Source organism: Streptomyces sp. NPDC006450, assembly GCF_040612195.1.
GTDB lineage: Bacteria > Actinomycetota > Actinomycetes > Streptomycetales > Streptomycetaceae > Streptomyces.
In genome coordinates, this window is record NZ_JBEXPT010000021.1 from 6,312 (window position 1) to 63,397 (window position 57,086).

44 protein-coding genes are annotated in these 57,086 nt (G+C 72.6%); 20 read left to right on the forward strand and 24 right to left on the reverse strand.

Translation table 11 applies throughout. The features are described 5' to 3' along the window. Window positions 1-76: 76 nt before the first annotated feature. A complete protein-coding gene (locus ABZY57_RS10200) occupies window positions 77-568 on the reverse strand; it encodes a MarR family transcriptional regulator (protein WP_356510121.1) in 492 nt (163 codons plus the stop codon). A 126-nt stretch (window positions 569-694) separates the two neighbouring features. On the opposite strand from ABZY57_RS10200, the gene ABZY57_RS10205 reads away from it, so the two are divergent. From ABZY57_RS10205 to ABZY57_RS10215, 3 genes are all read left to right on the forward strand, one after another. Beyond that, window positions 695-1,636 carry an EamA family transporter gene (locus ABZY57_RS10205; RefSeq protein WP_356510123.1) on the forward strand — a complete coding sequence of 314 codons (942 nt, stop codon included), beginning with the start codon at window positions 695-697 and terminating at the stop codon, window positions 1,634-1,636. Window positions 1,637-1,720: 84 nt separating this feature from the next. Beyond that, window positions 1,721-2,605: a DMT family transporter gene (locus tag ABZY57_RS10210; protein WP_356510215.1), complete on the forward strand. Its 885-nt coding sequence runs from the start codon at window positions 1,721-1,723 to the stop codon at window positions 2,603-2,605. 10 nt (window positions 2,606-2,615) lie between these two features. Then, window positions 2,616-3,518, forward strand: a complete 903-nt coding sequence (locus ABZY57_RS10215; protein ID WP_356510125.1) for a LysR family transcriptional regulator — start codon at window positions 2,616-2,618, stop codon at window positions 3,516-3,518. A gap of 281 nt (window positions 3,519-3,799) precedes the next feature. Here ABZY57_RS10215 and pepN (ABZY57_RS10220) read toward each other — a convergent pair whose 3' ends face one another. Continuing rightward, window positions 3,800-6,370, reverse strand: coding sequence for an aminopeptidase N (gene pepN, locus ABZY57_RS10220; protein ID WP_356510127.1), 2,571 nt, complete (start codon window positions 6,368-6,370; stop codon window positions 3,800-3,802). A gap of 140 nt (window positions 6,371-6,510) precedes the next feature. Here pepN (ABZY57_RS10220) and ABZY57_RS10225 point away from each other — a divergent pair, with 140 nt between their 5' ends. After that, a complete protein-coding gene (locus ABZY57_RS10225) occupies window positions 6,511-7,008 on the forward strand; it encodes a DUF1203 domain-containing protein (RefSeq protein WP_356510129.1) in 498 nt (165 codons plus the stop codon). Window positions 7,009-7,081: 73 nt separating this feature from the next. Here ABZY57_RS10225 and ABZY57_RS10230 read toward each other — a convergent pair whose 3' ends face one another. From ABZY57_RS10230 to ABZY57_RS10240, 3 genes are all read right to left on the reverse strand, one after another. Further along, window positions 7,082-8,110 (reverse strand): aspartate-semialdehyde dehydrogenase, encoded by a 1,029-nt coding sequence (locus tag ABZY57_RS10230; protein ID WP_356510131.1) that lies wholly within the window; start codon window positions 8,108-8,110, stop codon window positions 7,082-7,084. A gap of 289 nt (window positions 8,111-8,399) precedes the next feature. Beyond that, on the reverse strand, window positions 8,400-11,717 hold the full coding sequence (locus ABZY57_RS10235; protein ID WP_356510133.1) for a S8 family serine peptidase: 3,318 nt from the start codon (window positions 11,715-11,717) through the stop codon (window positions 8,400-8,402). Between the two features lie 273 nt (window positions 11,718-11,990). Further along, on the reverse strand, window positions 11,991-12,551 hold the full coding sequence (locus ABZY57_RS10240) for a CGNR zinc finger domain-containing protein (protein ID WP_356510135.1): 561 nt from the start codon (window positions 12,549-12,551) through the stop codon (window positions 11,991-11,993). Window positions 12,552-12,669: 118 nt separating this feature from the next. Between ABZY57_RS10240 and ABZY57_RS10245 the strand changes: the two genes are divergently transcribed. Continuing rightward, window positions 12,670-13,128, forward strand: coding sequence for a VOC family protein (locus ABZY57_RS10245; protein ID WP_356510137.1), 459 nt, complete (start codon window positions 12,670-12,672; stop codon window positions 13,126-13,128). After that, a complete protein-coding gene (locus ABZY57_RS10250) occupies window positions 13,128-14,033 on the forward strand; it encodes a pyridoxamine 5'-phosphate oxidase family protein (protein WP_356510139.1) in 906 nt (301 codons plus the stop codon). The genes ABZY57_RS10245 and ABZY57_RS10250 overlap by 1 nt, the downstream gene beginning before the upstream one ends. A 5-nt stretch (window positions 14,034-14,038) precedes the next feature. Here the strand turns inward: ABZY57_RS10250 and ABZY57_RS10255 are convergent, their stop codons facing one another. Continuing rightward, window positions 14,039-14,998 (reverse strand): hypothetical protein, encoded by a 960-nt coding sequence (locus ABZY57_RS10255; protein ID WP_356510141.1) that lies wholly within the window; start codon window positions 14,996-14,998, stop codon window positions 14,039-14,041. Between the two features lie 163 nt (window positions 14,999-15,161). Further along, window positions 15,162-17,720: an aminopeptidase N gene (pepN, locus tag ABZY57_RS10260; RefSeq protein WP_356510143.1), complete on the reverse strand. Its 2,559-nt coding sequence runs from the start codon at window positions 17,718-17,720 to the stop codon at window positions 15,162-15,164. Between the two features lie 110 nt (window positions 17,721-17,830). Between pepN (ABZY57_RS10260) and ABZY57_RS10265 the strand changes: the two genes are divergently transcribed. Continuing rightward, window positions 17,831-18,478 carry a DsbA family protein gene (locus ABZY57_RS10265; protein WP_356510145.1) on the forward strand — a complete coding sequence of 216 codons (648 nt, stop codon included), beginning with the start codon at window positions 17,831-17,833 and terminating at the stop codon, window positions 18,476-18,478. A gap of 125 nt (window positions 18,479-18,603) precedes the next feature. On the opposite strand, the gene ABZY57_RS10270 is transcribed toward ABZY57_RS10265, so the two are convergent. Both ABZY57_RS10270 and ABZY57_RS10275 read right to left on the reverse strand, forming a co-directional pair. After that, on the reverse strand, window positions 18,604-19,260 hold the full coding sequence (locus tag ABZY57_RS10270) for a superoxide dismutase (RefSeq protein WP_356510147.1): 657 nt from the start codon (window positions 19,258-19,260) through the stop codon (window positions 18,604-18,606). 182 nt (window positions 19,261-19,442) lie between these two features. Then, window positions 19,443-20,858: an amino acid permease gene (locus tag ABZY57_RS10275; protein WP_356510149.1), complete on the reverse strand. Its 1,416-nt coding sequence runs from the start codon at window positions 20,856-20,858 to the stop codon at window positions 19,443-19,445. Window positions 20,859-21,023: 165 nt separating this feature from the next. Here ABZY57_RS10275 and ABZY57_RS10280 point away from each other — a divergent pair, with 165 nt between their 5' ends. Beyond that, window positions 21,024-21,806 carry an SDR family oxidoreductase gene (locus ABZY57_RS10280; protein WP_356510151.1) on the forward strand — a complete coding sequence of 261 codons (783 nt, stop codon included), beginning with the start codon at window positions 21,024-21,026 and terminating at the stop codon, window positions 21,804-21,806. On the opposite strand, the gene ABZY57_RS10285 is transcribed toward ABZY57_RS10280, so the two are convergent. The 3 genes from ABZY57_RS10285 to ABZY57_RS10295 all read right to left on the reverse strand — a co-directional run bounded on the left by ABZY57_RS10285 (window position 21,778) and on the right by ABZY57_RS10295 (window position 24,003). After that, a complete protein-coding gene (locus tag ABZY57_RS10285; protein ID WP_356510153.1) occupies window positions 21,778-22,470 on the reverse strand; it encodes an adenylate kinase in 693 nt (230 codons plus the stop codon). The genes ABZY57_RS10280 and ABZY57_RS10285 overlap by 29 nt on opposite strands. A 30-nt stretch (window positions 22,471-22,500) precedes the next feature. Beyond that, on the reverse strand, window positions 22,501-23,337 hold the full coding sequence (locus ABZY57_RS10290; RefSeq protein ID WP_356510155.1) for a MerR family transcriptional regulator: 837 nt from the start codon (window positions 23,335-23,337) through the stop codon (window positions 22,501-22,503). A 177-nt stretch (window positions 23,338-23,514) separates the two neighbouring features. Further along, complete coding sequence (locus tag ABZY57_RS10295; protein ID WP_356510157.1) at window positions 23,515-24,003, reverse strand: hypothetical protein; 489 nt, start codon at window positions 24,001-24,003, stop codon at window positions 23,515-23,517. Between the two features lie 377 nt (window positions 24,004-24,380). On the opposite strand from ABZY57_RS10295, the gene ABZY57_RS10300 reads away from it, so the two are divergent. The 3 genes from ABZY57_RS10300 (at window position 24,381) to ABZY57_RS10310 (ending at window position 27,272) form a co-directional block, all read left to right on the forward strand. Beyond that, window positions 24,381-25,808 (forward strand): MFS transporter, encoded by a 1,428-nt coding sequence (locus tag ABZY57_RS10300; protein WP_356510159.1) that lies wholly within the window; start codon window positions 24,381-24,383, stop codon window positions 25,806-25,808. Between the two features lie 315 nt (window positions 25,809-26,123). Then, the gene (locus ABZY57_RS10305) at window positions 26,124-26,414 is read left to right on the forward strand and encodes a hypothetical protein (protein ID WP_356510161.1); all 291 of its coding nucleotides are present in this window, start codon (window positions 26,124-26,126) and stop codon (window positions 26,412-26,414) included. A gap of 96 nt (window positions 26,415-26,510) precedes the next feature. Then, window positions 26,511-27,272 (forward strand): peptidoglycan-binding protein, encoded by a 762-nt coding sequence (locus ABZY57_RS10310; protein WP_356510163.1) that lies wholly within the window; start codon window positions 26,511-26,513, stop codon window positions 27,270-27,272. 217 nt (window positions 27,273-27,489) lie between these two features. On the opposite strand, the gene ABZY57_RS10315 is transcribed toward ABZY57_RS10310, so the two are convergent. Beyond that, window positions 27,490-28,233 (reverse strand): SDR family oxidoreductase, encoded by a 744-nt coding sequence (locus ABZY57_RS10315; RefSeq protein WP_356510165.1) that lies wholly within the window; start codon window positions 28,231-28,233, stop codon window positions 27,490-27,492. Between the two features lie 271 nt (window positions 28,234-28,504). Between ABZY57_RS10315 and ABZY57_RS10320 the strand changes: the two genes are divergently transcribed. Beyond that, entirely contained in the window at window positions 28,505-31,045 is a 2,541-nt protein-coding gene (locus tag ABZY57_RS10320; RefSeq protein ID WP_356510167.1) for a glycoside hydrolase family 3 C-terminal domain-containing protein, read from the forward strand. Between the two features lie 87 nt (window positions 31,046-31,132). Continuing rightward, window positions 31,133-32,206, forward strand: a complete 1,074-nt coding sequence (locus ABZY57_RS10325) for a LacI family DNA-binding transcriptional regulator (protein ID WP_356510169.1) — start codon at window positions 31,133-31,135, stop codon at window positions 32,204-32,206. A 270-nt stretch (window positions 32,207-32,476) separates the two neighbouring features. On the opposite strand, the gene ABZY57_RS10330 is transcribed toward ABZY57_RS10325, so the two are convergent. Continuing rightward, entirely contained in the window at window positions 32,477-32,998 is a 522-nt protein-coding gene (locus ABZY57_RS10330) for a putative immunity protein (protein WP_356510171.1), read from the reverse strand. 100 nt (window positions 32,999-33,098) lie between these two features. Then, window positions 33,099-34,418 carry an ROK family transcriptional regulator gene (locus ABZY57_RS10335; protein WP_356510173.1) on the reverse strand — a complete coding sequence of 440 codons (1,320 nt, stop codon included), beginning with the start codon at window positions 34,416-34,418 and terminating at the stop codon, window positions 33,099-33,101. Window positions 34,419-34,613: 195 nt separating this feature from the next. On the opposite strand from ABZY57_RS10335, the gene ABZY57_RS10340 reads away from it, so the two are divergent. The 5 genes from ABZY57_RS10340 (at window position 34,614) to ABZY57_RS10360 (ending at window position 40,307) form a co-directional block, all read left to right on the forward strand. Further along, the gene (locus ABZY57_RS10340; RefSeq protein ID WP_356510175.1) at window positions 34,614-35,930 is read left to right on the forward strand and encodes a sugar ABC transporter substrate-binding protein; all 1,317 of its coding nucleotides are present in this window, start codon (window positions 34,614-34,616) and stop codon (window positions 35,928-35,930) included. A gap of 10 nt (window positions 35,931-35,940) precedes the next feature. Next, window positions 35,941-36,912, forward strand: a complete 972-nt coding sequence (locus ABZY57_RS10345; RefSeq protein ID WP_356510177.1) for a sugar ABC transporter permease — start codon at window positions 35,941-35,943, stop codon at window positions 36,910-36,912. Continuing rightward, window positions 36,905-37,813 carry a carbohydrate ABC transporter permease gene (locus tag ABZY57_RS10350; RefSeq protein ID WP_356510179.1) on the forward strand — a complete coding sequence of 303 codons (909 nt, stop codon included), beginning with the start codon at window positions 36,905-36,907 and terminating at the stop codon, window positions 37,811-37,813. The genes ABZY57_RS10345 and ABZY57_RS10350 overlap by 8 nt, the downstream gene beginning before the upstream one ends. Further along, window positions 37,810-39,204, forward strand: coding sequence for a GH1 family beta-glucosidase (locus ABZY57_RS10355; RefSeq protein ID WP_356510181.1), 1,395 nt, complete (start codon window positions 37,810-37,812; stop codon window positions 39,202-39,204). The genes ABZY57_RS10350 and ABZY57_RS10355 overlap by 4 nt, the downstream gene beginning before the upstream one ends. Before the next feature lie 185 nt (window positions 39,205-39,389). Continuing rightward, window positions 39,390-40,307: an NADP-dependent oxidoreductase gene (locus ABZY57_RS10360; RefSeq protein WP_356510217.1), complete on the forward strand. Its 918-nt coding sequence runs from the start codon at window positions 39,390-39,392 to the stop codon at window positions 40,305-40,307. Window positions 40,308-40,397: 90 nt separating this feature from the next. On the opposite strand, the gene ABZY57_RS10365 is transcribed toward ABZY57_RS10360, so the two are convergent. The 8 genes from ABZY57_RS10365 to ABZY57_RS10400 form a co-directional block, all read right to left on the reverse strand. Further along, window positions 40,398-42,131, reverse strand: coding sequence for a discoidin domain-containing protein (locus tag ABZY57_RS10365; protein ID WP_356510183.1), 1,734 nt, complete (start codon window positions 42,129-42,131; stop codon window positions 40,398-40,400). Between the two features lie 40 nt (window positions 42,132-42,171). Continuing rightward, window positions 42,172-43,245: a DUF1996 domain-containing protein gene (locus ABZY57_RS10370; protein WP_356510185.1), complete on the reverse strand. Its 1,074-nt coding sequence runs from the start codon at window positions 43,243-43,245 to the stop codon at window positions 42,172-42,174. A gap of 120 nt (window positions 43,246-43,365) precedes the next feature. Further along, entirely contained in the window at window positions 43,366-45,552 is a 2,187-nt protein-coding gene (locus tag ABZY57_RS10375; protein WP_356510187.1) for a discoidin domain-containing protein, read from the reverse strand. A gap of 325 nt (window positions 45,553-45,877) precedes the next feature. Further along, entirely contained in the window at window positions 45,878-48,823 is a 2,946-nt protein-coding gene (locus ABZY57_RS10380) for a poly(A) polymerase (protein ID WP_356510189.1), read from the reverse strand. Next, window positions 48,823-50,721, reverse strand: a complete 1,899-nt coding sequence (locus ABZY57_RS10385; RefSeq protein WP_356510191.1) for an RNA ligase family protein — start codon at window positions 50,719-50,721, stop codon at window positions 48,823-48,825. Before ABZY57_RS10385 ends, ABZY57_RS10380 begins: the two co-directional genes overlap by 1 nt. A gap of 75 nt (window positions 50,722-50,796) precedes the next feature. Then, window positions 50,797-51,462, reverse strand: coding sequence for an NAD(P)H-binding protein (locus tag ABZY57_RS10390; protein WP_356510193.1), 666 nt, complete (start codon window positions 51,460-51,462; stop codon window positions 50,797-50,799). 109 nt (window positions 51,463-51,571) lie between these two features. Further along, window positions 51,572-51,850, reverse strand: a complete 279-nt coding sequence (locus ABZY57_RS10395; protein WP_356510195.1) for a hypothetical protein — start codon at window positions 51,848-51,850, stop codon at window positions 51,572-51,574. A gap of 327 nt (window positions 51,851-52,177) precedes the next feature. Next, the gene (locus ABZY57_RS10400) at window positions 52,178-53,923 is read right to left on the reverse strand and encodes a VanW family protein (RefSeq protein ID WP_356510197.1); all 1,746 of its coding nucleotides are present in this window, start codon (window positions 53,921-53,923) and stop codon (window positions 52,178-52,180) included. A gap of 286 nt (window positions 53,924-54,209) precedes the next feature. Between ABZY57_RS10400 and ABZY57_RS10405 the strand changes: the two genes are divergently transcribed. Together ABZY57_RS10405 and ABZY57_RS10410 are read left to right on the forward strand one after the other, a co-directional pair. Further along, the gene (locus ABZY57_RS10405) at window positions 54,210-55,373 is read left to right on the forward strand and encodes an NUDIX hydrolase (RefSeq protein WP_356510199.1); all 1,164 of its coding nucleotides are present in this window, start codon (window positions 54,210-54,212) and stop codon (window positions 55,371-55,373) included. A 54-nt stretch (window positions 55,374-55,427) separates the two neighbouring features. Next, window positions 55,428-55,958, forward strand: a complete 531-nt coding sequence (locus ABZY57_RS10410) for an SRPBCC family protein (RefSeq protein ID WP_356510201.1) — start codon at window positions 55,428-55,430, stop codon at window positions 55,956-55,958. A gap of 9 nt (window positions 55,959-55,967) precedes the next feature. Here ABZY57_RS10410 and ABZY57_RS10415 read toward each other — a convergent pair whose 3' ends face one another. Next, window positions 55,968-57,029: a hypothetical protein gene (locus tag ABZY57_RS10415; protein WP_356510203.1), complete on the reverse strand. Its 1,062-nt coding sequence runs from the start codon at window positions 57,027-57,029 to the stop codon at window positions 55,968-55,970. Between the last annotated feature and the right edge of the window lie 57 nt (window positions 57,030-57,086).

The window sequence follows — 57,086 nt, forward strand, 5'->3', positions numbered from 1 at the left end:
TTGAAGTCCTCCAACTAAGTCGCGGGGGCCGGCGGGCCCCAGCCCCCCCCCCGGCGCCTCGTCGTACCCCGGCCGGCTACGGAACCCCTGCCATCACCTTGCGCAGCAGGCCGGTGAGTGCCGCGATCTCCGCCCCGTCGAGCCCGGTGAGCGCTTCGCGCTGTACCTCCAGCCCCGCCGTGACCGCCTCGTCGATGAGGGCGAGGCCCCGGTCGGTGATGGTCACGCGGAGCCCGCGCCGGTCGTCCGGATCGGGGCTCCTGCGGAGCAGCCCGGCCTTCTCCAGCTTGTCCAGCCGTCCCGTCATCCCGCCCGTGGTGAGCATGAGCGTGGCCGAGAGCTGGCGGGGCGAGAGGGTGTACGGGGTTCCGCTCCGGCGCAGCGTGGCCACGACGTCGAACTCCCCCCGCGAGATTCCGTAGCGCGCGTAGGCCTTCTCCATCGCGTCACCCATGGCTTTGGAGATCCGGTAGATCCGGCCGAACACCGCCATGGGTGTGGTGTCCAGATCGGGTCGCACCGCGAGCCACTGGTCGGCGATCGCGTCGACGGCGTCCTTGTCGGTCATGGGCGCAGTATCCGGCTTCCACTTGTTCCTCCGCAAGAAAGTTGCTTGCAGGAAAGTAGCTTAGTGCTAAGCTACTTCCAAGTGAGCTACTCGCCTGAGCAACTCGTCCCTGCCGGAGGAGCACCCGTGAAGCGCGTCACCACCATCGCCCTGACCGCACTCGCCCCCATCTCCTGGGGCTCCACCTACGCCGTGGCCTCCGAGCTGCTGCCGCCCGACCGGCCGCTGTTCACCGGGGTGGTGCGGGCCCTGCCCGCCGGGCTGCTGCTCACCGCCCTCGCCCGGAAGCTGCCCACGGGGGTGTGGTGGTGGAAGGCCGCCGTCCTCGGCGGGCTCAACATCGGCGCCTTCTTCCCGCTGCTGTTCCTCTCCGCCTACCGCCTGCCCGGCGGGGTCGCGGCCGTCCTGGGCTCCGCGGGACCGCTGTTCGTCGTGGGGCTGGCCGCCCTCCTCCTGGGCGAACGGGCCCGGCTGCGGACCGTGCTCGCCGCCGTCGCGGCGGCCTTCGGGGTCGGCATGGTGGTGCTGACCGCACAGGCGGAGCTCGATCCGGTCGGGGTGGCGGCCGGCCTCGTCTCCTCCTCCTCGATGGCTGCGGGCACCGTCATGACCAAGCGGTGGGGGCGTCCGGAAGGCGTCGGCCCGCTGGCCATGACCGGCTGGCAGCTCACTGCGGGCGGCCTGATCATCGTCCCGATCGCCGCGCTGGTGGAAGGGGCACCGCCGGCGCTCGACGGCAGGGCCTTCCTCGGCTACGGCTACATGATGCTGATCAACACCGGCATCGCGTACTGGCTCTGGTTCCGCGGCATCGGGCAGCTCACCGCCACGTCCGTGACCCTCCTCGGCCCGCTCTCGCCGCTCACCGCCGCGGTCATCGGCTGGGCCGCCCTGGGGCAGGCGCTGTCGCCGGTGCAGGTGCTGGGCATGGTGATCGCCTTCGGCGCCACCGTCGCGGGGCAGCTCGCGGTGGGCGCGCCGCGACCGAAGGCCGAAACGTTCAGTTCTGCTGAAGTAACCGATCGAAATGTTTCGATGGACCTGACGGGTACCCCGGTGCGACGGTAGACCGACGAGCCGACACTCCGAACCCCGAGGGAGAGACCCACAGTGGCCGTCACGGACCGCGTCCGCACCGTCCCGCAGGAAGCACTGCCCGGCAAGGCGAAGAAGGCGGCCGCCGGTCTCGGCCTCCTCCTCGCCCTGCTCGCCACGGTCGTCTGGTCCGGCAGCTTCGTCGCCACCCGTGGCATGGCGGACAGCATCCCGCCCGTCCAGGCCGTCTTCTGGCGCTGGGTCGTCGCCACCGTGGCCGTCGCCCCCTTCGCCGCCCAGCAGGCCTGGCAGCAACGGGCCCTGATCCGCAAGCACTTCGGCTACATCGCCCTGGCGACACTCTTCGGCGTCGCCCTCTACAACACGCTCGTCCACCAGGCCGGACTGACCACCTCGGCCTCCAACATGGGCATGATCATGGCCGCCTCACCGGTCATCATGGCCCTCTACGCCCGCCTCGGCGGCGAACGGCTCGGCGCCCGGCGCACCTTCGGCCTGGCCCTCGCGGCCCTCGGCGTGCTCCTCCTGGTCGGCAAGGGATCGATCCGCTTCGACTTCGCCGCCGGCGACCTGTGGATGTTCGGCGCGGCCCTGTCCTTCGCCACGTACAGCGCGCTCCTCAAGCGCAAGCCCGCCGAACTGGGCGGCCTCGCCTTCCTGCTCACCACCTTCGTCCTCGGCGCGCTCATGCTCGCCCCCGTCTACGCCCTGTCCGTCGGCGTCCAGGGCGGCTTCCAGGTCACCCCCTCCACCGCCGGAATGCTCCTGTACGTCGGCGTGTTCTCCTCCGCCGTCGCCTTCTTCGCCTGGAACAAGGCCATCGGGATGATCGGCGCCGCCCGCGCCGGAGTCGTCTACTACCTCCAGCCGGTCTGCGTCGCGGGCCTCGGCCTGCTGCTCCTCGGCGAGACCACCGGCCCGACGCAGCTCCTCTGCATGGCGCTGATCCTCGGCGGAGTGGGTCTGGGTGCCCGGCGGTAGGTTCGGTCCCATGATCGAGTGGGACATCAAGAAGCTGCGGATCCTGCGGACCCTCGCCGAACAGGGGACCGTGACCGCGACGGCCGAGGCGCTGCACATGACGCCCTCGGCCGTTTCGCAGCAGCTGACCAACCTGGCCCGGATGCTGGGGGTCCCGCTGCTGGAGGCCCAGGGCCGGCGGGTCCGGCTCACCGACGCCGCCCACCTCGTACTGCGGCACGCGGAGGCGGTGTTCGCGCAACTGGAGCGGGCCGACGCGGAGCTCACCGGATACCTCGCCGGGGAAGCGGGGGAGGTCCGGATCGGGGCCTTCTCCACCGCCGTACCCGTCCTCGTGGTCCCGGCGGTCGCCGCCCTGAGGCGCTCGCACCCCGGCGTGGAGGTCCGCGTACGGGAGACCGAGGCGGCCGAGTCCTACGAGCTGCTGTCCGCCGGGGTCGTCGACCTCGCGCTGTCCCTCGCGGCCCACGCCCCGACCGCCCGCGATCCCCGCTTCACCCGCAGGACCCTGCTGGAGGACCCCCTCGACGTGGCCCTGCCCCCGGACCACCCGCTGGCCGGCGCCGCGGAGCTGCGGCTCGCGGACCTGTCCGGGGACCCGTGGATCTACGGCGGCTCCGGCCCCTGGTCGGAGATCACCCGCCACGCCTGCGAGGCGGCCGGCTTCGTTCCGGAACAGGCCCACTCGGCGTCCGGCTGGACCGCGATCCTGGCCATGGTCGAAGCGGGCATGGGGGTGGCCCTGGTCCCGCGCATGGTGGCGAGCCGCGCGGCGGGCGTCGCCGTCCGGGGCCTGCCCCACGACCGGCCCACCCGGCACGTCATCGCCGCCCTGCGGCGTGGCTCGGAGTCGGCCCCTGCCGTGGCCCACGTCCTGGCGGCCCTGCGAGCGGCCGCCGAGGCCCGGCCGTAGCCGTCGCTGCGATGGGGCGGCCCTGCGGGGCGAAGTCCCCTGCCCGCCCTTCCACCGTCCCCCGGACTCCGGCCGGGGGACCCCCGGCCGGGCGCTGCCCGGACCCGGTCCTCACACGCCGGACGGGCTGGATCGGGCCGGCGTCGGCCCGCACGTGAACGCAGGCGGGCGGGACATCCCGTCCGGCCCGCACGCGAACGCCGGCAAGGCGGGGAAATCCAGCCTTGCCGGCGTTCGAGGCGCGGGGTCCGGGGCGGAGCCCCGGGAACGGACCCGCAGGGTCAGGCCCGGGCGTCCGCCGCCTGGGCGCGCAGCGCCCGCTCCACGCCCGCGCGGGACTCGGAGACGAGACGCCGCAGGGCCGCGTTCGGCTCGGCCGAGGCCAGCCAGGCGTCCGTCGCCGCGAGGGTCTGCGCGGAGACCTGGAGGGACGGGTAGAGCCCCACCGCGATCTGCTGGGCGATCTCGTGGCTACGGGTCTCCCAGACCTCCTTCACCGCCGCGAAGTACTTCGCCGTGTACGGGGCGAGGAGCTCGCGCTGGTCGGTCTGGACGAAGCCGCCGATCACCGCCTCCTGCACCGCGTTCGGGAGCGAGTCGCCCTCGACGACCGAAGCCCACGCCTCGGCCTTGGCCTCCGCCGTCGGACGCGCCGCGCGGGCGGTCGCCGCGTGCCGCTCGCCCGCCGCGGTCCTGTCCCGCTCCAGCTCGGCCGTGATGGCCGCCTCGTCGGCGACGCCCGTGGCGACCAGGCGCTCCAGGAACGCCCAGCGCAGCTCGGTGTCCACGGCCAGGCCCTTGACCTCGGCCGAGCCGTCCAGCAGCGCCGACAGGTAGGTCAGCTGCTCCTCGGTGCGGGCCGTCGCCGCGAAGGCGCGCGCCCACGCCAGCTGGTGGTCGCTGCCCGGCTCGGCCGCGCGCAGGTGCTCCAGCGCCGCCTCCGTCCAGGTGGCCAGGCCCTGGTCGCGCCACGCCGGGTCGGCGTACAGGTCCACGGCCAGCTTGACCTGGCGGTGCAGCGACTGGACGACGCCGATGTCCGACTCCTTGCCGATGCCCGACAGGACGAGGGCGAGGTAGTCCCGGGTGGCCAGTTCGCCGTCGCGGGTCATGTCCCAGGCCGACGCCCAGCACAGCGCGCGCGGCAGCGACTCGGTGAAGTCGCCCAGGTGCGCGGTGACGTTGGCGAGGGACACCTCGTCGAGGCGGACCTTGGCGTACGACAGGTCGTCGTCGTTGAGCAGGACCACGGCCGGACGGGTCCGGCCGATCAGCTCCGGCACGGCGGTGAGGTCGCCGTCGATGTCCAGCTCGATCCGCTCGCTGCGCACCAGCTTGCCGTCGGCCAGGTCGTACAGGCCGACCGCGATGCGGTGCGGGCGCAGGACGGGCTCGCCCTTGGCACCGGCCGGCAGGGCCGGGGCCTCCTGGCGGACGGCGAAGGCGGTGATGGAGCCGTTCTCGTCCGTCTCGATCTCCGGGCGCAGGATGTTGATCCCGGCCGTCTCCAGCCAGGCCTTCGACCATGCGGTCAGATCGCGGCCGGAGGTCTCCTCCAGGGCGCCCAGCAGGTCCGACAGGCGCGTGTTCCCGAAGGCGTGCGCCTTGAAGTACGCCTGCACGCCCTTGAAGAAGGCGTCCTGGCCGACGTAGGCCACGAGCTGCTTGAGGACCGAGGCGCCCTTGGCGTACGTGATGCCGTCGAAGTTGACCAGGACGTCGTCCAGGTCACGGATGTCGGCCATGATCGGGTGCGTGGAGGGCAGCTGGTCCTGCCGGTACGCCCAGGTCTTCATGGAGTTGGCGAAGGAGGTCCAGGCGTGCGGCCACTTCGAGCCCTCCGCGTACGCCTGGCAGGCGATGGAGGTGTAGGTGGCGAACGACTCGTTCAGCCACAGGTCGTTCCACCACTCCATGGTGACCAGGTCGCCGAACCACATGTGCGCGAGCTCGTGCAGGATGGTCTCGGCGCGCGTCTCGTACGCCGCGTCCGTCACCTTCGAGCGGAAGACGTACTGGTCGCGGATGGTGACCGCGCCCGCGTTCTCCATCGCGCCCGCGTTGAACTCCGGTACGAAGAGCTGGTCGTACTTCGCGAAGGGGTAGTCGTACGCGAACTTCTCCTGGAACCAGGTGAAGCCCTGCCGGGTCACGTCGAAGATCGCGTCGGCGTCGAGGAACTCGGCGAGCGAGGGACGGCAGTAGATGCCGAGCGGGACGGACTGCCCGTCCGCGCCCTCGTAGGAGCTGTGCACCGCGTGGTACGGGCCGACGATCAGCGCCGTGATGTACGTGGAGATGCGCGGGGTGGGCTCGAAGCGCCAGACGTTGTCGGCCGGAGCCTCGGGCGTCGGGGAGTTCGAGATGACCGTCCAGCCCGCGGGGGCCGTCACGGTGAACCGGAACGTCGCCTTCAGATCGGGCTGCTCGAAGCTCGCGAACACGCGGCGCGCGTCCGGGACCTCGAACTGCGTGTACAGGTACGCCTGCTCGTCGACCGGGTCGACGAAGCGGTGCAGACCCTCACCGGTGTTGGTGTACGCACAGTCGGCGACGACGCGGAGCTCGTTGGCCCCGGCGGCGAGGTGCGCGAGCGCGATCCGGGAATCCCGGAAGACGGTGGCCACGTCGAGGGACGTGCCGTTGAGGACGACCTCGTGCACGGCCGGAGCGACCAGGTCGATGAAGGTCTCGGCGCCGGCCTCGGCGGACTGGAAGCGCACGGTGGTCACGGAGGGGTACGTGCCGCCCTCCTGCGCGCCGCTGAGATCGAGCTCGATCTCGTACGAGTCGACACTGAGCAGCTTTGCGCGCTGCTGAGCCTCTTCACGGGTCAGATTCGTGCCTGGCACGCGGTCATCTCCTTCGATGGTGACGTTCCGGCCCATCCTTCCACGCGGGCCGGGCCACCGCGCCGGAGTAATCCACGGGCGAAACTCGACGTCCGATTTCCGCCAGCTCCGACCGGTCCGCCGGGAGCACCCTGGACCCCATGACCACCCACACCGTGCTCGCCATCGCCCCTCCCGTCCTGGCCCGACTGCGCACCCTCGACGACGCCGGGCGGCCCTGCACGCCCTACGAGGACCCGGAGGGCGGTGCCCCGCTGCGCTGCTGTCTGCGCCGCAGTGCCCCCGGCGAACGGATCGCCCTCGTCTCCTACGCCCCGCTGCGCCGCTGGGCCGCAGCGACCGGCGTCGACCCGGGGGCCTACGACGAGCAGGGCCCGGTGTTCGTCCACGCCGCCGAGTGCGGCGGACCGGACCCGGACTCCGGCCTCCCCTTCGCCCACCCCGGCGCCCTGCGCACGGCCCGCCGCTACGACGCGGCGGGCCACATCCTCGGCGGGCGGGTGCTCGACCTCGCCGAGGACCCGGACGCGGTGATCGGGCAGGCGCTGGCGGAGGCCTTCGAGGACCCGCGGACCGAGCTCGTCCACGTCCGCGCGGCCGAGTACGGCTGCTACCTCTTCGAGGTCCGCCGGGCGTAGGGGGGCACGCCGTAGCCAGGAACACCGAGGGGCGGCACCGTCACGGTGCCGCCCCTCGGCCGTGCGGGCGGGATCAGCCGCGGAGCTCCTCCGCGACCAGCTCCGCGATCTGGATCGCGTTCAGCGCGGCGCCCTTGCGGAGGTTGTCGTTGGAGAGGAACAGCGCGAGGCCGTTCTCGGTGGTCTCGTCGACGCGGATGCGGCCCACGTACGACGCGTCCTTGCCGGCGGCCTGCAGCGGGGTCGGGATCTCCGAGAGCTCGACGCCCGGGGCGTCCTTCAGCAGCTCGTAGGCGCGCTCGACGCTCAGCGGGCGGGTGAAGCGGACGTTGACCTGGAGGGAGTGGCCGGCGAAGACCGGCACGCGCACGCAGGTGCCCGAGACCTTGAGCTCCGGGATCTCGAGGATCTTGCGGGACTCGTTGCGGAGCTTCTGCTCCTCGTCGGTCTCGAAGGAGCCGTCGTCGACGATCGAGCCCGCGAGCGGGATCACGTTGTAGGCGATCGGCCGCTTGTAGACGGCAGGCGCCGGGAACTCCACCGCGTCGCCGTCGAAGGTCAGCTGGTCGGCGGCCTCGGATACCGCGCAGGCCTGGCCCTTGAGCTCGGCGACGCCCGCCAGGCCCGAGCCGGACACGGCCTGGTACGTGGTGGCGATCAGCGCGGTCAGACCGGCCTCGTCGTGCAGCGGGCGCAGCACCGGCATCGCGGCCATCGTGGTGCAGTTCGGGTTCGCGATGATGCCCTTGGGGCGGTTCCTGATCGCGTGCGGGTTGACCTCGGAGACGACGAGGGGGACCTCGGGGTCACGGCGCCAGGCGGAGGAGTTGTCGATCACGACGGCGCCCTGCGAGGCGACCTTCTCGGCGAGGGCCTTGGACGTGGCGCCGCCCGCGGAGAAGAGCACGATGTCCAGGCCGGAGTAGTCGGCCGTGGAGGCGTCCTCGATGGTGATCTCCCGGCCTTCCCACTCCAGGGTGGAGCCGGCCGAACGGGCCGAGGCGAACAGCCGCAGTTCGTCCACCGGGAACTTGCGCTCGGCCAGGATGCCGCGCATGACTCCGCCGACCTGTCCGGTGGCTCCGACGATTCCGACCCTCACGGTGACTCCTCTTGCTAGGTACGACGCGGGCGCGCGTGAAGCCATCATGCGTTCGACCCCACGAGCCTTGTCCAATCCATTGTCCAGAGTGCGGGACGCGAGCCCGACGGCGCGGCAATGCCATGGCGCGGGGCCCGGCCCTTGCGTCACATCTGAGGGTGACTTCCGCCGGACCAAGGAGCTACTCGTCGGTAGACAGCCGACAAGGCAGCAGGGGCGGGTACCCGAATCGGGTACCCGCCCCTGTGTCATGCGGTCACACGGGTGGTGCGGTCACGCGGTCGCGGCCTTACGGCAGGACCTTCTCGATCTGCACGCTGCCGGTGCCGGCGGCGGTGCCGCGGGCGTTGAGCAGCTTGACCTCGCCGAAGAACTGGCGGCCTTCCGGAGCGGCGCTGTTGACCAGCACGTTCGCGGAGACGGTCGCCGAGGCGCCGTTGGCGAGGTCGACCGCGGCGGCCTCGTCGACCTGGACGGTGCCCAGGGCGGCCGAGTAGTAGACGTCGCGGTAGTCGTACGCGGTGGAGCCGGACGGGATCGCGTAGCCGAACACCTCGATGGTGTAGGTGCCCGCGGCCGGGTTGACGAGGCTCACGGCCTCCTCGGAGTCGCCGTCGGCGGAGGAGCCGACCTTGACGCCGTCCTTGTACACGTCCAGGTCGAGGTCGGCGGCGGTGTCGGACACCTTGCCGATCGCGATGTCGAGGCGGGAGACGCCCTCGCCGATCGTGACCTCGGTGGTGTGGGTCTCACCGGCGGCGATGGTCGGCTTGGCGACCTTCGCGGAGCCGAGCGGGCCACCCTGGAGCTTGCCGCCGGTGATGGCGGCCCCGTCGTTCTTCACGGTCCACTGGACCGGCGCCGGGGTGCCCTGCTTGACCTCGGGCAGGACCTTGACCGCGGGGTCGAAGGCCGCGCCGAGCACGGAGACGTCCAGCTTGTACGGGTTGTCGAGCAGCGGCGACGTACGGCGCGACTCGACCTCGATCTCCCAGACGCCCGGCTGCGGGTTCGGGTACGAACGCAGGTCGGGGCGGCACTGGTTGGCCGGGTTGTCGTAGTTCGGGTAGCACTGGGTCGTCGCGCTGTCCTCGACGCCCACGCCGTACGGGTGGATCGAGATGAAGCGCGTCTGGCTGCCCGCCGCGAGTCCGCCGAGGGAGACCTCGAGGGTCTTCGCGCCCGCCGGGACGGTCACGAAGTAGGACTTGTGGCTGTTGCGCTGCACGGAGGAGGTGTCCGCGTAGCTGTACGAGGGCTTCGCCAGCGGGGCCGAGACGACGACCGTGGAGAGGATCTGCTTGTCGATGCCCTCGGTGGTGGCGTCGTCGAGCTGCAGGATGCCGCTGTGGACGCCGGCCGTCGTGGCCTTGGCCTCGACCTTGATGGTGACCGGCTTGTTCAGCGGCAGGGTGACGTAGTCGTAGCCGCCGATGACCTTGAACGTGCCGTCGTTGTTGCGCCAGCTCAGCTGGTGCGGGGTGCCGTACTTGACGCCCGTGGTGCGGGTGACGACGACGTCGTAGACCTTCTTCTGGCCGACCTTCAGGCCGCCCTCACGGTCGTAGACGCCGGTGCCGAAGCCCGGGGTCTTCAGGAACTGGTCGATCGCGGTGTCGACCGGTGCCTTGACGGTGAACTCGTTCGCCTTCGCGCCGCGCTGGATGGACTCCCACGCGCCGGGGATGTTGATCAGGCCCGCGCCCTGGGCGTGCGCCGGAACGTCCGCGATCTTCTTCGCGCTGCTGGTGAGCGCGATGCGCAGGTTCGCCGGGGTGAGGGCGATCTTCTGCTGCTTGGCGGCCGAGATCAGCAGGGCGCTGGCGCCCGCCGCCTGCGGCGAGGACATCGAGGTGCCCTGGAGCATGCCGTAACCGGCCGGCAGGTTGTAGCCGGCCTCCTTCACCGGTGCGCCGGGCAGCCAGGTCTGGATGGTGTTGATCGACGCGCCGGGGGCGGTGATCGTCGGCGTGAAGCCGCCGTCCTCACGCGGACCGCGGGAGGAGAAGGGGAACATGTTGTACTTCTTGGCCACGCCGGAGCCGTAGTTGGCCGCCCAGGTCTCCTTGGAGACCGCCGCACCCACGGAGATGACCTTGTCCGCGAGACCGGGGTCGCCGATGGTGTTGATGCCGGGGCCCTCGTTGCCCGCCGAGATGACGAGCTGGACACCGTAGGTGTCGATGAGGTTCTTGTAGAGCTCGGCGCGCGCGTTGTTGCCGTCGTTCAGGGCCGGCAGGCCGCCGATCGACATGTTGACGATGTCCACGCCGCGGTTGACGACGAGGTCGATCATGCCCTCGGTCAGCGCGATGTTGGTGCAGCCGCCGGACCAGGAGCAGGCGCGCGAGGAGACGAGCTTGGCGCCGGGCGCCTCGCCGTTCATCGCGCCGCCGAACAGGCCGTTGGCGGCGGTGATGCCCGCGACGTGCGTGCCGTGCTCGGACTCGATGATGCCGACGTTGACGAAGTCGGCCTTCTTGCCGACCCAGTCACCGCCCAGCGGGTCCATCGGGACGTCCTTGCGGATCTCGATCACGAACGGGATGCGCTCGGCGACCTCGGTCGCCGGGTTGTCCGTGCCGAAGTAGCCGATCTGGTAGCCGTCCTTGTACGGCTTCATCGGCTCGTTGTTCGTGAAGTCGTTGTCCTGGTCGGTGTCGACGCGGACGGTCCCGGCAACCGGGTCGTAGAGCAGGCCGAACCGGTCGGTGGTGTCCCCGTCCCGGTTGACGTCGCCCTTCATGTCACCGTTGGCGGTGATCGACTCGGTGAAGCGGCTCCACTGGAACGAGCCCTCCGGAGCCTTCCAGCTGCCGCCGCCCGCGGTGAAGGTGCCACCGGCGACCGGGGTGATCTGCGCGCGCCAGGTGGCGTCGCCGTCGGTGATCGGGTCGGTCGCGGTGACCCAGTCGACGATCTTGCGCTCGCCGGTGGTGGTCTTCTGGAGCGCCGGGTGGCCGAGGTCGACACCCGAGTCCATGATGCCGATGGTCACGCCGCGGCCGTCGGCCTTCGGGTTCTTCTTGAGGAAGTCCAGCGCACCGGTCTCGAAGGACGGGTTGTACGGGTTCTTCGCCGGGGTGTTCTTGTCCGGGCCCGGGTAGGTCTCGGCGGCGGTCCGCTTCACCGTGCCCGTCTCGCGGTCCGCGTCCGGACGGGGGTCCGGGAGCTGGATCTCGTGCCGCAGGTCGATGCCGTGCACGGAGGACAGCTTGGCGGCCGCCTTCAGCGCGGCCTCGGCCTTGTCGGTCGGCAGGGTGGCGCGCACGTAGCCGAGCTTGTCGTACGTCTGGCCCACGGAGGCGCCCTGGACGTCGTCGAGCTGCTTGGCCACCTGCTGGGTCTCGCCGGGGGCCGTCGCGACCATGACCGTGACGGTCTTCTCGCCCTTGGTCTTGGCTTCCTGGAGCAGCTCGGCGTCGGCCGAGCCGAGCTTCTGGTCGGCCGACTTGACCGCGGGACTGGCGGTCGGGGTATCGGTGCCGGTCGCCGCGAAGACGGGCATGGCGCCGGTGGCCGCGAGGGCGGCCACCAGGCCGGCCGCGGCCGCGACGCGCACGGCGCGTCGGGTCGCGGGTATGGAGCTGGGGGAGTCGAGGGTCATCAGCATCCCTGGCTAAGTGAAAGTTACGGTCCGGATTTCGGTGCCGGATGACCGGTCAGCCTCGCGTAAGTGACAGCTCTTTGGGGAGAGTTGTCACGGACCGATACCTAGCGTGGCGGACTCCCGCCAGCTCGGGGCATACGCCAGAAGGCTCGTACCGGAACGAACCGGTGCGAACCTTCGGGTTGGAACGTGGATTTATAGACTTCCCGACCCTCCATCAGGAGTGGGCCGGGCTCCGGTCTCAGATCAGGTGTGACAACTTCCGGGCGTTCAGCGCACGCGCGTGCGCGCGTAATGACGGGAGGCTTTCGCCCGGTTTCCGCAGGCCGACATCGAGCACCAGCGCCGGGTGCCGTTGCGCGAGGTGTCGTGGAAGCGCAGTACACAGGTCTCGGAGGCGCACTTGCGGATCCGGCCGGGGTCGGCGCCCAGCAGCTCCAGGTAGTCGCGGGCGGCCGTCCAGGCCGGACCCCAGGTCGGGTCGTCGAACTCGGTCCGCTCGCCGGGCCCTTCGGCGGTCAGGGTCGCCCGGATCCGCCCGTACTCCAGGACGGCGTCGACCAGGGCGCGGGCGCTCTCGTCGGCCGGATCCGCGACCGCGCGGGCCAGTGCCTCGCGGGCGGTGAGCAGGTGGACCAGGGTCGAGGCGTCGGCGCGGAAGCGGCCGGCCAGCCCGGTGCTCTCCAGCCAGAGCGCGAGCCCTTCGATGCGGGTGAGCCCGAAGGCCCCCGCGAAGAGGTCGACGGGTTCGCCCTCGTGGACCCACCGGGTGTTCAGCAGGTCCAGGGCCACCGGTTCCCCGGTCAGGGGTCGTGGGTCCGTCGTCGTCATGTCCGCCTCCTCCTGGAACTAACCCCTCAAGAGTACGTGAGCGGTTGACTCCCTCATGTCTAACCCCTAAGCTCGATTTAGAAGGTTAGAAATTCGGAGTTCTGGGGAAGGAACCGTTGTGACGACCGTCATCAGCAAGCTGCGCACCGGCCACGTGGGCCTGAACGTCACGGATCTCGAGCGGTCGCTCGTCTTCTACCGGGACGGCCTCGGCTTCGAACTGCTGGGCGAGGGCAAGGAGGAGGACCGGCGCTTCGCCTTCCTCGGCCAGGACGGCGAGCTCGTGCTCACCCTGTGGCAGCAGGCCGAGGGGGCCTACGCACCCGGCGCGGCCGGACTGCACCACCTCGCGCTCTCCGCGGACGCCATCGAGGAGGTCCGGGAGTACGAGGAGCGGCTGCGCGGCCTGGGTGTCGACTTCGCCTACGACGGGATCGTCGCCCACCGCGAGGGAGCCGCCTCCGGCGGGATCTTCTTCCACGATCCGGACGGGACCCGTCTGGAGATCTCCGTGCCGAACGGCGCCGAAGGCGCCGAGGCTCCCACCACAGGGGCCCCGACCTGCGGGTTCTTCTAATGGCCGGGTACCACTGGGGCTCGCTGGCCATCCAGGAGCGGGTCGGCGTACGGGAGCACGCCGTGCACGTCGGCCAGTCCGTCACCCCGCACATCAAGGACGTGGCGGCGGCCTTCCTGGGGCTTCAGCCGCACCTGGTCGTCGGCGCGGCCGATCCCGGAGGTCTGCTCTGGGCCTCACTGCTGACCGGCGCCCCCGGTTTCGTACGGGCCACCGGGCCGGACCGGATCGCGGTCAGGGGAGGGATCCCCGAGGGTGATCCGCTCGCCGAGGCACTGGCCACCGCCGGCACCCGGGTCGGGACCATCTCCCTCGACCCGCGCACCCGGCGCCGGATGCGGCTGGGCGGAACCCTGGAGGTGACCGCCGGCGGGTTCGCGCTGGCGGCCGAACGGGTCTTCGCCAACTGCCCCAAGTACCTCCAGAAGCGCCAGCCCGTCCGGCTCGTCGCCGAAGGAGCCGGTGTCGTGCGGCGCGGGGACGCGCTCACCCCCGACCAGGAACGGGCCGTCCGCGCCGCCGACACCTTCTTCGTCGCCACCTCCGCGGGGGCGGACGGGGCCGACGCGAGCCACCGGGGCGGGATGCCGGGCTTCGTCGAGGTGCTGTCCCCGACCGAACTGGCCTGGCCGGACTACGCGGGCAACGCGATGTTCCTGACGCTGGGGAACCTGCTGGCGGACCCGCGGGCCGGGCTGCTGTTCCCGGACTGGGAGAGCGGGGCGCTGCTCCAGCTCAGCGGGCGGGCGGAGACGGACTTCTCGGAGGGCCGGCCGGCCGGGGAGCGGCGGGTCCGCTTCCAGGTCGAGTCGGTGGTGGAGAGCGTGCACCCGGGGCGGCTGCTGTGGAGCGCCCCGGAGTACTCGCCTGCGAATCCGGCGCTGCCCGCGTTGCCTTCGCCGTAGGGCGTTCACCTGGGCAGGACGACGAGGTAGGCGGCGGGCTCGCGGTCGTCGGACGCCGTCAGGGCGGTCCGTACGACCGCCGCCTGCTGCTCGGGCCAGTCGCGGAGCTTGCGCGGGGTGATGTGCAGGACGGTCACCCCGCACCGCTCCAGGGTCTCCCGCTTGCGGACGGACTCCGACCACTGCTCGTCCTCGCCCTGGCGCGGGGCCCGGGTGTCGATCTCGATGGCCACCGCGTGCTCCGGCCAGTACGCGTCGACCCCGCCCAGGTGCGGGCCGCCGGGCAGCCGCAGGTCCACGTTCCAGACCGGCTCGGGGAGCTCGTAGCCCCGTACGAGCTGGTACAGCCGGTCCTCGGCGATGGCCCGGCCCTCGGCGAGCAGCGATTCGACGGCGTCCACCACGTGCGGCCGGTTCAGCAGCCGCGCCACCGTCAGCTCCCGTACCACGGCGGCCGGTTCGCAGTGCCCGCCGCGGACGGCTTCGCTGAGCAGGCGACGGACCGTACCGGCGTCGGACAGGTGGGCGACGGCGTCGGCGACGGCGCGGGCCACGGGGGCGACGGGCAGCCCGGTGACCTCGATCGACCGGGGCGGGGTGTGCGTCCGGACGATGCGGACCTGTCCGGCGGAGCGCAGTCGGCGGGTGTTCGGGACGAGCACGTCGATCTGGGGGAGGCCGAGCAGCGCGGGGGCGGAGGAGAACCGGTACAGCGCGAGGGCCGCCAGCCCGGTGATCATGACCTCGTCGCCGCGGCGCCCTGCGTAGAGGAGCGCCGCGTGCAGCCGCTCCTCGCTCGTCGCGGGACCGGAGTGGAGCAGGAACACCCCCGGCAGGATCTGCTGCCAGGACCGCTCGGCGGCGTCGGAGGCGGTGACCCCGTGCTCGCGGAGCTGGGCCAGCGACAGCACGCGGGGGCGGTTGTCGGTGAGGTGGGCGAGGGGGAGGGGTGCGTTGTGGTTCATGACGCTGAGATTCCCTCAGGCCATGGCCTCGCTAACCCCTGTTACACATCCGTCGGCAAATCGGGACAAGACGGGGCTAAAGTACGGACGTTCGACTGCCGATGGAGTGCGCCGGTCGGGGGCCGGCGAGGCTGGGGAATCCAGCCTCGCCGGCCCCGCAGGGCTAGCTCGCCGCAGCCACGTCGCAGGCCTGCGCGCGCAGCGCCCGGGCCAGGTCGTCCCGCGACTCCAGGACCAGGCGGCGCAGGGCCGGCGCCGCCGACTCGTGCGCCGCCAGCCACGCGTCCGTCGCGTCCAGCGTCTCCTGCGAGTCCTGGAGGGACGGGTACAGCCCCCGCACCACGTCCATGCCGATCTGGATCGACCGGTCGGCCCAGATCCGCTCGATCACGGCGAAGTAGCGCTCCGTGTACGGCGCCAGCAGCCCCCGCTGCGAAGACTGCTGCATCCCCGCGATCGTCGCCTCGACCAACGCGTTCGACAGCGCGTCCGACTCCACCACCGCGGCCCACGCCTGGTCCTTGACCGCAGCCGACGGCCGCGCCGCCAGGCACCGCACCTGGTGCCGCTTGCCCGACGCCGTGTCGTCCCGCGTCAGTTCGGCCGCGAGGACCTCCTCGCCGATCGCGCCGTGCGCGGCCAGCGGCAGCAGGAAGTCCCAGCGCAGCTCCTGGTCCACCTCCAGCCCGTCGATCCGCGCCGATCCCTCCAGCAGCCCCAGCAGCAGCTGGAAGTCGCCCTCGGTCGCCGCGCCCTTCGCGAAGAAGCGGGCCCAGGTGAGCTGGTGCTCCGACCCCGGCTCCGCGAACCGCAGTTCCTGCAGCGCGCACGCCGCCAGCACCTTGCCGCCCTGCTCCCGCCAGTCGGGCGCCGCGTAGTGCGTGACCGCGGTCAGCGCCTGCGCGTGCAGCATCTGCAGGACGCCGACGTCCGTCTCCCGGCCCGCGTGGGCCAGTACGAGCGAGACGAAGTCCCGTGCCGGCATCAGCCCGTCGCGCGTCAGGTTCCACAGCGCCGACCAGCACAGTGCGCGGCTCAGCGGGTCCGCGACCGAGCCCAGGTGCGAGCGCAGCGCGGCCAGCGACCCCTCGTCGAAGCGGATCTTGCAGTAGGTCAGGTCCTCGTCGTTGACGAGCACCAGGGCCGGCTTCTCCTGCCCGGCCAGCTCGGCGACGGCCGTCCGGGCCCCCGCGACGTCCGCCTCGGCCCGCGCGTAGCGCACCAGTGCGCCGTCCGGGTCCAGCCGGTACAGGCCCACCGCGACCCGGTGCGGGCGGAGCTCGTCGCCGTCCTGGACCACCGCCAGCTCGGTCACCCGGCCGCCCGCGTCGCAGGTCACCACCGGGGTCAGTGCGTTCACGCCGGCCGTCTGCAGCCAGGCCCGCGACCACTCGGCCATGTCCCGCCCGGAGACCTCCGCGAGCACCGACAGCAGGTCGTCCAGGGTGGTGTTCCCGTAGGCGTTCGCCTTGAAGTAGCGCCGTGCGCCCTCCAGGAAGGCGTCCCGGCCCACGTACGCCACGAGCTGCTTGAGCACCGCCGCGCCCTTGGCGTAGGTGATGCCGTCGAAGTTCAGCTTCGCGTCCTCCAGGTCACGGATGTCGGCCGTGATCGGGTGCGTGGACGGCAGCTGGTCGGCCCGGTAGGCCCACGCCTTGCGGCTGTTGGCGAAGGTGACCCACGCCTGGTCGAACCGCGTGGCCTCGACCAGGGCGAAGGAGCCCATGAAGTCCGCGAAGGACTCCTTCAGCCACAGGTCGTCCCACCACTTCATGGTGACCAGGTCGCCGAACCACATGTGCGCCATCTCGTGCAGGATCGTGTTCGCGCGCCGCTCGTACGAGGCCTGCGTGACCTTCCCGCGGAAGATGTACTCCTCCCGGAAGGTCACCATCCCCGGGTTCTCCATGGCACCGAGGTTGTACTCCGGCACGAAGGCCTGGTCGTACTTCCCGAAGGGGTACGGGTAGTCGAAGATCTCGTGGAAGAGGTCGAAGCCCTGCTTCGTGACGAGGAACACCTCGTCCGCGTCGAAGTGCTTCGCCAGCCCCTTGCGGCAGATGGCGCCGAGCGGGATCGTCAGGTCCCCGCGCGTGTAGGAGTCCGTGACGTAGTGGTACGGCCCCGCCACCACGCACGTGATGTACGTGGAGATCGGCGCGGTCTCGGCGAAGCGCCGGGTCTGCCCCTCGCGGGACTCCTCGACCCCGTTGCTCCAGACCTGCCAGCCCTCGGGCGCGGTCACCTCGAAGCGGTACGGGGCCTTGAGGTCGGGCTGCTCGAAGTTCGCGTACACCCGCCGGGCGTCGGCCGGCTCGTACTGGGTGTAGAGGTAGACCTCGCCGTCCTCCGGGTCCACGAAGCGGTGCATGCCCTCGCCGGTCCGGCTGTACGCGCAGTCGGCGTCGACCACGAGCACGTTCTCGGAGGCGAGCCCGTCCAGGGCGATCCGCGCGCCGTCGAAGACGGCGGCCGGGTCCAGCTCGCGCCCGTTGAGGGTCACGCCGTTCACCTTGGGCGCGATCAGGTCCGCGAAGCTCGACGCTCCCGGGGCGGCGGCGCGGAAGCGGACGGTGGTCACCGAGCGGAACGTCCTGGGGCCGTCGGCCGGTTCGGCCTCGTCCACCGCGGACCTCAAGTCGAGGACCACCTCGTACCCGTCGACGGACAGCAGCTCGGCCCGCTCGCGGGCCTCGTCACGGGACAGATTCTCTCCGGGCACGTGCACTCCTTCGTGCGTGATCGCGATACCTGACCGAATCCTCCCACGGGGGAATGCGTGTGCGGTCGGAGCGGTTGGGCAGGGAGGAACGTTCCGATATGAGGAGAGACATGGCTGACACCCAGGTGCGCGAGAAGACCCCTGTCGACTTCTGGTTCGACCCGCTCTGCCCCTGGGCCTGGATGACGTCCCGCTGGATGCTGGAGGTCGAGAAGGTCCGTGACGTGGAGGTCCGCTGGCACGTGATGAGCCTCGCGGTCCTGAACGAGAACAAGCTCGACGAACTGCCCGAGCGCTACCGCGAACTGCTCGGCCCCAAGGGCTGGGCTCCCGTGCGCGTCGTCGTCGCCGCCCAGCAGAAGTTCGGCGACGAGATCACCGGCAAGCTCTACACCGCCCTGGGCACCCGCTTCCACAACGAGGAGCAGGGCCCGACCCGCGAGGCGATCGCCGACGCCTTGAGCGAGGTGGGCCTGCCCGCCGAGCTCATCCACTACGCGGACTCCGACGAGTACGACGAGGTCCTGCGCGACTCCCACAACGACGGCATCAACCGTGTCGGCCAGGAGGTCGGCACCCCGGTCATCTCGGTGCCCGGCGCCGACGGCGAAGACGTCGCCTTCTTCGGCCCGGTCGTCACCCCCGCCCCGCGCGGCGAGGCCGCGGCCCGCCTCTGGGACGGCACCCTGCTCGTCGCCTCCACCCCGGGCTTCTACGAGATCAAGCGCACCCGCACCCAGGGGCCGATCTTCGACTAGTCCGACGCACGAGTAGCGCGGAAGACCCCCGCGAGTCACGTCCTCGCGGGGGTCTTCCGGTGGACACGCCCGCACGTGAAGGCTGAGAAGACGATCACGGGGCGGACGGGTTCTGGTGGCGCCGATCAGCCCTTGGCGGGGATCAGCAGCGGGGTGTTGGCCTTGGCGTCGGCGTAGCGCCGGGCCACGTCCTGCCAGTTGACGACGTTCCACATCGCCTCGATGAAGTCCACCTTCTGGTTCTTGTACTGCAGGTAGAAGGCGTGCTCCCAGGCGTCGAACACGAGGACCGGGGTGCTGGACACGCCGACGTTGCCCTGGTGGTCGTAGATCTGCTCGACGATCAGGCGGCCGCTGACGGGCTCGTACGCGAGCACGCCCCAGCCGGAACCCTGGGTCGCGGAGGACGCGAAGGTGAGCTGCTTCCTGAACTTCGCGAACGAGCCGAAGGATTCGGTGATCGCGTCGGCCAGCTCGCCCAGGCCGTCGGCCGAGGTGGGCTCGCCGCCGCCCTCGCCGGTCTTGGGGCTCGCCATGTTGTGCCAGTAGATGCTGTGCAGGATGTGCCCGGAGAGATGGAAGGCCAGGTTCTTCTCCAGGCCGTTCAACGCGCCCCAGTTCTCCTTGTCGCGCGCCTCCTCCAGCTGCTCCAGCGTGTTGTTGGCGCCCGTGACGTAGGCCGCGTGGTGCTTGTCGTGGTGCAGCTCGATGATCTGCGGGTTGATGACGGGCTCGAGAGCCGCGTAGTCGTAAGGAAGCTCAGGAAGCGTGTAGATGGCCATGCGTGTATCCGGTCCCCTCGGCGTGCCAACTGCTTATTGCAATTAATGCGCAACTGCACGCTAGCAGTATCTATTTCCCGTGGCCCATAAGGGTCACCTCACGTGTGGGGTCCGCCGGAACGCCGGAGGCCGGACCCATGCGCTCGCATGAATCCGGCCTCCGGGCCGCCGTACGGCGGGTGTCACGCGGCTTCGCGCACCGCCGCCCGGCGCTGGACGACGTAGCCCGTGGCGGCGAGGGCCACGGTCAGGCCGCCGGTGAAGACGAGCTGGATCCGGGTGTCGTCGCCCATGGCCATCAGGACCAGGACCCCGGCGAGTCCGGCCAGCGCGACCCAGGTCAGATAGGGGAAGCCCCACATCTTCACGACCAGCTTCTCGGGGGCCTCGCGCTCCATGCGGCGCCGCAGCAGGAACTGCGAGACGGCGATGAAGCCCCAGACGACGAGGATGACTCCGCCGACCATGTTCAGCAGCCAGGCGAAGAGGGTGTCCGGGTACCAGTAGGACAGCAGCACGGTGACGAAGCCGAAGCCGGAGGAGGCGAGCACCGCCCGGCGCGGCACCCGGCCGGAGAGCTCGCCCAGGGCCTTGGGGCCCTGGCCGCGGGCGACCAGGGAGTAGGCCATGCGGGAGGAGCCGTAGATGTTCGCGTTCATCGCGGACAGCAGGGCGATCAGGATGACCACGTTCATGACCTGGCCGGCGTGCGGGATGCCCAGGTGGTCCAGGGTGGCCGCGTAGGGGCCCGCGGTGGTGACCGCCGGATCGTTCCACGGCAGCAGCGTGACGATGACCAGCATCGAGCCGACGTAGACGACCGCGATCCGCCACATGGTGGTCTTCACGGCCTTGGCGACGCCCCGGACCGGGTTGTCGGACTCGGCGGCCGCGATGGTCACCGTCTCCAGGCCGCCGTACGCGACCACGGAGGCGAGCAGGCCGACCAGCAGCCCGTCCACGCCGTTGGGGAGGAAGCCGCCGTCGTGCAGCAGGTTCGCGGTGCCGGGGGAGCCGGCGGCGGGCAGCACGCCCAGGACGGCCAGCACGCCCAGGCCCAGGAAGAGGCCGATCGCGCCGATCTTCAGGGCGGCGAACCAGAACTCGAACTCGCCGAAGTGGGAGACGGCGGCCAGGTTGGAGCCGCAGAACATCGCCATGAAGACCAGCACCCACATCCACGAGGGGGTGCCCGGGAACCAGCCCGTCATGATGTGCGCCGCGCCGATGGCCTCGATGGCCACGCCCACGCACAGCAGGGTCCAGAACATCCAGCCGGCGGTGAAACCGGCCCACGGACCGATCGCCCGCTCCGCGTGCACCGAGAAGGAGCCGGAGGCGGGGTTCGCGGCGGACATCTCGCCGAGCATCCGCATCACGAACATCACGAGCAGCCCGGAAGCGGCGTACGCGACCACGATCGAGGGACCGGCGGCCGCGATGCCGGCGCCGGAGCCGACGAAGAGGCCCGCGCCGATGACCCCGCCGAGGGCGATCATCGAGAGGTGGCGCTGCTTGAGTCCGTTGCCGAGGGGCGATCCGGCGTCGCCGACGGGCGGCGCGTCCTGTGCGCGGGGTGCGGCGGTCGTCTGGCTCATGGGGAGGTGCCTGTCCGGTGTGCGGGGGGACGGGAGGGAGTGCCCCAGTCTCACCTGTGTCCGGTCACCGGACCCTTGGTGTCCGTTATCCGGACAACCGGATGACCAGGTGTGATCATCCCCGTACGCTGGCGCACCGGACCGGAGCGCACGACGGAGGGCCGAATGGACCACGGCACAAGGGAATTGGCCGCGACGGGCCGGGGCGTGCTCGTCACCGGAGCCTCGCGGGGCATCGGACGGGCGATCGCCACGGCGTTTGCCGAACAGGGCGACCGGGTCGCGGTGCACTGCACGGTCCGCGGGCCCGACGCCGAGCGGACCCTCGCGGAGCTGTCGGGCGGGGGGCACGTCCTCGTCGCCGGCGACCTCGCCGACCCGGCGCGCGTGGAAGCCCTCGCCGCCGAGGCCGAGGAGGCGCTCGGCGGGATCGACGTGCTCGTGAACAACGCCGCCGTGATGGTCGCGCATCCGCTGCCCACCACGTCGTACGCCGACTGGCAGGCCGCCTGGCAGCACACGGCCGCGGTCAACCTGTTCGGCGCCGCCAACCTCGCCTACTGCGCGGCCCGCCGCATGATCGACGGCCGTCGCGAGGGACGCATCGTCAACATCGGCTCGCGCGGCGCCTTCCGGGGCGAGCCCGACCACCCCGCCTACGGCGCCACCAAGGCCGCGCTGCACGCGCTGGGCCAGTCCCTCGCCGTCTCCCTCGCCCCGCACGGCATCGCCGTGTCCTCCGTCGCCCCCGGTTTCGTCGCCACCGAGCGGGTCGCCGGCCGGCTGGAGGGGGAGGAGGGCGAGCGGATCCGGGCGCAGAGCCCGTTCGGCCGGGTGGGCACCCCGCAGGAGATCGCCGCCGCCGTGCTCCATCTGGCCTCGCCCGCGGGGCGCTGGAGCTCGGGCGCGGTCCTCGACGTCAACGGGGCCTCGTACCTGCGCACCTGACTCCTTGCGCACCTGACTCCTCGCGCACCTGACTCCTTGCGCACCTGACGCGCCGCCCACCTGACGCGCGAAGGCCCCCCCCCCGGGTGGGCGGGGGCCCTCGCGGGGGCCCGACGGGCGGGCAGGCCGGCGGCCCCCCGGCCGGTCGCTGAGCCCGCAGCCAGGCTTCGGCGGCCTGCGGGGAACGCAGCCGCACCACCCGCAGCGGAGCGAACCGCGCGTCCCCGGCCAGCCCGCCGATCTCCGCGCGCCGGGCCCCGTACTGGGACCAGGCCCACCACGCGGGGTGGTCGGCGAGCAACCACTCCCGCCACCGCTCCCTGTTGCCGCCGAACAGCCGCTCCCGCAGCAGGCTCCGGCGCAGCGAGCGCACCAGCACCCGGCGCATCACCGTACGGCGCGGCTGGTCCAGCCACACCACGGTGTCCGCCCTCCGCCACAGCACCTCGCGCGCGGCCTCCGGCCCGTGGGAGTCGAGGATCCACCGGTCGCCCTCCGCGATCCGCGCCAGGTCCGCGACGTAGGACGGGCTGACGGCCCACCCCGGCCCGGAGAAGTGCAGCTCGTCCACCTCGTGGTACGGCAGCGCGCGCAGCCGTCCCAACTCCCTGGCCAGGGTGGACTTGCCGGCTCCGCTGATGCCGACCACGAGGACGCGTTCCATCGGCGGAGCCTAACCGGTGCCTGCCCGGCCTCAGGCGCCGAGCGGCTCCTGCAGTTCGGTGACCCACTGGTCCCGGTCCTCCGGGACGGCCAGGGCCACCTCGCGTGCGTAGCCGGCGGATCGCTCCCCGTTCGCGTCGATCCACTGGGCCAGGGCCTGCGCGGTCGGCAGGACGGAGTCCATCGAACCCCGGTGCACGACCGTCGCCGCCCGCTCGACGGCGGGCAGCACGACGATCCGTACCTCGCCCCCGAGGTCCTCGGCACGCACGGACGCGGCCACCGGCAGCCCGGCATGGACCAGGACGGCGCCCGGCCGCTCCGCGTCGCCGGCGTCCTCGTAGTAGGCGATTCCCGGGGCGGTCGGCGTGACACCGGCGGCCTCGACGCGTCGGCACAGCTCGTCATAGAGCGGGCCGATGACCGGGCCGATGTCCTGCCCCTCGTAGCTGGCCGCGACCCCGCTCAACTCGGCCAGGCGGACGGGCGGAAGGCTCTTCACGACGATGTCGATGGACGACATGGTCCCCTCGTTCTCGATGATCCGGAGCCTCGTCTCGACCTGGGTCAGCCGGGCCGCCGCGGCGGCTATGGCCGATTCCAGTTCCGCCTGCCGCAGCCGCAGCATGCCGCGCAGCTCCTCCGCGCTCACCAACTCGTCGAGTATCGACCCCACCTGTTCCAGGCTGAAGCCGAGCTCCTTGAGCGCGATGACACGGTTGAGACGGGCGAGCTGTCCGGCCTCGTAGTAGCGGTAGCCGCTGGCGGGGTCGACACGGGCGGGGTGCAGCAGTCCGAGGGCGTCGTAGTGACGCAGCATGCGGACCGACACCCGGCCGTGTTTGGCGAAGTCTCCGATGGTGAACATGACGCCTTCCAGTGCAGGCCCTGACACGGTGTGAGAGTCAAGCGCGCCCACAGTACGCGGTCATCGGGCCAGGTCAGCGGCTCAGGGGAGTGGTGGGACCCACCGACTGGGTCCACTGACCTGGCCCCCCGGCCGGGCCTACCGGCTCGGCCCACCGGCTGGGCTCACAGGCTGGGCTCACCGGGCGGCCTGGCGGATGCAGAGATCCACGATGGAGGGCGGCAGGGACCCTTCGGCGGCCGCGCACAACTCGTCCGTGCGGGGCAGCGATGCCACGGGGTTCCGCGCGGGGCGGTCGGGCCGGGCGGCGGCCGCCTTGGGCGGGTGCGCGCGGCGTGGCGCGGCCGGCTTCGCGCGCCGTTCGGCCGCGGGGCGGGGGGTTTTGGCGGCAGGCCGGGAGCGTTCGCGTGCGCCGTCGCGGCCCGTGTCCTGCTGGTAGGCGTCGGCCCTCGCCGGGAGTTCACCGAGGGGCAGCGGCTCGGCGGGGATCCCGACCGGATCGGCTGCGGGGGACGCGTCGGGCGGCCCGCTGAGCTCCGGAGCGTCGGCGGGCGGTACGGAGCCACGCGCGGGCAGGTCGGAATCCCGCGGGCCGCCGACCGAGACGCAGCCGGTGCTCGCGAGGAGGGCGACGAGGGAGAGGGGCAGGGCCCGGCGCAACTGCATCGGACCACCATGCCGCAAGGGCGGGCGGGCCGGCCGCGGCGCTCACGCGGGGGAGCACGCGGACCAGGGGTGGGGAAGGCGCCGTGGGCGCCGCCGAAACGGTCCTGTGGGCGCACTGTGATCGTTTCTGCCCCCGCGGGAGGTTCACCGGTCCGGGAGAACGCGCACGTGGACGGGGGTGGACCTGGCGCGGAAATCCGGACAAGGTTCGGAGGGAACGACAGTGCGGATGCCGGGGGAGGCGCGACCCCCGGTGCTCCGCGTTGCCGTGCCGGTTCCCGGACCGGACCCGCCGTCCGGCGGGAACGCTCCGGGCGCCGGCTGCCTGTCCGCCTGCCTGCCTGCCTGCCTGCCTGCCCCGTACGGAGTCCCGCGCCATGACCGAAGCCCCTGCGCCCGGCAATGAACCCCGCACCCCGGAGCCGAAGCACCCGGCCGCATCGGGGTGCACTCCGGCCCCGGCCCCCGAACAACCCGTGCCCGCGCCCGACCCGGCGCCGGGGGCGGGCTCCCGGCCTGACTCCGTCTCCGGACCGGCCGCCGGGCCCGCCCCCGCGACGGGCGAGGCGGTCGCGCCGGACGAGGCCGTCGCCGGGTGGCGGGGATGGGGGGCCGTGGGGGCGGTGGCGCTCGGGATCTTCTGTCTCATCACCTCCGAATTGCTGCCCGTGGGCCTGCTCACCCCCGTGGGCGCCGATCTCGGTGTGTCCGACGGCACCGCCGGGCTCATGGTCACCGTGCCCGGGCTGGTCGCGGGATTCTGCGCACCCCTCGTCACCGTCGGCGCCGGCCGGCTCGACCGGCGGTGGGTGCTGGTCGTGCTGATCGCCCTGATGGCCGTCGCCAACCTGGTCGCCGCCGTGGCTCAGGACTTCGGGGTGCTGCTGGCCGCACGTCTGCTCGTAGGGGTCAGCGTCGGCGGGTTCTGGGCCATAGCGGGCGGCCTCGCCGTCCGCCTCGTACCCGCGCGCCACGTCGGCCGGGCCACCGCGCTCGTCTTCGGCGGCGTCCCCACCGCCTCCGTGCTCGGTGTCCCCGCCGGGACCCTGCTCGGCGAACTCGGCGGCTGGCGCTTCGCCTTCGCGGCCGTGGGCGGGCTCGGACTCCTCACGCTGGCCGCACTGGTCCTGCTCCTCCCGCCGCTGCCGCCGACCCGGACCATCACCTTCGCCCAACTCCCCGCCCTGCTGCGGCGCAACCGCGCGGTGCGGGCGGGGGTGGCCGTCACCTTCCTGGTGGTGACGGGCCAGTTCGCCGCGTACACCTTCGTACGGCCGATCATGCAGGACGTGTCCGGGGTGAACGCCGCCTACGTGAGCACCCTGCTCCTCGGGTACGGAGTCGCGGGCGTGGCGGGCAACTTCCTGGCGGGAGCGCGCGACCCGTACCGCACGCTGTTCACCGTCGGTGCCGCCCTCACCGTGATCCTGGCGCTGATCGCCCTGGTGCCGGGAGCGGTGGCGGGGACGGTGTTGCTGCTGGCCTGGGGGCTGGTGTACGGCGGGGTCTCGGTCAGCCTCCAGAGCTGGATGATCAAGGCCGCACCCGACGACGCGGAGGCCGCTTCCTCACTGATGGTGGCGATGTTCAACCTGGCGATCGCCGCGGGCGCGTTGTCCGGCGGTCTGGCCGTCGACGGCATCTCGGTGCCCGCGGCCCCGCTGGCCGGCGCCGCCCTGATGGCCATGGCGGCCGTCACCGTCCGGGTCACCTCGGCGTCCCGCACGGCCACACGCGCCGTCGTGGGCGCGGCCGCGCCGGCCGCCGTCAGCGCCCGAGACGCTTCACCGGCCGACCGGCGATAGATCAGCGGTGGCCCCTGGGGCAGGAGTTGGCCGTCCGCAATCCGGACGGTCAGCCGCTCGGTCTGGCAGAGGGACCACCACCCCCGACGGGACGGATCGAGGAAAGGGCCATACCCAGACCGGGCGGATGGGGTGGATCGGACATCCGGCTTGACCTGGGGCATCTCCTGGGGAAAGAGTGCGCCGGTCGAACACCGTCATCCGGACCGGCCCTGCCCGTGACGTCCGGATGTCCCCGTGTCTGGACGTCCCTGGACGTTCAGGTGTCCGGATGCCCTGCACCACCGCACGACCCGCACCTCGGAGAACCCGCACATGCCCATGCCCATGCCCGCCCACCCGGCCCGGCGCCGCCCGGACGGCTCTGGCCTCCGGCTGACCGGCGCGGACCCACGGTTCGGCAGCTTCGCCGTACCCGCCGTACCCGCCTCACGCGCCGTATCGGCCACGCCTGCGGCACCTGCCGGTGAGCCGGAGCAGGCCGAGGCGATCCGGCTCGGGGTCCCGACCGGCGCGGGCATGGCCGCGCCCCCGGCGATCGGCGGTGCCCGTGTTCCGGCCGCCGACGCCCGGACGGTCCTGGCCGCCCGGCGGCGCAGGACCTGACCGGCCGGGTACGGGGGCCGACACCGCACCGCCGCGCCGGCCCCCCGTACCCGCCGGGAGACAACCGTGTCCCCTGACCAGGATGGGAGTGGGCTCGTGCCCGACGACGACCGCTTGCTCGTACGCCCCTACGTAGCCCCCTCGGGCCCCCTGCCCGGCTCCTCCGCGCCGGTCTGGCCCGACGAGTCCGGGCGGATCACCGTACCGACCCGCTTCGGCCCGCCCGCCGAGGTGCCCGGGCCTTCGCCCGTACCCGTGGGGGAATCCGACCCCGCGCAGCAGGCCGCACCCTCGCCGGCCCCTGTCGGCGAGCGCCGGGGCAGCCGCCTCCCGTTCCTCGGACTCGCCCTGCTCGCACTCGGGGCGGCCGGGGCCCTCGCGTTCCTCCTGCGCAGCCCCGACCGGGAGCCGCCGCGCGCCGTGGCCCCGCCGGGCCTGTCCGTGCCGGTCCTCCCCGCGCGCAGCCCGGAGGCGGTCGAGGAACCGACCCCGGCCGTGGAGTCCGTACGCCCGCCCGCGCCCGGCACCCCGTCCGCGACGGCTCCGACCGGCACCGCTCAGACCCCTGCCGGCCCGTCCGCGGGTCCGAGCCGGGACCCGAAGCCGACGGGCCCGACGGGCAAGCGCCCGACGGCGCGCGACGGCGGGACCCTGAGTCCGGGGGACCGCGGGGCCGAGGTGCGGGCCCTGCAGGAACGGCTCCACGCGCAGGGGTTCACGTACGTCTCCGTCACCGGGGTGTACGACGGGCAGACCCGGCGCGGTGTCCTCCAGCTCCAGCAGAACAGGAGCATCGAGGGCGACCCGCCGGGCATCTACGGGCCGGTCACCCGCGCGGCCTTCCCGATCGAGGACTGACTCCTCCCCGGCGGTAGGACCCCGACGGCACATGGATCACACAGAGGTACTGCTCGTCGCAGGACGCGCGACCGTAGGCAGGACGACCGTGGGAGGGGAGGTCGCGGCGCGTCTGCGCGCCGCGACGGGTGCGCACCGCGTCATCGAACGGCATCGGCCCTGCCAGGACCGCGGTGAGGAGCCGGGCAGGATCTGAAGGAGACGGCCTGGCGGCCGGTCAGCGACCGCCGGCGACGCGCAGGACCGTACCGGTCGTGTAGGCGGCGTCCGCGGAGAGCAGCCAGGCGATGGCCGCGGCCACCTCCGTGGGCTGCCCGGCCCGACGGAGCGGGATCTCGGCGGCCGCGAGCGCCGGGCGGTCGGGATCCCCCATGGCGGCGTGCATGTCGGTGTCGATGATGCCGGGGGCCACGGCGTTGACCCGGATCCCGTCCGGGCCCAGCTCCTTGGCGAGCCCCAGGGTCAGGGTGTCGGTGGCCGCCTTCGTCGCGGCGTAGTGGACGTAGCGGCCGGGACTGCCGAGGGTGGCGGCCGCGGAGGAGACGTTGACGATCGCTCCGCCGCCCGACTCGGCCATGTCCCGGGCGGCCCGGCGGCAACAGAGCAGGTACCCGAGCAGGTTCACGTCGAGCACACGGCGCAGGTCCTCGGTCCGGATGTCGGCGAGCCGGCCCGGGGCGCCGGTCACTCCGGCGTTGTTGACCAGCCCGGTGACCGCACCGAGCTCGGCTCCGGCGATGTCGAAGAGCCGCTCCACGCCACACTCCTCGGAGGTGTCACCGCGCACGGTCACACACCGGGCGCCGGCCTCCCGCACCCGCTCGGCGGTGGCCTTGGCGGCCGCGTCGTCATGGAGGTAGCCGAGGACGAGATCGTGCCCGTCCGCGGCGAGCCGGACGCACGTGGCGGCACCGATACCGCGACTGCCTCCGGTGACGATGGTGACCGGACGACGTGACATATGAGCCTCCTGCATGACGCATTACCCCGTGTCGTGCCCACACCTGGATCGCCGCAGGCTAACACCGCGCTATGTGGGGGAGCGGCGGAAATGAGCTCCGGAGCGTGCTGCCGGATGGCGATCGGCCTCGCCGTCCCCGTGATCCGGGGAGCGGAGCTCCACGCGCCGACGTCCGCGAAACCCAAGGCCGTTGACAGGTGATCCGGTGCGCCGGGATCATGCGGGAGAGCGCTCTCCCGATGGTCGGGCGGTTGGTGTGCGAGGGGTGGACATGCGCGACGGCGACGTGGAACTACTGCTGGACAAGCTGGATCCCGAGCAGCGGGTGCGGCTGTTGACCGGGGCCGATACCTGGCGGACCCGGCCCGAACCGGACGTGGGGCTACGGGAGATCGTCTTCTCGGACGGCCCCGCCGGTGTGCGCGGACCCGGCTGGGACGAGCGGTTCACCTCGGCCCTGCTGCCCTCGCCCACCGCCCTCGGTGCGTTGTGGGACGAGGACCGGGTCCGTCGGCTCGGCGAACTGCTCGGCGACGAGGCCCGGCGCAAGGGCGTCCACGTCGTTCTCGCCCCCACCCTCAACCTGCACCGCAGCCCCCTCGCCGGACGCCATTTCGAGTGCTTCTCCGAGGACCCGTTGCTCGCGGGCCGTACGGGGGCGGCCCTCATCCGCGGCGTCCAGTCGCGGGGGGTGGCCGCGACGGCGAAGCACTACGTGGCCAACGACTCCGAGACGGAACGCCTGACCGTTGACGTACGGCTCGACGAGCGGGTGCTGCGCGAGCTCTACCTCGCGCCCTTCGAGGCCGCCGTCCAGGCGGGGGTGTGGCTGGTGATGTCGGCGTACAACAAGGTCAACGGTGTGACCATGAGCGAGAGTTCCCTGCTCGCCCACCCCTTGAAGGGGGAGTGGGGCTTCGACGGGGTGGTCGTCTCCGACTGGGGCGGTGTGCGCTCGACGGTGGCTTCGGCCGTCGCCGCGCAGGATCTGGCGATGCCGGGCCCCCGCGGTCCCTGGGGCGAGGCGCTGCGGGATGCCCTGGCGAGCGGCCGGGTCCCGGCGGAGGCGGTCGAGGACAAGGTCCGCCGACTCCTGCGATTGGCGTCCCGCGTGGGGACCCTCGTCCCCGGAGGCAATCCTCCGGCCCGGGCTTCGACGCTGGTTCCGGACCCGGCCCGGGTTCCGCCCTCGGGCCGGCTCGATGCCTCGGAGTCGGCGCCGACCGCGGTCCGCGGTGATGCCTCCGCCCCCGACGCCCTGCGCCGGGAGGTGCGGGGCGCGGCTGCTGCGAGCTTCGTCTTGTTGGAGAACCGCGGGGTGTTGCCCCTGGACAAGGGGGCGTTGGGGCGGGGGGTCGCCGTCACCGGGGTGCATGCCGATGAGCCCCGGGTCCAGGGCGGCGGGAGTTCCGAGGTGTTTCCGCAGCGTGTGGTCAGTCCGCTCGACGGGCTGCGGAGCGCGCTGGGCCCGCACGTCCGGGTCGCCTACGAAGCGGGCCCCGTGCCCGAGAGCGGCGGCGGGCAGGTTCCGCTGGGTGCGCGGTACGCCCGCGACCCCGAAAGCGGTGCGCCGGGCGTGCGGTTGCGCGTGCTCGACGCCGACGGGGCGGTGCTGTGCTCCGCCCACCAACCCTCCGGCCGGGTGCTGGAACCGGAACTGCCGCCCGGCGCCCACACCGTCGAGCTCGCCGCCGTCCTCCACCCGGACACGAGCGGAACCTGGACCCTCGGACTGGGCGGCTTCGGCGCACTGCGCCTCTCCGTCGACGGAACGGCCCTGCTCGACGGCGTGTTCCCGCCCGAGACCGCCGACCCGGCCGTCATCCACGTCCGCCCGCCCCAGCACACCGCCCGGATCGCGCTCACCGCCGGCCGGCCGGTGCGCGTCGTGGCCCGGCGCGAGCTCGCCTCCGGCACGGGCCGGGCGACCGTACTCACCGCCGCACCGCCCCTTCCGGGCCGAGCCGAGGCACTCGCCGCCGCCGTGTCCGCCGCCCGGGCGGCCGACGTGGCGGTCGTGGTCGTCGGCACCACCGAAGGCGGGGAATCCGAGGGGTTCGACCGCACCTCGCTCCGACTGCCGTCACTTCAGGACGAGTTGGTGGCGGAGATCGTCCGCGCGAATCCCCGTACCGTCGTCGTCGTCAACTCCGGCGGCCCCGTCGAACTGCCCTGGCGCGAAGCCGCCGGAGCCGTCCTCCTCACCTGGTTCCCCGGCCAGGAAGGCGGTCACGCCCTGGCCGACGTCCTCCTCGGTCGCGCCGAGCCGGGCGGGCGGCTCCCCACCACCTGGCCGGCCACCCTCGCCGACGCCCCCGTACGCACCACACGGCCCACCGACGGCAGGCTCCCGTACGAGGAAGGTCTGCACACCGGTCACCGCGCCTGGCTGCGGAGGGGAGCCGCCGGCCCGGCTCCCGCGTACTGGTTCGGACACGGACTCGGCTACACCACCTGGGAGTTCGAGCGCCTCGGTGCCCCGGAACCGACCCCGGGTGGGGGCTACGAGGTGCCCGTGATCCTCCACAACACCGGCACCCGGCGCGGCCGAGAGGTCGTCCAACTCCACCTGACCCGACCGGACTCGGCGATCGAGCGCCCGGTGCGCTGGCTCGCGGGCTGGGCGTCGGCGGAAGCGGAGCCGGGGGAGCGGGTGACGGCGTACGTACGGATTCCCGCGCGGGCCCTCCAGCACTGGTCCCCGCAGGCCGGGGGCTGGACGGCGGAGCCGGGGCGGTTCACCGTCCTGGCCGGTCGCAGCGCGGGCGACCTGCCGCTCCGGGGTGTGATCGAGGTCGGCGCCGGCTTCTGACCGAGCTCGGAGTGAGGTCCGGGGAAGTGGTCGCGCGGTCTGATCCAGGTCCCGGGGGGTGCGGGCGCGGGCGGCTAAAGTGCCGCCATGGACGCAGCGAGCACGGCCGCCGGCATGGGCACCGGCACGGCCACCGGCACCGGTACGGCCCCGACCCTGGAGGACGTGGCCCGCGCCGCCGGGGTGTCCCGGGCCACGGTGTCCCGCGTGGTGAACGGGGTCCGCAATGTGGATCCCGCCATCCAGCAGGCGGTCCAGCGGGCCGTCGCCGCGACCGGGTACGTACCGAACCGCGCGGCCCGCTCGCTGGTGACCCGGCGCTCGGGCGCGGTGGCGCTGGTGGTCTCGGGCGCGGGAGCGGACACCGGCCGGGTGTTCCAGGACCCCTTCTTCGGGCGGGTGGTGAGCGGAGTCGTACGGGCCCTGCGGCCGCGCGGAGTGCATCCGGTGCTGCTGTTCGCCGACGGGGAGGCGGACCGCGCGCAGGTGCTCGCGTACCTCACGCAGGGCGGTGGCGACGGGGCCCTGCTCGTCACCACCGACGGCCGGGACCCGCTGCCCGGCCTGCTCGCGCGCGCCGGTCTGCCCGCGGTGCTCTTCGCCCGCCCGGCGCCCGGGGTTCCGCTGGACTGGGTCGACCTGCGCCACCGCGAGGGCGGGGTACTGGCCGGGCGGCACCTCCTCGCCCGGGGCTGCAGGCGGCTCGTCGCGATCGGCGGCCCGGCGGACGTCCCGGCGAGCCGGGACCGGGTGGCGGGCTTCCGGGAGGCGGGCTTCCGGGAGGCGCTGGCCGGAGCGGCGGTACGGGTGGCCGAGGCGGACTTCACGCTGGACGGCGGCGAGCAGGCGATGCGCGCGCTCCTCGCCGAACACCCCGACCTGGACGGTGTGTTCGCGGCGAACGACCTGATGGCCCAGGGGGCCTGTCTGGTGCTGCGCGAACACGGCCGCCGGATCCCGGAAGACGTGGCGGTGGTCGGCTTCGACGACTCCGGCGCGGCGGTGGCGGCCAGGCCCCGCCTGACGACGGTCCGCCAGCCGGTCGAGGAGATGGCGGCGGAGATGGTCCGCCTCCTCCTGGACCGCGTGTCCGGCACGGCGGCACCCGAGCCGGTGGAAGTGCTCTTCGACCCGGAACTGGTGGTCCGCGACTCGGCGTAGGCGCGGATGGCGCTGGCCGCTGGCCGGGCCCAGGGAGCGGGGCCGTAGCAGAGGGCATCGGGATGCGGGCCGGTGTGAGCCGTGGCCACCGCGCGGTGGCCACGGGCCGGATGCGCCGGTGCGCCCGGTTGGGCCCCAGGTGAAGTGCCTCGGCCTCGGTGCCCAACCGCCCGCTCCCGCTCCGAGCCCGGCCGGCCCCGGCCGCCTCGGCCGGCCGGCCCCGGCCGCCCCGGCCCTCCCGCCCCCCGTCGGTCACGCGTTCGCGTCGGCTCAGCAGTCGAAGGCCGACCAGCAGATGTCGTTGCGCAGTCGCTGGTCGTCGAGTACGAGTTCGCGGATCGCCTCCGGGAGCTGCTCGCGCTGCCACCGGCACTCGCGGCGTCCTGCCTCCTCGGCTCCGCCCTCGCCTTCCGGGGCGGCGGCGCGTGCGGCCTTGATCGCGTAGGCGGCCGCGCCGAGCTCGTGCGCGGCGACGTGGGCGACGGCTCCGGCCTGGCCCGCGGCGTACGCGGCATGACGGGCCGCCCCGCGCAGATCCCTGGCCGCGCCCATCGCATGGCCGCCCGCCGCGCGCGACCGGGTCATCGTGACCTCGCCGCGCACCCACGCGCGGGCGTGCTCGATCGCCTGACGCGGTCGCGGGTCCTCGGGCCGGACCGACTCGAACAGGTCGAGGACGTGCTCCGCGCAGGCTGCCGCCCACAGGGCGAGGAGGTGATGATCCGGATCGGTGAGGGTCCCGCCCCGGCGGATCGTCACGAAGCGGGGGTCCCGGATCTTCGGGAGGATCATGGTGGGCGCTCCTTGGTCGGGTCGGGCGTCAGGGTAGCGCCGCCCGGGCGCACGTTGCCCCAGCGCTCCCCTGACGCCCGCCCCGCCCCTACCGCCGCCCCTACCCCCGCCCCGCCGTCGACGCGGAGCCGCCGCGGGTCTGGAGGGACGTCTGCCAGCCCGGGGCTTCCGCCGCGGGTTCCGGCGGGGTGCGGCGGCCGCCCGTGGCGAAGAAGGCCGCCAGGGGGAGCGTGGCCGCGCCCACGGTGACCGCGTCCGGGCCCAGTGAGCCCATGTCGATGGTGACCCGGGCCGCCGGGTGGCGCAGCGAGTAGCGTGTCGCGTGTTCCCGTACCGCCGGGAGGATGTGCGGGCCCAGCATCAGGCCGGCCCAGCCGCCGATCAGGATCCGCTCCGGCTGGAAGAGGTTGATGACGTCCGACAGGCCCGCGCCCAGGTACTCCGCGGTCTCGTCGAGCACGTCGAGTGCGATCGCGTCCCCGCCGCCGGCCGCCGCCAGCAGCGCGGCCAGGGCGCCCTCCTCGTCCCCGGCGACCACGTCCCCTCCGCCGCCCCGCTCCGCCCACCGGGCCAGGAGCGACTCCGCTCCCGTGTACGCCTCCAGGCAGCCCAGCGCCCCGCAGCGGCAGCGCCGCCCGCGGACCTGCACCGTCAGGTGGCCCCACTCCAGGGGTGCGCCCCCGGTGGTGGCGCCGTCCGGGGAACCGTCGGTGATCAGGCTCGCCCCGACGCCGGAGCCGAAGAGGACGACCACCGCGTCCCGGGCCCCGCGTCCCGCGCCGAACCACATCTCCGCCTGGCCGAGCGTGCGCGCGCCGTTGTCGATGATGTACGGGACCTCGGGCGGCACGGCCTGCGTCGCGCGCAGCAGCGCCTCCAGCGGGACCGCGTCCCAGCCGATGGTCTGCCCGTGGACCACGGTTCCGCCCGGCGCGTCGCGGTCGACGATGCCCGGTACGCCGATGCCCACTCCCAGGAGCCGGTCCGTCCCGACCCCCGCCCGTTCCAGGACGGTGGCGATGCCGCTCCGTACGTGGTCGACGATCGGGCCGACGTCGTAGCAGCCGCGCGGCTGCAACGGGAGCTCGGTGCGGGCCAGTTCGGTGAGGGTGAGGTCGAACAGCTCGACCCTGACCCGGGTTTCGCCCACGTCGATGCCGATCATGTGCGCGCTGCCGGGCGCGACGCGCAGCAGCGTGCGCGGGCGGCCGCCGTCGGAGTCGACGATGCCGGCCTCCTCCAGCAGTCCGTCCGCGACGAGCTCACCGACCACGTTGCTGACGGATCCCGAGCTGAGCCCGGTCGCGGGGCCCAGTTCCTGCCGGCTCATGGGCCCGCCGAAGTACAACTGCTGCAGCACGGCGCTGCGGTTGCCCCTTCGCAGGTCCCGCACCGTACGTCCACTGCGCCCCGTGGTCATGTGGCTCCTTCCGCCCTGACATCGATCGCAACATACCCTTGCGCGACCCCTTGACGCGACCCTTTCCCGAGGCTTAACTCACGTCCTAAATTAAGGCCTGGAAAGAACGGAGCCGCCGAGTACCCGGTTGGGGCCGGGTGCTCGCACCGTTCGCCGGCCTTTCTCCTCAACCCTGCCGAAAGGGACCGAGCCGCCATGCGCAGAACCCGAGCCGCCGCCGTCACCGCCGTCACCGTCTCCATGCTCGCAGCCGCCACCGCCTGCGGAGGCGGATCCGCGGATGCGGAGGGCTCCAACAAGGCCCCCAAGGAGATCACCTACTGGGCCTCCAACCAGGGCCCCGACATCGCGGCGGACCAGGCGACCCTCGGCCCGGAGCTGAAGAAGTTCGAGGAGCAGACCGGCATCAAGGTCAAGCTCGAAGTCGTCCCGTGGTCGGACCTGCTCAACAGGATCCTCGCCGCCACCGCTTCCGGGCAGGGCCCCGACGTCCTGAACATAGGCAACACCTGGTCCTCCTCCCTGCAGGCCACCGGCGCCCTGCTGCCCTGGGACGCCAAGAACTTCGAGGCGATCGGCGGCAGGGACCGGTTCGTGGAGTCCGCCATCGGTTCGGCGGGCGCCAAGGGCAAGGACCCGGCCGCCGTCCCGCTGTACTCGATGTCGTACGCGCTCTACTACAACAAGAAGATGTTCCAGGAGGCGGGCATCGCGAAGCCCCCGGCCACCTGGGACGAGATGGTCACCGTCGGCCAGAAGCTGTCCAAGGACGGCAAGTGGGCCCTGGGCGCCGAGGGCGCGAACCTCTCCAACAACATCCACCAGGCCTTCGTCTTCTCGCAGCAGCACGGCGCGGAGTTCTTCGACGCGAGCGGCAAGCCCACCTTCGACAGCGCGGCCAACGTCGACGCCGTCAAGCAGTACGTCGACCTGATGGCCAAGGACAAGATCATCGCCCCGGGCAACGCCGAGTACGACAAGAACCAGTCCCTCCAGGACTTCGCCAACGGCAAGACCGCGATGGTCCTGTGGCAGAACGCGGCGAGCAGCTTCAAGGCCCAGGGCATGAAGGAGGGCGACTGGGGCGTGGCACCCGCCCCCGTCCCGGCCGGCGGCGCCCCCGGCGCCGGCAAGAACGTCAACTCCATGGTCGCCGGCATCAACCTGGCCGTCTTCAAGAACACCGACAACATCGACGGCTCCCTGAAGTTCGTGAAGTTCATGACCAGTGACGAGGAGCAGAAGATCCTCAACGAGACCTACGGCTCCATCCCGCCGGTCAAGGCGGCCCAGACGCACCCCGCCTTCGGCACCGAGGACCTCACGGTGCTCCGCAACACCCTGTCCACCAGCGCCGCGCCGCTCCCGCAGGTCCCCGAGGAGTCCCAGTTCGAGACCGCGGTCGGCACCGCCGTCAAGGAGCTCTTCGCCGACGCCGCGGCCGGCCGCCCGGTGACCACCGAATCGGTCAAGGCGAAGCTCACCAAGGCCCAGCAGCAGATGCAGAAGTGAGTAACCGTTCATGACCTCCGCCACGGCGGGAAGGGTGCGGCGTACCACTGCCCGGGTACGCCGCACCGGGCGCCTGCGCCGCGCCGCCCTGCCCTACCTCCTGCTCCTGCCCGCCCTGTTCTTCGAACTGCTCGTCCACCTCGTCCCGATGGTGATGGGCATCGTGATGAGCTTCCGGCAGCTGACCCAGTTCTTCATCCGGGACTGGTCCAGCGCCCCCTGGTCGGGCCTCGACAACTACGAACTCGCCGTCGACATCAACAAGCCCGTCGGCGAAGCACTGCTGGGCTCCTTCTTCACGACCTGCCTGTTCACCCTCCTCTCGGTGGCCCTGTGCTGGTTCCTCGGCACCGCCACCGCCGTGTTCATGCAGGAGACCTTCCGCGGCCGCGGACTCCTGCGCGGCCTGTTCCTGATCCCCTACGCGCTGCCCGGCTACGCGGCCGTCATCACCTGGGCGTTCATGTTCCAGCGGGACAACGGCCTGGTGAACCACGTCATCCACGACCAACTGGGCCTCGGCGGGGCCGAGCACACCTTCTGGCTGCTGGGAGAGAACAGCTTCTGGGCCCTGCTGACCGTCTCCGTCTGGAAGGGCTGGCCGTTCGCCTTCCTCATCGTGATGGCCGCTCTCCAGAACGTTCCCAAGGACCTCTACGAGGCGGCCGCGCTGGACGGGGCCGGGACCTGGCAGCAGATCCGCCGGATCACCCTGCCCTCGGTCAGCGCCGTCAACCAGGTCCTGATCCTGGTGCTGTTCCTGTGGACCTTCAACGACTTCAACACCCCCTTCGTGCTGTTCGGCAAATCGGCCCCCGAAGCGGCCGACCTCATCTCCATCCACATCTACCAATCCAGCTTCGTGACCTGGAACTTCGGCACCGGCTCGGCCATGTCCGTCCTGCTGCTGCTCTTCCTGCTGCTGGTCACCGCGGTCTACCTGTTCTTCACGACACGGGGACGGAAGGAAGCCGATGCCTGACCGCAACCGCCGGGCCGCCCTGCACGGCCGCCCGCGCACGCGGCCCCGTACGAGATCACCGCTCGACCCCCCGACGTCGTTCAAGGTGATCCGGGCCGTCTTCCTCACCCTCCTGGCCGGCTTCGTCGCGCTGCCCGTCTACGTGATGGCCGCCAGCTCGCTCAAGCCCCTCAAGGACGTGGCGGGAGAGTTCCGCTGGATCCCCAGCGGGCTCACCATCCGCCCCTACATCGACATCTGGCACACGGTCCCGCTCGCCAAGTACTTCGTGAACTCGCTCATCGTGGCGGGCTCGGCCACCGCCTGCTCCGTCGTGATCGCGATCTTCGCGGCCTACGGGGTCAGCCGCTACCGCTTCCGCGGCAAGCGCCTCTTCACCGTGACGGTGCTGTCCACCCAGATGTTCCCCGGGATCCTCTTCCTGCTCCCGCTGTTCCTGATCTTCGTCAACATCGGCAACACCACCGGGATCGCCCTGTACGGATCCCGCGGCGGACTGATCCTCACCTATCTCACCTTCTCCCTCCCCTTCTCCATCTGGATGCTCATCGGGTACTTCGACTCGGTGCCCCGCGAACTCGACGAGGCCGCCACCGTGGACGGCTGCGGACCGCTCGGCGCGCTCTTCCGCGTCGTCATCCCGGCCGCCGTACCCGGCATCGTCGCCGTCGCCGTCTACGCGTTCATGACCGCCTGGGGCGAAGTGCTCTTCGCCTCCGTCATGACGAACGACGCCACCCGGACCCTCGCCGTCGGACTGCAGGGCTACTCCACGCAGAACGACGTGTACTGGAACCAGATCATGGCCGCCTCGCTCGTCGTCAGCATCCCCATCGTCGCCGGATTCCTGCTGCTACAGCGGTACTTGGTGGCCGGACTCACGGCAGGAGCCGTCAAATGACCCTGTACGCAGAACGTTTCAACGCGGGCCGTCCCGACAGCGCCCCCGACTCCATCGACCTCGCGGCACTGCCCCGCGACTTCGTCTGGGGCACCGCCACCTCCGCCTACCAGATCGAGGGAGCCGTGGCGGAGGACGGCCGCGCCCCCTCCATCTGGGACACCTTCACCCGCGTCCCCGGCGCCATCGACGGCGGCCACAACGGGGACACCGCCTGCGACCACTACCACCGCTGGCGGGACGACATCGACCTGATGCGGCAGCTCGGCACCAACGCCTACCGGCTCTCCGTCGCCTGGCCCCGCGTCCTGCCCGGCGGCGACGGCCCGGTCAACGCCAAGGGCCTCGACTTCTACGACCAGTTGATCGACGGCCTGCTCGCCGCCGGCATCGAACCGTCGGTCACCCTCTACCACTGGGACCTCCCGCAGGCCCTGCAGGACCGGGGCGGATGGCCCGAGCGGGCCACCGCCGAGCACTTCGCCGCGTACGCCGGCACCGTCGCGCAGCGCCTCGGCGACCGCGTCACCCAGTGGGCGACCCTCAACGAACCCCTCTGCTCGGCGTGGATCGGCCACCTCGAAGGCAAGATGGCCCCGGGCGCGACCGACCTCACCGCCGCCGTCCGCGCCTCCTACCACCTGCTGCTCGGCCACGGCCTGGCCGCACAGGCCATCCGTGCCGCAGCACCCGGCGCGCAGATCGGCATCGTCAACAACCTCTCCACCGTCGAGCCCGCCTCCGACAGCGAATCCGATCGTGCGGCCGCCCGGCGGATGGACGGCCACGTCAACCGCTGGTGGCTCGACCCGGTGCACGGCCGCGGCTTCCCCGCCGACATGCGGGAGGTCTACGGAGTCGATCTCCCCGAGCGGCCCGGCGACCTGGAGACCATCGCCGCACCGCTCGACTGGATCGGCCTGAACTACTACTTCCCGCAGGTGGTCACCGCCGACCCGCACGGCGCCGCCCCCTACGCCCGGATGATCGACCGGCCCGACGTCCCGCGCACCGGCATGGACTGGGAGGTCGACGCGGACGGCCTGGAGGCCCTCATCATGCGGCTGACCGAGGAGTACGGGGCCCGGCGCATCCTCATCACCGAGAACGGTTCCTCCTACCCCGACACCGTCGCCCCCGACGGCAGCGTCCACGACCCCGAGCGCACCGCCTACCTCACGGCCCACCTGGCCGCCTGCGCCCGCGCCGCCCGCCGCGGCGCTCCGCTGGCCGGCTACTACGCCTGGTCCCTCCTCGACAACTTCGAATGGGCCTACGGCTACGACAAGCGGTTCGGACTGGTCCACGTGGACTACGAGACCCAGCAGCGCACCGTGAAGACCAGCGGACGCCACTACGCGGACGTGATCGCCGCCCACCGCGCGCCGTAGCCGCTCTGCCCGCTGCCCCCTTCCACCCCACCCTTCCCACCCCACCCCACCCGGGACCGCTCCGCCGCGCCGCGCCCGCCCCTCCTCCCGGGGCGGGCGCGGCTCTTCGTGGTGGGATGGGGGTCGGGGGCACGCGACCGGCGCACGGAGAGGCGAGAGGTATGTCCGAGGACCAAGAGGGCACCATGCGGGCGATGACGTACGACACGTACGGCGGAGTGGAGGTGCTCTCCGAGAGCCGGATCAAGGTGCCCAAGGTCGGCCCCGGAGAGGTCCTCGTCCGGGTCCGCTGCGCCTCCGTCAACCCCGTCGACTGGAAGATCATGGCGGGCGGGCTCGACGGCCTGATGGACGTCGTGTACCCCGTCGTCCCCGGCTGGGACGTGTCCGGGACGGTCGAGTACGCGGGCATCGACACCCCCGAGTTCACCGCGGGCGACGAGGTCGTCGCCTACGCGCGCAAGGACTACGTCCACGGCGGCACCTTCGCCGAGTTCGTGACCGTGCCCGTACGGGCCCTCGCGCCCAAGCCCGCTTCCCTGACCTGGCAGCAGGCCGCCGGACTGCCGCTGGCCGGCCTCACCGCGTACCAGCTGCTGACGCGCCTGGACACCGGCAAGGAGGACACCGTCCTCGTACACGGAGCCGCGGGCGGCGTCGGCTCCCTGGGCGTGCAGATCGCCCGCGCGCTCGGGGCCCGCGTCATCGGCACCGCATCCGCGCGCAACCACGACCGGCTGCGCGAGCTGGGCTGCGAACCCGTCGAGTACGGCGAGGGCCTCGCGGACCGGGTCCGCGCCCTGGCGCCCGACGGGGTCACCGTCGTCGCCGACTTCGTCGGGGGAGTCCTCGACACCACCCTGGCGGTCCTGGCCGAGGGCGGCCGGCACGCCTCCATCGCCGACCACAACGTACTCGGCGCCGGTGGCCAGTGGATGTGGGTGCGACCGGTCGGCGCCGACCTCGCCGAGCTGGGCCGGATGGCCGACGCCGGGCAGCTCACCGTCACCGTCGCGGAGACCTTCCCGCTCGCGGAACTGCCGGCCGCCTTCGAGCTCAGCAGGGAAGGACACACCGCCGGGAAGATCGTCCTGGAGGTCTGAGCCCGGCGGAGGACTTCCGCACGCGGAGCCGCGCGCCGCCCGGGTCAGGTTCGGGCGGCGCGCGGGGTGTGCGGGGCGTCGGGCCAGGGATCAGGCGTAGACGCCGAAGTGGAACAGGGAGTAGCCGTAGCCGGTGCCCCGTTGGGTCAGGTCGAGGCGCACGTACCGGCCCGACGCGAAGATGTCGAAGTCGTCGATGCCGCCGTCACCGTTGGAAGTGGCGTGAGCCGTGCGCCAGTTCTGGCCGTCGTCCGACACCTTGATGGTGTACGCCTTGCCGTACGCGGTCTCCCACACCAGCTGGGCGTGCCGCAGCTGCTTCACCGACCCCAGGTCCACCTGGAGCCACTGGGCATCGGACCACGTCGTCGCCCAGCGCGTGCCGGCGTTTCCGTCGGTGGCCAACTGCGGACCGCACGGGCAGCCGCCGTAGCCGTCGTTCTGGAAGGTCGAGGCGGTCGTGGGCCGGTTCAGCGCCACGTCCGTGCCCGACACCGGCGGCGGGACCACCTTCACCGAGCGCTGCTCGACGCCCACGTTGCCGCGGCCGTCCTTGACCTTGACGTAGAGCTTCCACGCGCCGGTCTTCGCGGGGGCCGTGGCCTTGAGCGTGCCGTTGCCCAGGTGGGTCGACGGCACCGAGATCAGCCCGCCGCCCCCGTCCACGTACTTGCTGCCCCAGAGCACCTCGTACGCGAGCTGGTCACCCTCGGCATCGGTCGCCGGGGCCTGGATGGTGATCTCCTTGCCGGCCGGGACGGCGCCCGGGTCGGGGACGGAGGGGACGGCCACGGTCGGCGGGAGGTTGTCGCCCGCCGTGCCGCCTCCGTAGGCGCGCTTGACCGCGTAGTACATCTTGCGGCGCTCCCCGGCCGGGGTCAGGTTGAACCAGTGCCCGCCGAAGTCGTACTCGGTGCCGTAGTGGAACACCGTGGCGCCCAGGGCCACGCCCCCGTGTCCGGTGACACAGTTCCAGGCGTTGGTGTAGCCGTCGGCCTTGGCCTGGTCGCCGGGCTCCAGCGGGACGCCGTTCGCGTCGTTCGGAACCTCCCACTCACCCGCCGGGCCGGTCTCCGTGATGATGTAGGGCTTGGTGTAACCACCCTGCTGCCAGGCCTGCTTGACCCCACAGGCCTCCTTGTAGGCGTTGACGGCATAGAGGTCCAGGTCCGGGGAGTTGCGCTTGTAGTACGTCCAGGCGCCCACCCAGGCGTCGGTGGAGGTGACCGGGTGGTTGGCGTCGATGCGGTGGATTGCCTTCGCCACGTCGTTCACGAAGGCCGTGTACGCGTTGCGCTGGTTCTCCAGCTCGGTGCCGGAGTAGCAGTTCTGCAGTCCGAGCACCGACTCGTTGCCGACGTTCCACATCAGGACGGCCGGGTTGTCGCGGTAGGTCTGCACCCACTTGGTGAACTCGGCCAGCATGTTGTTCTTGTACGTCGTGTCCGTGACGTAGTTCGTGCAGCCGCCGCTGCCCGGACCGCCGCCGGGCTGGAGCCAGAAGCCGGCCACGACCTTGATGCCGTTCGCGTTGGCGGCGTCGAACAGCTGGGCGCTGCCGGCGTCGGTGCCCCAGGTGCGGATGGTGTTGGCGCCCAGCGACTTCACGTCGGGGAGCAGGCGCGCGGCATCGGCCGGGGAGGGTCCCCAGGTGACGCCTTTGACGAGATACGGAGAACCGTTCACGGTCAGCTGCCAGTTGCCCTGGGATCCGGTCACCTTGACCACGCTGCCGGCGGCCTGGGCCGGGCCGGCGGGCACGAGGGTGACGGCGCCCGCGAGCAGGGCGGCGGTGGCCACGGTGCTGCGCATGCGGGTGAGCATGCAGGAACCTCCTTGGGAGGGAGTGGGGGGAGGGGGAGCGCTACGGGAGGCGGCCGTCGGGGCCGAGCACGGTGCCGGCCTCCGGGTGGTACTGGTCGTAGCCGCGGTTGTTGCACTGCAGGCCACCCTTGATGCACTGCTCGACCATGGCGTTCAGGGTGCGCTCGTCCCACGCGTTGAAGAAGTCGTAGTGGAAGGAGTGGCCGGAGCCGCTGGACAGCCTGACCTGGGACATGTCCCCGCTGACCGGGAAGGCCATCTTGAACTCGACCATCGGGACTGCGACCGGGTGGGAGGCGGGACAGACGTTGTCGTTGTTGCCGGGCTTGGTGACCGGGTAGGCCATGTGCGCCTTGTGGTCGGGTGTGTCGAGGTTCTTTCCGTCCCAGCAACTGGGCGACTGCATCCGGATGTTGAGCTGGGTGCCGGCCGGGCAGTTGGCCGGGAACTCGGTGTTCTTGAAGCTGTCACCGCACTCCCAGCCCTCGACCCAGCCCTTGTGGCCGCGGAACTCCGCCGCGGTCTGGGTCGGGCTGCCGACGAGGAACCGCAGACCCTTGGGGAAGGGGCGCACGCTGGTGTAGTCGGTGACCCCGGTCTTGTAGTAGATGACTTGGGGGCCCGTGGGCAGGACCTTCTGGCTGCCGTTGAAGAGGGTCGGCATCCAGTAGCCGGACAGGTCGCCGACCGCGGTGCAGGCCGTGCTCCCGGCGCTGAGCGAGGCGGTGGTGCTGTTGGCGTTCGTGCCGGTGTTGCCCATGAAGGTGTGGTCGTGGGAGGCGCCGGGGCGGCCCGCGTAGACGATCGGGTCGTCCGGCGCGGTCTTGGTGACCGAGCAGTTGGCCTGGAACTCGTGGAAGTAGCGGTCCGGCGGGTTGTTCCAGGACGGGGTCACACCGGTGACCTGCGGAACGGCCGGGATGTAGCCGTCACCGTCGGGGTCGTCGCCGCCGGCGAGCGGGGCCACGGCGGCGTGGTTCATGTTCATGTGGACGGTGCCGGAGTCGGGTGTCGCCTGCGCGGTGAGCGCTGTGGCGCCGAGGCCGGCGGCCGCGGTCACCGCGACGGCGGCCGAGAGCAGGAACGCGGACAGGGTCCGCGGTCGGAGATTCATCGTTCAGCTCCTTCTGGGGGGGAGGGGTGGAGGAGCGCGGGTGGGAGAGCGCTCTCTCAGATGGCCCGGAAAACGCGGGGCGGCCGGCAGCCGCCCCGCGAACCGGGGGTCAGGGGTGGATCAGGGGAAAGAGACGACGGTGGAGGGGATGGTCGAGGTGCCCGAGGTCGGCGCGCCCGTGTTGTTGATGACGTGCTCGTACTGGCCGTTGCCGCCGAGCGAGACCACGAGGATGTCGTGGAACTTCACGCCCGGCTTCACCGGGACCTGGAAGCCGTGGTCCTGGCGGATCGTCGGGTCGACGTTGTAGTAGCAGTAGCTGCCCAGGCCCCAGCCCTCGTGGGTGTTGACCGAGTCGGCGACCTTGTAGGCGGCGAATCCCTTGATCGAACCGTTCTGGATCGCGGCCTGGTTGGGGGCGTCGTACGCCTTCTCGTTCTGGAAGAAGATCGTGCGGCCGCGCTCGCCGTTCCACTCCACGTCGTACTTGTTGAAGTGCTCGACGAACAGGCCGGTGGCCAGCACGTCGTCACCGTTGACGCGGAACCCGTAGTCGGAGCGGTTGGTCTCCCAGCCCACCCCGTCGCCGTGGTCGGCGCGCCAGATCCAGGTGTGGTCGACGATCGTGTCGTGGTTGTTGATCACCATGCCGACCGTCGCCTTGCCCGCACCGGCGCCGCCGACGCGGATGAAGACGTCCTGGACCGTGGTCGGGTTCGCCGCATGGTCCGTCGTGGTGCCGGCCGGGCCGACCTCCAGCAGGGTCGGGGAGTTGACCTGACCCGCGTCGACCAGGAAGCCGGCGAGCTTCACGCCGTCGACGTCGGCGACCTTCATCGCCGTCACGCCGTTGTCCGGGATGATGGTGGCGAGTCCGAGGCCCAGGACGACCGTGTCCGCCCGGTTGACCTGGATCGTCTGGTCGACGTGGTAGACGCCCGGGGTGAAGAGCAGGTGCAGGCCCTGGGCCAGCGCCTGGTTCATCGTCGCTGCGCTCGTGCCGGGCTTGACCACGTAGAACTGGCTCAGCGGGATCGAGGAGCCCTGCGGCGCCCCGTTGCCCCAGGAAGTGCCGCGTGCGTTCACGCGCTTGGCCGGGACGAACACCTTGTACTCGGAGCCGTCCAGGTACAGGAACGGCTTCTCCCGGGAGACCGGGGTGGTGTCGAGGGTGGTGTAGCGCGGCTCCGGGAAGCTCTGCGCGGGAGCTCCCTGGGTGCCGGAGAAGACCTGGTTCCAGACGCCGTTGGACCAGCCGCCGATGGAGCTGTCACGGGTGTACCACTGCTGCTGCGAGTAGTTGCCGACCTGGCCGTCGATCTTCGAGTCGGCGATGAAGCCGCCCGAGGACCATCCGTAGCCGGACGGGGCGAGGTTGAGTCCGCCCTTGATGTGCATCCGGCGGAACGGCGCGGCCTGCGAGACGGCCCAGCGGTTGGTGCCGTTGACCGGGTTGAGGGCCAGGTTCTCGGTCGAACGCCAGAAGTTCTGGGTGGCGTTGCCGCCGAACCAGCCCGCGTCCACGGTCACGTCACCGTTGATGGTGGTGTCGTCCGGGCTCAGACCGAGGCCGGAGATCGAGGTGTAGAAGCCGATCTGGGCGTTGAGGCCGTTGTAGGTGCCCGGCTTGAAGAGGAACTGGTAGCGCCCGGAGCCGAACTGCGCCGACTCCTGCTGGGCGAAGACCTCGTCCAGCTTGGCCTGGATGTTCGGCGTGGACGGGTCGAAGACGATCACGTTGGGGCCGAGGTCACCGCCGCCGGGGAGGGTCGGGCCGGTGCTGGTGGTTCCGTAGACCTGGAACTCCCAGAGCGAGTAGCCGTATCCGGTGGTGCGCTGGGTGCCGTAGACGCGGACGTAGCGGGCGTTGCCGGTGATGTCGTGGGTCTGGACGCCTCCGGTGCCGTTGGCGGTGGAGTAGGCGGTGGCCCAGTTCGTGCCGTCCGTGGACAGCTCCACGCGGTACGCCTTGGCGGCGGCGGTCTCCCAGCGCAGGACGACCTGGCTCAGCTGGGCGGTGGCGCCGAGGTCGACCTGTATCCACTGCGGATCGGCGAACTGGCTCGACCAGCGGGTCCCGTTGTTGCCGTCCACGGCCGCGGAGGCCGGGGTGCCGGCGCCCTCGGTGGACGACGCGGTGGTGGTCTTGCCCTGGGAGAGGAGCGTGGGCGCGGCGGTCGCCGCGGTGCCCGGCAGGAGCACGAGGAGGGCCGCGACCAGGGCGGCCGCCAGGGAGGCGACGGTCAGCCTGGACGGACGTGAGGGGCGGCGTGACGGGTGGGGCGGATGAGCGGAGAGCAGGGGCATGCGGGGCTTCTCCTGACGTTGTGGATCCGGGGGGATCGAAGCGTGAGTGAACTGCCCGGCGCCGGGGCCGTCAAGGGTTTGAGCGTTCATGAACTGAAGATCCAACGACGTGTCAAACACGCATCAGGCCTGTGAACTTGGGGTTTCTTCAATCCTTGTGAAAAGTATTGACGAAAAAACTTCACAGGACTCTACTGAGGCTCTGACCGCTCCGTCCCGCCGTGCCCGCTACGGCGGGGCGGGGCCCTGGTCGAGAGTCTTCGCCACGTTCGGAGAGTGGGGACCGATGGCGGGCAGGGTGCTGTCCTGCGTTCGTTACTTGTCGTCAGGTGAGGTCGGGAACGCCGCCGCAGTCGGACCAGGTCACCTCGGTGCCGGGGAGCGTCACCGACCACGGGTCGGCCAGGGCGGCCAGGGCGCTCGCGTCCGGCGGCGTCCGGCCGAGACCGATCGCGTAGCGGGCCAGGACCGCAGTCCGCTCGAAGGGCCGGGGCCAGGCGTGCGCGTCCACGACGCCCGTCTGCGCCAAGGCGCCGAGCAGGGCGCGCAGCCGGCCGCGCGTGCGGCCCAGATTGTCCTCGAAGGCGCGGGGCCGGGAACCCGTCACGGTGACCACGGCCCAGGCGGCGTGCCGGCGGTGCGGCGCGGAGGCGGGGGCGGCGACGGCGAGCTGCGCCGCGGGGCTCCCCTCCAGCGCCTCCCACGCGGCGAACAGCTCCCACGTCAGCAACTCGGCGGTCCCGGCGCCGACCTGGGCGGTGCAGCTGCGCACCGGCGCGGAGGGTGTCAGCACGGTGACGGCGTCCTCGCCGCTCCCACCGGCCGTCGGGTCCGTGGCCGGGTGCAGGCCCACCGGGGTGCGCCAGTCCCAGGCGGCCCAGGTGGCGAAGAAGGCGCGCAGCAGGGGGCCGGGGGAGAGGCCGGGGGCGGAGCGCACCGTGTGGGCGGCCAGCACCGACCAGGCGAGTCCCGGCAGCCCGCCGAAGGGTGCCGAGTCCAGACCCCGGGACCGGGCCCAGGCCTTGACCTCGCGTGCCAGCCGGGCGAACGCCGCGTGCTCCGCGCCCACGAAGGCCCGTACCGCATCGGCGTCGCTCACCGCACTCAGCGCCACCGCCGCGGCCTCGCCGAGCTGCGCCCGCCGGGCCACCGCCCCGTCCGGCGGTACCGGCCCGGTGGCGACCACCACCAGGTCCACGTCCAGCCCGGCCACGCGCAGCCGCAGGCCCGGCACCCGGGCGCCCGTCACCTCGCGGAGCCGCTCCGCGTCGGGGAGCGCCGAGGCCACCCGGGCCCGTACCTCCGCCAGGGCGACGGCGCCGGGCAGGGCCGCGACCAGGTCCAGATCCGCGTCGGGCAGCGCACAGCCCATTCGGCGCGAGCCGGCCACGTGCACGACCCCCTCGGGGAGCGCCGCCGCGATCCGCGCCGCGAGGGCCTCGGCACGGGCCGTGGCGTCGGCTCCCGGATCGCCGTCGGCGTAGGTTCCGGTACCGCCTCCGCGTCCGCCTCCGCCTCCGCCTCCGGTCTCCGTCCACTCCGCACCGCCCGGTCGGGCCGTCGCGGGCTCGGGGGCCCAGTCGATCCTTCCGGTGCCGAGCTCCACCGTCGCCCGGACCTCCATCGGGCCGTCGCCGCGCCGGGACAGTACGGCGAGCGAGTCCACGCGGGCCGACCGGCCACCGCCGAGAAGGGCCGCGAACTCCCGCTCCGCACGCCGGGGATCGGGGCTGCGTCCCAGCGTCAGGTGGGGCGTGAACCCCTCGGCCCGGCCCCGGCAGCCCGGGAACCGCGCCGCCAGCGTCCGCCGGAGCTCCTGCCACGGTGTGTCGCCGGCCGCCGCCGGATCCAGCCACAGGGTCGGCCCGAAGCCGTACACGCCCTCCAGCCGGGCCGTGAACGCGGCCGATTCCGCGGCCGCTTCGGCCAGCAGGGGCAGCGCCGCCTCGAAGGAGGACTCCGGCACGAAGCCGAAGAGCAGGTTCACGTGCGCCAGCCAGCGCTCCGCCTGCGGGTCGTGTGCGCGACGGATCGCTTCCACCGCCTCGTCCCGCGGCGCCGGCCACGCCACCGCCGTCCGCGCGGTGGCCGGGACGTCCAGTACCGCGGGCCCGGTGCCTTCGCCCGCCGAGTCCGCGTCGGCCGCCGGATCGAAGTCGAGGGTGGCCTCGACCCCGTAGTGGTCCGAGATGAACAGCCCGTCCGCGGCCGGGGAGTCGCCGCGCAGGGCGGCCTGCGCCACGCGAACTCCCGCCGACCGCAGCAGGATCCGGTCCAGACGGGCGGCCCGACCCGACAACGACCCGACCGCCGCGAGCGGATTGGCCACGGGATCGAAGGTGGGGGTCCCGTCCCGCGTTCCGTGCACCTCGGTCCACACGTCCCGCAGGCTCAGTGCGGCCGCCGGTCCGTCGGCCCCCGAACGGCCGTCGTTGAAGTCACCGAGCAGAGCGACATCGGCCGTCTCGATGCCCGCCAACCCCTCCGACAATCTGGCCAGTTCGGCGGTACGCCGGTCCTCTCCCCGCTCGGTGTGGTCGCTCGTCAGATGGGTGGCCGCGACCACCAGCGGCCCGCCGGCCGTGTCCACGGTCACGGCGACGACCGCCTTGTGCGGACCCAGCAGGTGAACGCCCGCCTCCCGGAGCGGCAGGCGGCTCAGCACCAGCAGCCCGCTCTCCGCCACGTCCCGCCCGCGCGGGTCCGCGGCGACCGTGTACGCGGCGCGGACCCACGGCTCGGCGAGCAGCATGCCGAGCAGCTCGCGCTCCACTTCCTGGAGCGCGATCACATCGGCGTCGGCCGCCGCCAGGTCGGCCAGCAGCAAGGGCCTGCGCCGTGCCGTGGCGATGCGCGGGGCGTCGTACCGGTCCCAGAGCGTGTTCCAGGTCAACAGGCGTACGCGCGATGGCTTCGGGGTGGTGCGGGCGTCGCCCTCGGGCGCCGCCCGCCACGCGCCGCCACCGGACGCGTCCCACGCGTACGGGGTCCGTGCGGTGAAGAACGGCGCCCGCAGCAGCCTCGGGTCGCGAACCCGCCCGGCCGCGGTGCTGTCGATGCTGTCGACGCCCGTCGCCCGGTCCCACACCAGCTCGCCGTCGGCTTCCACGAACAGCACCCGGTGCCAGGGGATGTCGCCCCCGGGTACGAAGGAAGGCAGGGGGATCCGCTTCGGTGCGGCTCCGCGCTGCAGCAGTCCCAGCGTGAACCGGGCGGGATCGAAGCGCGGGTCCCAGCGGACCTGGTGGTAGAGCTCCTCGCTGGTACGCATCAGCCCTCCCCGCGGCTCGCCGTACGGGCCGTCGTGGGAGCCGCCGTACTGGGCGTCGTGCGCGTCGGCGCACCGATCGTTCCCGCCGTGTCCTCGACGGTCCCGCCCGCCCCGATGTACCACGTGCGGTGCGCCTCACCCGGATAGGGCGGAGCGAACCGGTGCAGCTGCGAGGTCAGCACCTGCTCCGGCACCGGGTGCGGTCGCGTGGAGTTGCGGCGCACCAGCTCCGCCTCCTCGACCAGCAGCACGGCGTGCGTGACCAGCGCGTCACGCCGCCGTGCCACCGTGCCGGCCAGACCGCGCTGCCGGGCCGTGAGGGAGGTAGCGTCCCACACCACCGTGCCCCCTCGCCGCGCGGCCGAGGCGAGCGCGGAGTCCAGCCGGTCGAGGCCCTCGCGGAGCACGTCCGCGTTGTTCCGCTGGTCCGCCCGGGAACCCCTGGCCCCGCGCAGGTCGTCGAGACTGATGTGGGCCTCCACCCCGGGCAGGTTCCGGGCGTACGTGCTCTTCCCGCTGCCCGAGGGGCCGCATAGCTGCACCAGCCGGGGGAAGGAGGCGCCGTCCCGCCACCGCCAGGTCGCCGCGACCGCCTCCTCGGCGCCGGTCAGTTTGCCCTGGCCGTAGGCGAAGCGCGCTTCGGCCCAGCAGCGGTCGGCGGCGTCGCAGCCGTCGCTGTCGCCGCCGTCGCCCATGCCGGCTTCGGCGAGGGCCGCTCGAAGCCCGGCCCTCAGCGGCTCCAGGGGCGCCGGACCGAGAAGTCCCGCCTCCTCGGCGTGCAGCGCGGACCACTCCACGCACTCGCCCGCCCCCCCGCCCCGCTCGTGGCCTTCGCCGGGTCCGGCCGGTCCGACAGGACCACCGGGCCCGGAGACCGCCCCCGCCAGCGCGTGCAGCACCCCGAGATCGGCCGCCTCCGCCATCCGTACAAGCCCCGCCCGCCGTTCGGCGTCGGGGTAGGGGAAGGGTGTGCGCAGCGCCGGGTAGAGCCCGACCAGGTCCGCGACCCGCCGTGCGGTGGCCATCCCGAGCGGCCCCGCCGCCAGCCGCGACACGAGCGCGGCTCGCGGCACACCGTGCAGGGCCGCGGCCAGGATTCCGGCCAGCCGGTCCTCGCCGGACCTGCGCACGCTCAAGCCGTCGATGCGGTCCGCCACTTCGGCGACCAGTCCCTCGACGTCCGCGCCCTCGACGGCCTTGTCCGCGCCTACCGCGCGGAGCAGCCCGGCCGCGTCCGGTTCCGCGCCGGACCGGGCGTCCCAGAGGGCGGCCGCCGGACCGAGCCCGTTCGCCACGACCTGGGCGTACATCCAGTGCGTGTCCGTCTGCACGTGCCCGCCCCGCACCCATTTGGCCACGCGGCGCCCGAAGTCGGCCCGCTCGAAGCCGGCCGTCGTGCGGACGACGTACCCCTCCTGCCGCGCCGTGTCGAGCCGCAGGCGGCGCAGCGCCCGCTCGTCGAAGACGCCGCGCCACAGGACGCGCGGTCCGGGGACCCCGAGGCCGCGCAGGAAGAGCACCGTCCGGTCCCAGTCCAGGCAGTGGTCGCCGTCCCATACCGAGAACCCGTAGAACCACGCGTCGAGTTCCTCGTAGGCGAGTGAATGCCGGGCGTAGACGTTCTCCCCGCACACCCGCCAACCGGCGGGGATCCCCGGGCCGATACGGCTCTGCAGGCCCTTCACCCAGGCCCGCGACGGATGGTGGCCCGAGTCGAGCGACCGCGCGTGCAGGCCGTCGGTGTAGAGGGTGGTGTTCTCGCCGTCGAGCTTCTCGGTGACCACGACCTCGCGCCCGGCGAATCCGGCGAGCATGCCGGGCCCGGTGGTCCGCACGTCGTCGGACGTCGCACCCGGGGACCAGGGCAGGTGCGGGGTCCGGGGGTAGTGCGTGCGCATGATCCGCTCCCTGCGGGCCGAGGCTGGTGCACGGTCACTCTAGGGAGGCGGAACAGGCCCGGACCAGCGAATATCTCAGTACCCGACGGTGAACCGCCTGCCGGCGTGCGCGTCGCGTTCGATCTCGTCCAGCAGCGCGACCGCGAAGTCCTCCGTGGAGATCAGACTCCTTCCGCCGTCGTCCACGACCAGGTCGTCGAGCCCCAGCCGGTACGTGCCCGTCCGGGTGCCCGGCTCGATCGTGGCGGCGGGGCTGAGGCTGGTCCAGTGGACCTCCTCCACCGGCACGGTCTGCAGGAAGTCGAGGGCGTCCCCGTGGGCGTGCATGACGGCGAGGACCGGCGCCGGAATCCCGGCCTGGTCCCAGACCATCGGTCCGCCGGGGGTGCGCAGGGAGCCCGCCCCGCCCACGGTGACCACGCGCGGCCGGGGCGCATCCGCGCCGAGGGCCTGCACCCCGCCGATCAGTGCCTTCGCCGCGCCGACGAGCGTGCCGGGATCCCCGGAGCCCGGCCCGTACGCGCTGACCACCACGTCCTGCCCGGCCGCGGCCTGGGTCACGGACGCGGGGTCGAGGACATCGCCGCGGACGACGGTGACGTCCGCGGAGCTGGCCTCGGACTCGGCGAAGTGCGTGGGATCGCGTACGACGGCCGTGACCTCGTGCCCGCGGCCGAGCGCCTCGTGCATCACACGGGATCCGACGGTGCCGGTCGCGCCGAAGAGAGCGATCTTCGCCATGGTCACTCCTGGAGGTGGAGGTGGAGGTGGAGGCTGGAAGGGCCCCGGTCGGGGTCCGCCGGGCCCATCCAAGCGAATCCCGCCTCCCGCACCCGGCAGCGCCACGCGGTCAGTGGCACAGCGCCACGATGGCCGGATCCACCCGGCCCCGGGCCGCCGCGCACAGCGGCGCCATGTCGTACGTACGGTGCGGCGCGGGCCGGGAGCCGCGGGCCTTCGCGGCGGGAGCCACGGGCTTCTTCGGCGCGGCCCGCCGGGGCCGCTCCGGCCGGTGCCGCGGCGCGGCGGGCTTCACCCGGCTGCGCGCCCGGGCGGCGGGCGCCGCGGGCGCGGCCGGCCGCGGAGCAACCGCGGCCCCGGGTACGGCGTTCGAGGGCTCTCGCGGCACCGGATCCGTTTCCTGCACGACCTCCGGCAGCGCCCCCAGCGGCCAGGCATCGGTCGCCGGTCCCGGCGGCAGGCCCGTCCGAGGCTCCGTCGGGCGTACCGCGGTCGGCGCGGGCCGTGCTCCGGGCCCGGTGACGGCCCCCGGACCGGAGGCCGGGCCCACGGTCACACACCCGGTCACACATCCGGCCGCCACGGCCAGCGCGACGATGATCAGGGGCACCCTCGGTCCCCGGCGCGACTCCATCCGCCCACCCTGCCCGACGAACGCCCGCTCACCCGCACGCGCTCACCCGCACGGGTGGTCCGGGTTCCTCGACGGGAGGACTCAGCCGCAGGTCACGCTGTCCCTGGGCGTGTAACGGGTCTTCATCGTCTCCCGCTTGACCTCCTGCCCGCCCTTCACGAACACCCGGTCGACGGCGACGTCGAAGCCCTCCAGCGGGGACTGCGGTTCGCACTTCGGGCCGGTGTCCGTGCGGGTGGCGGGCGGCTTGACGTTCGTCCGCGGCCCCTTGGCCGCGCGGATCTCGTCGTACCGCTTGGTTCCCAGGAAGGTGATGGTGACCGAGGTGTCGGTCGCCTCGGCCTGGACGTAGAGGGCCTTGCCCGAGTCGTTGGCGAAGCGCAGGTCCAGGCTGCCCCACGCCACGGTGGCCTCGCGGCCCTCCGGGTAGCGCTCGATGTAGAAGGAGTGCGCCCCGTACTCGACGGGCTTGACCCCCGCGAAGAACATCGCGTTGAAGACGGTGGTGGCCACGGCCGAGACACCGCCGCCCGCGGCCTTCTCGTACTGGCCGTTGTTGATGATCAGGCCGTCGACGAAGCCGTTCTCCTTCGTGCGCTCGCCGACGCGGCGGTTGAAGCTCCAGGTCTCGTCGGGCAGCACGAGCGAGCCGTCGATCAGCTCGGCGGCGCGCCCGATGTTCGTCGTGCGGTACGGGGCCTTCTCGAAGTCGACGGTGAAGGAGGACACCTCCTCCTTGATGCCCAGCCGCTCGACCGTGTTCCTGGTCAGCTTCGGCTGGACCTCCTCCGTGGCGACCTCGCCCGTACGCTCCGCCGCGCCCGCCCGCGTCAGCAGCGGCAGCACCACGGCGGACAGGCCCTCCTCGGCGATCCGGCGTCCGGCCCGGCCCTCCTGCGCGACGGAGACCGCGCCGGCGGAGTCCGTACGCAGCTTCGCCTCCACGGGGCCCGGCGTGGCCCGGCGCAGCGGCCCGGCCAGCTCCGGGTCGGCGAGCAGCGCCTTGGCGTCGAGGCCGGGCGCGAGGCGGCCCTTGCCGTCGTCCTTGAGGGTGAGGTGCTGGGCGAGGACGGCCGGGCCGACGGGTATGCGCTTGCCCTCCACGGTCAGGGTGACCGGCGCGGACACCGCCGGTTCGGCGAACTCCTCGAGCGCCCGCTGCGTCTCCTGCTGCCCGATACGGGGCTCCGTGCTCCGCACGGGGAGGACGACGGGCCCGCCGGCGGCGTGCCGCGGGTAGGACGAGCGGAGCACACCGAGGGAGCCGTCGACATCGAGGTCGGTACCGGTGACCGGGGCCACCGCCTTGGCCCTGCCCTTCTCGAAGGAGACCGAGCCCTCCCGGACCTCCTGCCGGGTCTTCGCGCCGATTCCGTCCAGGGCGGCGCGGGCCGCCTTCTCGTCGAGCCGGACCACGGGCTCCACGTCGGGATCACCGGAGGTGAACAGCCGGCCGATCACGCTGACGGGGTCGGAGCCGGACCGGGCCGCCCGGTCGACGGTGGCGCCGGTGTCCAGGGACAGGCCGAGCGTCGCGGGCTGCGCCTGCTCGGTCCGCCCTCCTACCCGAAGCGCCAGCGGGGCCGCGGCGGACGGGCCGAGCGCACGGTTCAAGGTCTGCCGGGCCTCGGCGCGGCTCATCCCGCCTATGTCGACGCCGCGGACCTTCGTACCCGCCGCCATGTCGTCGCCCGCCAGCAGCAGACCCGCGGCGTACAGCCCACCGAAGCCGAGGACCGCGACGCCGCCCGCCACGCCGGCCACGCCCGGGACGGTCCACCGCTTGCCGGTGGCCGCCGGAGTGCCCGTACGGGGTGCGCGTCGCATGTCGGGGTCTCTCCTTGCTCCGGTGACGTGGTCGGACCGGCGGTTTTCATGCCGCCAGTCCGCCCGGGGAACGTAGCAAGATCCGTGTAACCAGGTAATAAGGAGGTATAGGGGTGGCAAAGGGGATTGTGCTGATCTCCGTAACCCGGCGGCCGTCCCCGCTGTTGCACCGCCTGCGGGAACACCCGTGCCGAACGCCCCCGCCCGGCCCGCGCCATGACCGCGCGTCGCCCGCGCGACGGGGACCACGGCGCCCCGGCGGTGCCCCTACGGTGAATGGAGTCCGATGCCGCAGCTGACCGACGAGGACGTGACGCAGGACACGGGCGCCGATCCGGCCGCGCCCGAGGACCGGGCCCGCACCCGGGCCGGTGACCCGGCCGCGCCCGAGGACCAGGCCAACACCCGGGCCGGTGACCCGGCCGCGCCCGGGACCCCGGCCCACACCCCGGCCCCCGCCCCGGCCGCGCGCCCAGGCACGTGGATGACGCCGGAGGAGTACGGGGCCTCCCGCGCCACGCTCTGGACCGGCGCGGTCGTCCTCGTCACCGACACCGACGGGCGCGTCCTCGTGCAGAGCGTCGACTACCGCCCCGACCGGCTGCTGCCCGGCGGCGCGGTCGACGCCGGCGAGGCACCGGCCGCGGCCGCCGCCCGCGAGATGTACGAGGAGCTCGGCGTCGAAGGCAGCTACCCGCGCGGCCTCGTCGTCGACTGGATCCCGGCCGACGCGCCCGGCATGCCGCCGGGGATGCGCTTCCCCGGCGAGATCCTGCACGTCTTCGACGGCGGCACCTGGACCCGGGACCTCATCGACTCCGTCCGCCTCCCCGCGCAGGAGATCACCGGCATCCACTTCGCCGAGCCGGCCGAGCTGCCCGCCCTCATGGACGCGGGAGACGCCCGCCGCGCCCTGTCCGCGCTCCGGGCCCGGATCAACGGAGGCGGCGCCGCCCTGCTGGAGGACGGCCGCCCCACCACCCCCACCGCCCTGGACCGGCTCGGCGTCCTGCGCAGCCCGCGCGCCCGGCTCCACGGCACCTGGCACCCCGGTCCCGTCCCCGCGCACCTGACGCCACGGGACCCCGCCGGCTGGCTCTTCGCCCCCGACGGGCGCGTCCTGCTGCTCGTCGCCCGCGCCACCGGCGCCGCCCACCTCCCGCCCCCGACGGCGGGCCGCACCGCGGCTGCGCTCCCGCTCGGGTACCGGTACGCCGACCAGGGCGCCCACCCGCGCACCGCGGCCCGCCTCACGGCGCTGCCCCCGGGCCCGGACCCGGTCTACGCCCGGCTGCTGGCCACCCCCGACCAGGTCCGCGAACTCAGCGACTGGGGTCCCGCGGGCCACGAGGAACTCGCCGCCGTGCACGCCGCCCGCGCCCACCTGTCCCTCCCGTCGCCGCCCCGCACGCCACCGGCGGAACTCCCCGCGGAGGGCTGCCACTGGTGAGCGCACAGCGGCTCAATCCCCGGACCGCGCGCCCCGGTCCCGCAGCATGAGGGGATGAGCGAGACTGCGATCACCTACACCGTGTACATCCAGGCCGACCCCGAGCGGGTGTGGCAGGCCCTGACCGAGCCCGCGTTCACCCGCCGCTACTGGGGGCTCGACTTCGAGACCGACTGGCGGGTGGGCTCGACGATGGACTGGGTGGAGCGCGGGGCGCGGACGAGCGATCCGGAGCAGGTGGTGCTCGCGTGCGTGCCGAACCGGCTGCTCTCCTACACCTGGCACACCTTCACCCCGCAGTGGGCCGCCTCCGTGGGCGTCGGCGAGGAGCTGCGCGCCGAGCTGGCCGCCGAGCGGCGCACGAAGGTGACGTACGAGATCGAGCCGGTCGGTGACACGCTCGCGCGGCTCACCATCCTCCACGAGGGCTTCGCACCGGGCGGCACGCTCATCGGGATGTGCGGGCGCGCCTGGCCGATGCTGGCGTCCAGCCTCAAGACCCTCCTGGAGACCGGCGCCCCCCTCCCGGAGGAGGGGCAGGCGCACGAACAGGGCTCCGGGGGCTACGAGGCCCACGGGGGCTGATGCGCAGGCTCAGGTACGTGACGGGACGGTGCAGCTCGGCCTGCCGTCGGGGAGGTCCTTGCTGTCGTCGTACGGGTCGACCACCGGCCACGGCCGGTCGGCGGCCGCGGCCTCCTTGGAGAAGTAGGGGTGGACGAAACCGTCGACGGTGCCGCAGTCGTGGTTCCCGAGCTGCCGGCGGTAACCGGCCGGGACCAGCTTCCCGGCCGTAACGCCGGGGGAGCCGGACGCCGCGTAGAGCAGCACGAGCTGCCTTCGCACGACGACCCGCGCCACCTCCTCCGTGCCCGGGGCCGGCCCCGGCTCCGCGTGCGGGGCCACGCGCCGCAGGGCGTAGACGAAGGTGTAGTCGGCGTGGATCCTGAGCTGTCCCGGATTCCCGCCGGCTTCGAAGGACATCCGGCCGCGCACCCTGATGCCGCCCCGGGCCGGGGTGAGTTCGGCCGGGTCGAAGCGGGTGAAGAGCTCGATGGGATCGGCGTCCGGGAGGCCGGGGGAGCGCAGGTGCTCCGACAGTTCGGCGCGGGCGGGCTGCTGCGGATCGAGCAGTTCCATGGCCTCGGTGGGCCATGCGCCCCGGAGCACCGCCGGATCCAGATTGGCCGCGACCATGAACGCCCGCGCCCGGCGCAGTCCTTCGGAGACCTGTTCCTTCGGCATCGAACCGACCGCCGTGGCCGCCGGCAGCGGGAGCTCCTGTTGCTCGGTCGCCCAGCCGCGGGCGGGTGAGCCGCGCAGCGGCAGGCTCGTCGTGGCCGGCCAGTCATCGGGCCAGGCCTGCTCGTCGGGGGCGCCGGCGTAGGGCTCGCCCCCGGTCCGTTCGCCCGGGTCGGTCACCAGCCACGCGGTGACACCGGCGAGCGCCAGGGCGGCAGCGGCTCCGACGGCCAGGCGACCGACGCGCCCCCGGCGCTGGTCGGCGTGCAAGGCCGCCTCGCGGTCCCCGTGGCCTTGGTCCTCATCCCGGTCCCGGTCCCGGTCCCGATCCCGGTTCTTGTCCTGTTTCTGGTTCTGGTCCTGGTCCTGGATGTCCGCGCGCAGTCGCGTGGCGCGTTCCCCCGGTTCCGTCATGTCAGGCCCCCCGCCCCATGCTCTCGGCCCCCGCCCATGCTCGTGATTCCGGCCCAT

Excerpts from the sequence above, each read along its gene's own strand:
- ABZY57_RS10200 (WP_356510121.1), bottom strand. The coding sequence starts at position 568 with ATGACCGACAAGGACGCCGTCGACGCGATCGCCGACCAGTGGCTCGCG.
- ABZY57_RS10215 (WP_356510125.1), top strand. The coding sequence starts at position 2,616 with ATGATCGAGTGGGACATCAAGAAGCTGCGGATCCTGCGGACCCTCGCC.
- ABZY57_RS10225 (WP_356510129.1), top strand. The coding sequence starts at position 6,511 with ATGACCACCCACACCGTGCTCGCCATCGCCCCTCCCGTCCTGGCCCGA.
- ABZY57_RS10235 (WP_356510133.1), bottom strand. The coding sequence starts at position 11,717 with ATGACCCTCGACTCCCCCAGCTCCATACCCGCGACCCGACGCGCCGTG.
- ABZY57_RS10240 (WP_356510135.1), bottom strand. The coding sequence starts at position 12,551 with ATGACGACGACGGACCCACGACCCCTGACCGGGGAACCGGTGGCCCTG.
- ABZY57_RS10250 (WP_356510139.1), top strand. The coding sequence starts at position 13,128 with ATGGCCGGGTACCACTGGGGCTCGCTGGCCATCCAGGAGCGGGTCGGC.
- ABZY57_RS10255 (WP_356510141.1), bottom strand. The coding sequence starts at position 14,998 with ATGAACCACAACGCACCCCTCCCCCTCGCCCACCTCACCGACAACCGC.
- ABZY57_RS10265 (WP_356510145.1), top strand. The coding sequence starts at position 17,831 with ATGGCTGACACCCAGGTGCGCGAGAAGACCCCTGTCGACTTCTGGTTC.
- ABZY57_RS10270 (WP_356510147.1), bottom strand. The coding sequence starts at position 19,260 with ATGGCCATCTACACGCTTCCTGAGCTTCCTTACGACTACGCGGCTCTC.
- ABZY57_RS10275 (WP_356510149.1), bottom strand. The coding sequence starts at position 20,858 with ATGAGCCAGACGACCGCCGCACCCCGCGCACAGGACGCGCCGCCCGTC.
- ABZY57_RS10280 (WP_356510151.1), top strand. The coding sequence starts at position 21,024 with ATGGACCACGGCACAAGGGAATTGGCCGCGACGGGCCGGGGCGTGCTC.
- ABZY57_RS10285 (WP_356510153.1), bottom strand. The coding sequence starts at position 22,470 with ATGGAACGCGTCCTCGTGGTCGGCATCAGCGGAGCCGGCAAGTCCACC.
- ABZY57_RS10290 (WP_356510155.1), bottom strand. The coding sequence starts at position 23,337 with ATGTTCACCATCGGAGACTTCGCCAAACACGGCCGGGTGTCGGTCCGC.
- ABZY57_RS10295 (WP_356510157.1), bottom strand. The coding sequence starts at position 24,003 with ATGCAGTTGCGCCGGGCCCTGCCCCTCTCCCTCGTCGCCCTCCTCGCG.
- ABZY57_RS10300 (WP_356510159.1), top strand. The coding sequence starts at position 24,381 with ATGACCGAAGCCCCTGCGCCCGGCAATGAACCCCGCACCCCGGAGCCG.
- ABZY57_RS10305 (WP_356510161.1), top strand. The coding sequence starts at position 26,124 with ATGCCCATGCCCATGCCCGCCCACCCGGCCCGGCGCCGCCCGGACGGC.
- ABZY57_RS10315 (WP_356510165.1), bottom strand. The coding sequence starts at position 28,233 with ATGTCACGTCGTCCGGTCACCATCGTCACCGGAGGCAGTCGCGGTATC.
- ABZY57_RS10320 (WP_356510167.1), top strand. The coding sequence starts at position 28,505 with ATGCGCGACGGCGACGTGGAACTACTGCTGGACAAGCTGGATCCCGAG.
- ABZY57_RS10325 (WP_356510169.1), top strand. The coding sequence starts at position 31,133 with ATGGACGCAGCGAGCACGGCCGCCGGCATGGGCACCGGCACGGCCACC.
- ABZY57_RS10330 (WP_356510171.1), bottom strand. The coding sequence starts at position 32,998 with ATGATCCTCCCGAAGATCCGGGACCCCCGCTTCGTGACGATCCGCCGG.
- ABZY57_RS10335 (WP_356510173.1), bottom strand. The coding sequence starts at position 34,418 with ATGACCACGGGGCGCAGTGGACGTACGGTGCGGGACCTGCGAAGGGGC.
- ABZY57_RS10340 (WP_356510175.1), top strand. The coding sequence starts at position 34,614 with ATGCGCAGAACCCGAGCCGCCGCCGTCACCGCCGTCACCGTCTCCATG.
- ABZY57_RS10345 (WP_356510177.1), top strand. The coding sequence starts at position 35,941 with ATGACCTCCGCCACGGCGGGAAGGGTGCGGCGTACCACTGCCCGGGTA.
- ABZY57_RS10350 (WP_356510179.1), top strand. The coding sequence starts at position 36,905 with ATGCCTGACCGCAACCGCCGGGCCGCCCTGCACGGCCGCCCGCGCACG.
- ABZY57_RS10355 (WP_356510181.1), top strand. The coding sequence starts at position 37,810 with ATGACCCTGTACGCAGAACGTTTCAACGCGGGCCGTCCCGACAGCGCC.
- ABZY57_RS10360 (WP_356510217.1), top strand. The coding sequence starts at position 39,390 with ATGCGGGCGATGACGTACGACACGTACGGCGGAGTGGAGGTGCTCTCC.
- ABZY57_RS10365 (WP_356510183.1), bottom strand. The coding sequence starts at position 42,131 with ATGCTCACCCGCATGCGCAGCACCGTGGCCACCGCCGCCCTGCTCGCG.
- ABZY57_RS10370 (WP_356510185.1), bottom strand. The coding sequence starts at position 43,245 with ATGAATCTCCGACCGCGGACCCTGTCCGCGTTCCTGCTCTCGGCCGCC.
- ABZY57_RS10375 (WP_356510187.1), bottom strand. The coding sequence starts at position 45,552 with ATGCCCCTGCTCTCCGCTCATCCGCCCCACCCGTCACGCCGCCCCTCA.
- ABZY57_RS10380 (WP_356510189.1), bottom strand. The coding sequence starts at position 48,823 with ATGCGTACCAGCGAGGAGCTCTACCACCAGGTCCGCTGGGACCCGCGC.
- ABZY57_RS10385 (WP_356510191.1), bottom strand. The coding sequence starts at position 50,721 with ATGCGCACGCACTACCCCCGGACCCCGCACCTGCCCTGGTCCCCGGGT.
- ABZY57_RS10390 (WP_356510193.1), bottom strand. The coding sequence starts at position 51,462 with ATGGCGAAGATCGCTCTCTTCGGCGCGACCGGCACCGTCGGATCCCGT.
- ABZY57_RS10400 (WP_356510197.1), bottom strand. The coding sequence starts at position 53,923 with ATGCGACGCGCACCCCGTACGGGCACTCCGGCGGCCACCGGCAAGCGG.
- ABZY57_RS10405 (WP_356510199.1), top strand. The coding sequence starts at position 54,210 with ATGCCGCAGCTGACCGACGAGGACGTGACGCAGGACACGGGCGCCGAT.
- ABZY57_RS10410 (WP_356510201.1), top strand. The coding sequence starts at position 55,428 with ATGAGCGAGACTGCGATCACCTACACCGTGTACATCCAGGCCGACCCC.
- ABZY57_RS10415 (WP_356510203.1), bottom strand. The coding sequence starts at position 57,029 with ATGACGGAACCGGGGGAACGCGCCACGCGACTGCGCGCGGACATCCAG.